We start from the raw sequence: 57,507 nt of genomic DNA on the forward strand, positions 1-57,507 counted from the left end.
CCAGCGCGGTGGACACTACCACCTTTAACCTGGCAGCGGCCGCCAATTGGGACGCGACCACCACATCGAGTGCCGACCTGACTGGCAATGGTGTCACCGTCAGCAACGTCGTGGCCCCCACTATCACCGGCGCCACCTACGATGCCAGTACCCACCTGCTGACCGTCACAGGCACCGGCCTGGTCGAGACCATCGGCGTCACCAACGACATCACCGTCAGCAAACTCACCCTCGTCGGAGAGGGGGCAGCGACCCGCGTTCTGAGCACTACAGGCAATGTGGAAGTGACCTCGGCCACCAGCTTCAGCGTCACCCTCTCGGGCGCAGACATCGCAGCCGTCGAAACGCTGTTCAACAAGAACGGAACCACCTCCACGGGCGGCAGCACCTACAACCTCGCAGCGGCCGACGACTGGAATAGCGTGGTCACAGGGGGCAACATCGCCGACGCCACCAATGCGCTCACCGTGAGCAACGTCGCGGTACCCAGCATCACATCCGCGACCTATGAAGCAAGCACCGGAGCGCTCGTTGTCACCGGCACCGGGTTCTCCGGCCTCACGGGCGCCGTCAACGACATCGTGGCCAACAAATTCAGCCTGCAGGGCGAAGGCGGTGCCAGCTACACGCTGACCACCACGGCCAGCGTGGAGATCACCTCCGCCACCAGCTTCACCTTGAGCCTGAGCGCAGGGGACAGGCTGGGCGCCAATCTCATCATGAACAAGAACGGCACCAGCTCCACCAGTGCCAATACCTACAACCTCATTGCAGCCGAAGACTGGAACGTGGGTGCCGACGCGGCGGTGGTCATCGCCGACCTCACCGGCAACGACATCACGGTGAGCAATGTCGTTGCCCCCACCGTCACCAGCGCCACCTACAACGTTGGCACCGGCGTGCTGGTTGTTACCGGTAGCAACTTCCTGAGTCTTAGTGGTGCGAACAATGACATTACCGCTAACCGCATCCGCCTGCTGGGGCAAGGCGCGTTCAACTACACCCTGACCGACACGTCCAACGTGGACATCACGTCCAACACCAGTTTCACGCTCACCATGAGTGCCACCGACCGTGCTGCACTGGCTTTGCGCATGAACAAGGACGGAACGTCATCCACCGACACAACGACCTACAACATTGGCATGCTGGAAGACTGGAATACCGGTGCGGCCACTGTCGTGGTCATTGCCGACCTGTTTGGCAACGGTGTTACTGTGGCCGGCAACGACCCGAACGCTCCTGTCTGGGCCTCGGCCAGCGCCAATGGCAGCAGTCTTGTCCTCACCTACACCGATGCCAGCGACCTGGACGCAGTCAACGTGGCAGGCACTGGTGCCTTCTCCGTGGTCTCCGGAGGTGTTGCCAATGCCGTGACTGGCGTGGCCGTGAACGGCTCCGCCAAAACTGTGACCTTGACCTTGGCGACGCCGGTAGGGTTTGCCGAAGTAGTCACCGTGGCCTACACAGACCCCACGGCAGGCAACGACGCCAACGCCATCCAGGACGTCCAGGGCAACGATGCCGCCAGCCTGGGTGTGACCCCGGTCACCAACAACACACTGGACACAACCCCCCCCGTGGAGAACACAGCCACCGTGACGGCCAACCAACTGGTGCTGAGCTACACGGAAGCGACCACACTGGACGCAGTGAACACGGCCCCAGGCAGCGCCTTCGCCGTGGTCGTAGGAGGCTTCGCCAATGCCGTCACCGGCGTGGCAGTCAACGCTGCCGCCAAGACCGTCACCCTGACCCTCGCCTACGCCGTGGGTGCCGGCCAGACCGTCACCGTCGCCTACACCGATCCCACGGCAGGCAACGATGCCAATGCTGTGCAGGACGCGGCAGGCAATGATGCCGTTAGCTTCTCTGCCCGGGCAGTGACCAACCTCACCCCTGCAGACCCCGACCCGATCCCGGACCCTCCTACACCCACCCCGACGCCGACGCCCGGAGTGCCCGACAACGACGGTATTCCCAACGCCGTGGAAGACCAGACCCCAGGCATCCCTGGCCCCGGTGGCACCACCATCTTTGGAGATGGCAACGGAGACGGAATCAAGGACAGCGAACAGCCTTCAGTGGGCTCCATCGGGTTCGTGCTCAGTCCCACAGGAGAGAGCAACCCCGGTAGCTCACCACCCACCTTCACCACCCTGGTGGCCAGCAGCCAGGACGGCAAAGTAGGTAGCGGCAACGACAACGCGCGCATCACCAGCCTGACGCAAAAGGACGCGCCGACCGACCTGCCTGCGGGCATGCAAATGCCCATCGGGTTGGTGAGCTTCACGGTAGAGCTGGGGCAAGGCAAGACAGGAGAGAACTTCAGCCTGTACGTGGACCCGGCGCTGGGAGTGAATGGATACTGGAAAGAGAATGCCAGCGGCCAATGGGTGAACATCGCCAGCGAGCCCTACGGGGGCAAGATGGTTATGGAAGGGGGGCGAGTGCGGCTGGACTTCCACATTGAGGACGGAGGGCAGTTTGATACAGACGGGAAGGTGGACGGGATCATCACGGACCCTGGTGCGCCGGGTCACATGGTGCTGTCGATTACGGGGCAGGCGCCGGATATGCCTCACGGGTTTTGGTTCTGAGGTCCAACTCTTCTTTGAAACGACTGTCTCAATAGCCTCAGCCGTCTGCCCAGCTCAGGCGGTCGCCGAAAATGCTTCACACTTACACACAGGGAACTTCTACCGTGCAAAAAAACCTCTCTTTGACCCTCTCTATCCTGCTGGCCTCTGCTCTCACAGCCTGCGGTGGTGGAGGCGGCGGGGATGGGGCGTCGGAGTCAAGTCCATCAGCACAGGTGCAAGGTCGTTGGACCACTGCAGCTGGCAGCGCGTCAGCCTATACCGCCATCGGGCTGCCCTCGTCGAATGCGTCGGCCACGGTATGGCTCCTGGCGAATGACGCTAGTCGCCTCGTTAAGCTCACGGCGCAGGACAGTGGCGCACTGGCAGGCAAGGCCTATGCGCTGGGGCAGAACACGGCAGCCACGAGCGTGAGCGGCCAGTGGAGTACGTCCGCGTCAAAATCCCTGAGCCTGACCGGCCTGCCGGTCGGTGGGCTGACTCTGGCGCAAATCGACGCATTGACGACTTCTGCCGTACAGGCCGACGTGGCAGGTGCGTGGAAGGCGACGGTCGGCAGCAATGCGCAGAGCGTGAATTGGACCGTCGCGGCATCTGGCGCCGTGTCGGGGAACAGTACCACCGGCTGTACCTATACAGGGACTCTGGGCGCCATGGCTAACGCCAGCGCCTACACTGCTGCTGTCAAAGAGACCTGTTCCGATGGAGCCTCCACCCAGTTCAACGGCGTTGCCACGCTGAACACCGCCAAGAATGCGCTGAGCATGGTGACCACCAGTGCAGACGAGACCATGGGTGCGGCTCTCTTCTTTTCCAAATAGTTTGTTGTAAATGACTGCTCCCGCCGAAGTCGCGCTGGCCCTTGCGCGGCGGACGCCCGCATTGCGGCGGGCTTTTGTGTTTTCCGTGCTCGCAGGGGTGCTGGTACTGGTGCCTACGGTGTACATGTTCGAGGTGTATGGCCGCGTGGTGGACAGCCGCAACACCATGACGCTTGCCATGCTCACCCTGATGGCGTTGTTGGCATTGGCCGTGATGGAGGTGCTGGAATGGGTACGTTCCGAGACCCTGCGGGAAGCGGGTAGCGCGTTCGACGCCCAGCTGGCTCCGCGGGTGTTTGAGGCCACGCAGTCCGCCTATCTCAAAAAGGGCCTGACGCTGGGCACGCAGCCCCTCGCAGATCTGCGAACGCTGCGGGATACCTTCCATGGCGGCGCATTGGCGGCGGCGCTGGAGTCTCCCGTCGCTCTGGTCGCACTTGTGGCCCTGTTCCTGATCCAGCCTGTCCTTGGTTGGGTGGCGCTGGCTCTTGCGCTTGTCCAGGCGCTCATCTCCTGGCTCAACGAACGTAGCACCGCTGAGCCTCTGGCACGCGCCAACCAGGCTGACATCCAGGCGCGAACCTATGTGGATGGCACTTTGCGCCATGCCGAAGTGGTGGCTGCGCTGGGCATGGCTCCCGATCTGCAGGCGCGCTGGCTGCGTCTGCACCGGGAGGCAATGGCGCTGCAGGCCCGTGCATCAGACAACGCAGGCCTGTATCAGGCGCTGGGCCGGGGGCTGCAAACCACGCTCTCTTCAGCGTTGCTGGGTTTGGGGGCATGGTTGTTGCTGCGCGACGAGTTGCCAGGTGGTGGTGGCATGCTCATCGTCAGTTCCGTGCTGGGCGCGCGCGTGCTCTCACCGCTGGTGCAACTGGTGTCGCAATGGCGCCAGGTGGTGCAGGCGCGGCTCGCATGGCAGCGCCTGTCGGATCTGCTGGAACGTCTGCCCGCTGGAGCGCCTTCCATGTCCCTCCCCGCGCCCCGGGGTCATGTGGCGGTGGAGGGCCTGACGGCTTCAGCATCGGCCGGCGGCCCTCCCATGCTGCGCCAGATCTCGTTCAGCCTGCAACCAGGCGAAGTGATTGCAGTGATTGGCCCTTCCGCTTCTGGCAAGACCACGCTGGCTCGCATGCTCGTGGGGCTGTGGCCACCTTTGGCGGGCAATGTGCGACTCGATGGCGCCGATGTCAGTGCCTGGAACAAGGAGGAACTGGGGCCACACCTGGGCTATCTGCCGCAAAGCGTGGAACTGCTGGCGGGAACGCTGGGCGAGAATATCGCCCGCTTTGGCGAACCGGACGCCGGTGCATTGCAGGAAGCCGCGCGTGCAGTAGGACTGCACGATTGGATCACGGCCCTGCCTCAAGGCTACGATACCCCGGTGGGAGACGAGGGCGTGATGCTCTCCGGCGGCCAACGCCAGCGTGTAGCCTTAGCGCGTGCGTTGTATGGTGCGCCCGCGTTCGTGGTGCTGGACGAGCCAAATGCGAGCCTGGACGAGGCTGGCAATCAGGCGCTGGGCCAAGCCATTGCCCACACCAAGGCGCGTGGTGCAACGGTGGTCGTCATGACCCATCTTCCCGGAGTGCTGGCTGTGGCAGACAAGGCACTGGTGCTGTTTGGCGGCGCGCAGCGCGCTTTCGGTCCGCGCGATGAGGTACTTGCCGCACTTCAAAAGGCCAATCAGAACAACAACTCCGTGGCCACTGCGACATGAGTATCTTTAGGAATCCTCCGCGCGATGAGATCGCTCAGGCCGTGCGGGCCCAGCGCCGTGCATGGATCGTGGTGATCCTTTTCAGCATGGTGGTCAGTGTGTTGTTGCTCACGCCCACGCTGTACATGCTCCAGGTGTACGACCGCGTAATGGTCAGCCGCAGCGAGCTAACGCTGCTTGCGGTGTCGCTGATCGCGCTCTTCCTGTTTGTCGCCATGGGCTTTGCCGATGCCATGCGTGCTCGTTTGCTAGTACGTCTGGGGGCAAGGCTAGATGCGACCCTGGGCCCGAGCATATGCTCCGCCGCCTTTGCTCGCAGTGCGCGCGAGCCCGAGGCACAACGGGCTCAGCCCTTTACTGATTGGACCGAGCTGCGTCAGTTCCTTACTGGGCCTGGCATTCTGGCGTTCTGCGACCTGCCTTGGGCTTTGGTGTATGTGGCTGCGCTGTTCCTGCTGCACCCGCTGCTGGGCGTGGTGGCTATCGGCTTCGCGCTCGTTCAGGCCGCGCTGGCGTGGCTGGGCCAGCGGCGCACGATCGCGCCCGCCCAGGCGCTGTCGCAGGCGCAAGCGGAGTCGAACAGCTACCTTCAAGGTAAGTTGCGCAATGCCGAGGCCGTCGAGGCACTGGGCATGGCATCCCCTTTGCGGCAGCGGTGGCTTGGACTTCACGCCCGTGCAGCCGAGCGTCACGTGGCGCTGCAGGGGCTCACGCACCGGATCACGGCGTGGAGCAAGTATGTGCGCTACGCGCAGCAGACTGCATCATTGGCTGTAGGCGCCATTCTGGTCATCCAAGGGGAGCTTACGCCGGGTGCGATGATTGCCGCAAATGTGCTGATGGCGCGCGCGCTGGCACCTATCGACCAACTGGTGGGTGTATGGCGCGGCCTGCTGGGCGCACGTGCAGCATATCGGCGCCTGGCGAAACTGCTGGCGGACTACCCTGCCGGGGCATCGACACATGGTGTGCGAAAAGCGTCTGGCCTGATAGGCCCGGTTGTTGCCCGCGGTCTTCGCGTGGCCCCACCGGGGGGGCGTGCTCAGGACATCCTGCATGGGTTGGATTTCACGTTGCAGCCTGGCACCCTGACAGTGGTGCTGGGGGCGTCGGGCTCCGGCAAGTCCACGTTGGCGCGCGTGCTGGCGGGCGCGTGGCCCGTGACGGGCGGCGACTTGGTGATGGGTAGTCTGCACGCGGCGGGTTACTTGCCGCAGGAAACCGCGCTGTTCAATGGCACCGTTGCGGAAAACATTGCGCGCTTTCAGGTGGTGAACGGTGTCGTTGATGCTTCGCTGGTCGTGGCCGCGGCGCAGGCTGCCGGTCTGCACGACATGGTGCTACGCTTGCCCAAGGGCTACGACACGCCCGTGGGTGAGGGGGGGCGCTCGCTTTCGGGTGGCCAGCGCCAGCGCATCGCGCTGGCGCGTGCGTTGTACGGGGAGCCCGATCTCGTCGTACTCGACGAACCCAACTCCCATCTTGACGACGCGGGCGAGGCCGCGCTGCTGCAGACACTGCGCAAGCTCACTGCACGTGGAGCCACTGTTTTGCTCATCACACATCGTGCGGGGGCGCTCGCGCTGGCCGACCAGCTGTGGGTACTGCACGAAGGCCACCTGCGTGAGCAGGGGCCGCGCGACGCAGTGCTTGCTCAACTGAGGTCCGTGTCTGCCGCTCCGCAGGCTTTGCCTGCCTGATTTATTTCCCGAACCAATTTATGTCCACACCCTTGACGACCCCTCCTCTGCTGGAGCCTCCCACCGACACAGGCCGCGCCGCACGCATTGGTTTGTGGGCATTGGGTCTGGGGCTAGGCGGTTTTCTGCTCTGGGCGGCGTTCGCTCCGCTGGACGAAGGTGTGCCAACTCAGGGAATGGTCGCGCTGGATACCAAGCGCAAGGTAGTGCAGCACCTGTCGGGTGGCATCGTGCGCCAGGTGCTTGTGCGCGAGGGCGAGACCGTGCGGGATGGCCAACCTCTCATCGTTTTGGACGATGCCACCACCCGCGCGAACTACGAGACGTCGCGCCTGCGTTACTTCACCCTGCGCGCCATGCAAGGTCGGCTGGAGGCCGAAAAGGCAGGCTCGGACACGCCGCTTTTTGCGCAGGATCTGTTGACGGCAGCCCAATCGGAAGCGCAAATCCGCCAGTTGATGGACAACCAGACGCAGTTGCTGCAATCACGCCGCGCAGCGCTGCACGCCGATGTACAGGGAATGGAGGAGAACATTCAGGGTTTGAATGCACTCCTACAGGCCTACGCGGGCATGGTGGGAAGTCGCCGCGCCCAGTTCGCCCTCTTGCAAGATGAATTGGGCCATACGCGTGAACTGGTAAAGGAGGGCTATGCTCCGCGCAACCGGCAGCTGGAACTGGAGCGGCAGACGGCTGATGCCAACCTCGCCATCACCGAGCTACTGGGCAATACGGCCCGCAGCCAGCGCACAGTGGCCGAGCTGCGCCAGAAGATTCTTTCGCGCAAGCAAGAATACCGCAAAGAAGTCGCAACGGTCCTAGCCGAGACTGCGCGTGATGTTGAACCCGAAGGCAAGCGCTACAGCGCGCTGCAGGGTGAGTTGGCGCGCACCGAAGTCCGTTCGCCGGCTGCTGGTCAGGTGGTTGGATTGGCTGTGCAGACGGTGGGTGCCGTGGTGCAGCCGGGGCAACAGATCGTGTCCATCGTGCCCCCGGGCGAGCCACTGGTGCTGGAGGCGCGCGTGGCACCGCATCTGGTGGATCGTGTGCATGCGGGTCTCGCTGCGGATGTGAGGTTTGCCTCCTTTGCGCATGCGCCCCAGCTGGTGGTGCAGGGACAAGTGACCTCGGTGTCGGGCGATCTGTTGACCGACACACAAACCAATATCAGCTACTACCTTGCACGCCTCAAGCTCACGCCCGAGGGCCTGAGGGTGCTCGGCAGCCGCCAGTTGCAGCCTGGCATGCCCGCCGAAATCGTCATCAAGACCGGTGAACGCAGTTTGCTGATCTATTTGGCAGCGCCCTTGCTCAAGCGCATGGCCGGTTCGCTGAAGGAGGAATGATGGCGCGACGACCCTCGGCTTGCGCTGTTCTCGCCTGTGTGGCCATTTTGGCGGTTGCGCCTGCTTGTGCGATGGACCTGCAGGAGGCCTATGAGGCCGCCTTGTTACAGGACGCCACTACCCGCGCTGCGCGCGCCGGATTGCAGGCCAGCGATGAGCGCATCAACCAGGCCAAGGCACAGCGGTATCCCAGCGTGAGCATGAGTGCGGGCTACCAGCGCAATAATCTGGACCGCATGCAGCCCAATCTTCTGGGCCAGGAGGTCACCGTCAATGACCGCTATCCCAGCAGGAACACCACGCTTACGGTGCGCCAGCCTCTGTATCGTAAGACCATTGCAGTGACTATCGAGCAGGCTCAAGCCCAGCGCAACGACGTGGAGGCCGGGCTGCAGAAAGAAACGCAGAACTTGGCCGTGCGAGTGACCGAGGCTTACACTCAGATCTTGTTCGCTCGTGATCAGCTGGCCTTCATTGATGCGCAAAAGGCGGCCACTAGTACCCAGCTCGATGCCGCCCTCAAGCAATTCGCGGGCGGCAGCGGCACCCGCACCGACATTGATGAAGCTCAGGCACGACTCGATATGGCATTGGCGCAGGAACTGGAGGCACGCCAGCAGCAGGGCTTTGCCCAGCGTCAGCTAGCCTTGCTCATTAATGCTCCCGTGAGTCTGGCAGCGCTGCGTTCGTTGGCTGTGGACCTGCTGACCACTTGGAGCCCTCCCTCCAGCAGCATAGAAGACTGGTTAACGCAGGCTGAGTCGCGCAGCCCCGAATTGGGTCAATTGCGGGCGCGGCTCGAAACTGCCCGGCTTGAGGTGGACAAAGCCAGCGCAGGCCACATGCCCACACTGGATGCCGTGGCGCAGTGGAGTCGCAGCGATAGCGAAAATGTCACCTCACCGGCCACGCGGTACCTCAATCGCACCATCGGTGTTCAGCTCAGCGTGCCGTTGTACTCGGGTGGATACGTGAGCGCTGCCATGCGCGAGGCTGTGGCCCGCCGGATCCAGGCCGAGGAGTTGCTGGAGGCTGCGCGCCGAGATCTGGCCCTGCGCATCACGATCGAATATCGCAATGTCACTGAAGGCCGTGTGCGAGTGGCAGCTCTGGAGCAGGCTGAACGCTCGGCGGAGCGACTGGCCCAGTCCAGCCGCAAATCCATGCACGGCGGTGTGCGCACCCTGGTGGATGTATTTAACGCTGACCAGAAAAAGGCCCAGGCTCAACGCGACCTGGCGCGCGCGCGCTACGAAATGCTTGTGGCCTATGTACGTTTGCAGGCCCTTGCGGGCAGCGATGAAGGAGCGGGCATTGCCGTGGTGAACAGGCTGCTTCGATAGTGCCCTGTAGTTGCCACCCCACCTGCTCGGACTGGACGCGCCTGAGAATCGTCTGCGCTGTGGCGGGCAACGCAACCACGCGGAGCATCAGAGCCCGTTCTCGCTGGTGCGCATGGCCTGCGTGCTTGACGCGCGGGCACGTACACCTGCTGGTGGAGGCCAGCCTGAACGCCTATGGCACCAGCAAGTACACGGCTGGTGCAGCGGCTGTGGTCGCAATTGCCCGCAGACTACTCCCTGGTGATCGTGGACAAAGGCTTTTGCTTGGCAGGCCTGATGTGGCCCTTGCAGCACCAGCAGGCGTGCAAGACGGGCCCGAGTCTGCTGCTGAGCTGGGATGGCGCGCCATCGCCCGTGAAATCGATGGCAAGCCACGCACGCTATTGCCCTTACTGACTGATTGCGAACGTCGGAGCGTTGGGTGGGGTGTTCGCGCTGCACCACGAACGCTGCGCGATAGAGCTCGCATACTGGGAGATCAAGACCGACATGCTGCGCCAGGCCATGACCCTGCGCAGCCTGCACCCGATGGCATCGAGCAACAGTGGCAGGCCACCTTGCTGATGTACAACTTGATCCGCTTGGAGATCGCGCATTGCGGATGAGGCCAAGGTCGAGCCTTGTCGCATCAGCACCAGCACTGCCCTGTGTTAGATCACGGACGAGTGGCTGTGGCGTTCAAGCCGTTCCGCACCTGGATCGATCCCGGCCAAGCATGCAGGCCATGCGTCAGAACATTCGCCGCTTTGTCTTTCCCCTTCGTCGCTCCGAACGAAGATACCCACGCGCCGTGCGCATGACCAAGACACAGTACCCCATCAAGAAAAATGCCGCTCAGACTTAGCTAAGCGGCATTGCGCCGAATCAGTTTTTGGGGGGAGGCTGGGCTGTGAGCCCCACCGCCCGGGTCAGCCAATGATGGTGACGTCAGCGGCCAGCAGGAACGCTGGGTGTGTGGTGGTGCCCAGGATGGCGATATTGATGCTGGCCTGGCCAAAGCCAAAACCATCGGAGTCGAACATCAGGGCACCCGTAGCTGCGTTGTAGCGGAAATAGGTGCTGGTCGTAATGTCCAGATCGGCCCCGCCCAGCACACCGCCGTAGGGGGTGCCGGACAGGTCGATAGTGATGTGGTCTTCGCCCACGACAAAGTCCGTGATCTTGTCGATGTTGGTGCTGCTGATCGTGGTGCTGAACACGAATTCGTCATTGCCAGCACCGCCGGTGAGCACGTCGGCGCCCAAGCCGCCATTGATGGTGTCGTTGCCTGCTCCTCCGATGAGGATGTTGGCGCCGTTGCCGCCAGTCAGGGTGTTGTCCAGCTCATTGCCGGTCAGGTTCACCGCGCCGGTGGACTGGATGATGCCGATCTCGAGGTCGTTGCCAAGGCCCAGCGCGTAGGTGCCCGTCGTCATGGTGACGATGACCGTATCCCCGTTGTCTCCAGGGAATTCGTCAGCGTTTTCCACGATCACGTCACTGGCCGAATCCACATAGTAGGTGTCGTTGCCACCGCCGCCATACATGATGTCGTTGCCGGTGCCGCCGATCAGCGTGTCGTTGCCTGCGCCGCCATGCAGCGTGTCGTTGCCCGCACCACCGTCCAGCGTGCCCGGGCTGCCGATGACCGTGAGATTGTCGGCGAAAGGCGTGCTCGCGTTGGCCACCAGCTCCGTCGGAGAGGTGGTGATATCGCTGAACTTGACGAACTCCATGTTGCGCAGCACGACAGACGTGCCTGGTGCGCCTGTATACGTGAGCTTGATGTCCGTAGCGTTGATGCGCGAGGCAGTCCAGTTCGCAGAAGTGCCCGGGAGGCTGCTCAGGTCGGCCATGTCCAGGGAGCCGATGCCACCGTCCATGGTGTCATTGCCCAGGCTGCCCCACAGGGTGTCGTTGCCTTCACCACCCAAGAGGATGTTGTTGCCATCATTGCCCTGCAGCATGTTGTCGATGCTGTTGCCGGTGATGTTGACGTTGACCGAGCCCGTGCCAAAGGCATTCTCGATGTTGGCCGACAGGACATAGGTGCCTGCTGCAGTGAATTGCACATCCACCCAGTCGGTACCTTCGTTGACGTTTTCCGTGATGACGTCGCCCGCCGCGTTCACCACATACCAATCATTGCCCGCACCGCCAATGAGCTTGTCATTGCCCAGGCCGCCGTCCAGCGTGTCGTCGCCGTCGCCGCCTGTGAGGATGTTGGCGCCGGTGCCGCCCTTGATGTTATTGGGTGCTCCGTTGTGGCCGGTGACGTTCACCGCGCCCGTGGACGTCACCTGGATCCATTCCACTTCGGTGGGCAGCACATAGGTGCCAGAGGCGACGGACAGGAAAATGCCGTCGTTGACGCCTTCGCCGGGGTTCTCCACCGGGCTGTCCAGCAAGGAGTCCAAGTAGTAGGTGTCGTTGCCGAGGCCGCCGACCATCAGGTCGTTGCCCTTGCCGCCGTCGATCGTGTCGTCACCCGCCGAGCCGATGACAGTGTCATTGCCCGCCAGCGCATTGATGGCCGCGCCGGGCGTTACGGTGAGGTAGTCGTCACCATTGGTGGGAACGCTCAGGTCTGCCACGATCTTGTCGCCATCGTTGAACTGGAGGACTTCCAGGCCGCGGATGATGATGGTCTGCGTCAGGCTTTTGAGCTGGATATCGCCCGTGGTGCTGGTGGGAGCGGCGGTGATGACGAAGTCACTGAAATTGCCGTTGATGATGGCGCGGTCGGCGCCTGCGCCGCCGTCCAGCGTGTCGTTGCCGCTCAGGCCCACCAGCGTGTCGTTGCCGCCACCGCCCGAGAGCACGTTGTTGAGCACGCTGCCCGTCAGCAGGTTGGCCTGGAAGTTGCCAGTGATATTGACGCCTTGGGCTGCGGAGGTGACGGTGGCGGTTTCGATGTTGTCCGACAACACGTAGGTGCCAGCCGAGGTGAAGGCCACTTGCACATGGTCAGCACCTTCACCAGCGGCTTCGACAATGACGTCGCCTGCGGCATTCACGATGTAGATATCGTCGCCCACGCCGCCGATGAGTCGGTCGTTGCCCGCGCCGCCGTCGAGCGTGTCGTTGCCATCAAGACCTGTGAGCGTGTTGGCGCCGCTGCTGCCAGTCAGCTTGTTGTCGAGTGCGTTGCCGGTGATCCCTGCAGCGCTGGAGCCCATGACCTGGCCGTTTTCGATATCGGCGCCCAGGGTATGAATACCCGAAGCCAGCTTGACCTGCACCAAGTCCGTGCCGTCGCCGCCTATTTCGCTGACGGTGTCGCTGATGTTGTCAACGACGTAGGTGTCATTGCCCGTGCCACCCTCCATGTAGTCAACACCTGTGCCGCCATCCAGCGTGTCGTTGCCACCTGCGCCAAAGAGCTGATTGCTGCCGGTATTGCCCGTCAGCACGTTGTCGAGCCCGTTGCCCGCGATGTTGATCAAGCTGGCGCCCATGGCTGTCGCGTTTTCTACGTTGGCATCCAGTGTGTAGATCCCTGCTGCCAGCGTGACTTGCACAAGATCAATACCCTCTCCGCCGCCTTCGCTCACCGAATCGCCAACGTTGTCCACGCTGTAGGTGTCGTTTCCGTTGCCGCCGATCATCAGGTCGGCACCTACGCCGCCGTTCAATACATCATTGCCTTCGCCACCGACAAGAATGTCGTTGCCTGCAAGGCCATTGAGGGTGTCGTTGCCTTCCTTACCGTCAATGACGTCGTCGAGCGCCGTGCCGCTGAGAGAGTTGTTCGCCGCTGTGCCGTTGATGTTTGCCATGATGAAACCCTTGCTGAAAATGGGGGCTGCGATGAAGAGTGGGCAAAGCCTGCGCGAGCCCTCCCCATATTGATATCAGCGGAGTGTATCGGAATGCTGTTTTTTCACTAGAGGAGTTACGAGCAACTGTGGCATCCACGCCGAACCTCTGTGGCATTGTTCACGCAGCAAGCAGACAGCGGGGCTGCTACTCGCTTTTGCACGACGCGGCGCCTGCCCGCCAAGGATCGGGAGTCGCCTGCGCGGGCAGGCCCGCCGGATGCACAGGCGGCCCAGCCTCATGCCGAGCCGGATCGGTCAGCGGCTGCTCGGGAAGCTGAACACAGCCCCTTCGCGCACACCGGCCGACGGCCAGCGCTGCGTGATCGTCTTGCGCTTGGTGTAGAAACGCACGGCATCAGGCCCGTAGGCGTGCAGGTCGCCAAACAGGCTGCGCTTCCAGCCACCAAACGAGTGGTAGGCCACTGGCACGGGCAGGGGCACGTTCACGCCCACCATGCCGACCTGGATGTGGTCGGTGAAGTAGCGGGCGGCCTCGCCGTCGCGGGTGAAGATGCAGGTGCCGTTGCCGTACTCGTGGTCGTTGATGAGCTGCATGGCTTCCTGCAGCGTCTTCACGCGCACCACGCCGAGCACGGGGCCGAAGATTTCTTCCTGGTAGATCTTCATGCCGGGCTTGACGTTGTCGAACAGGCAGGCGCCCAGGAAGTAGCCGTTCTCGTGGCCTGCAGCCACTTGCACGCCACGGCCATCGACCACCAGTGTGGCGCCTTCGGCCACGCCTTGGTCCACATAGCCCTTCACCTTTTCAAAGTGTTGCTTGGTGACCAGCGGGCCCATGTCGTTGCTGTTGTCGGTGCCGGGGCCGACCTTCATCTTGGCGATTTCGGTCTTCAGGCCCGCAATCACGGCATCACCCACCGCGTCACCCACGGCCACCAGCAGCGGGATGGCCATGCAGCGCTCGCCGCACGATCCGTAGGCCGCGCCCATCAGGGCGCTCACGGCGTTGCCCACATCCGCGTCGGGCATCAGCACAGCGTGGTTCTTGGCGCCGCCCAGGGCCTGCACGCGCTTGCCGTGTTTGCAGCCTTCGGCGTAGATGTATTCTGCAATGGGGGTGGAGCCCACAAAGCTCACTGCCTTGACGCGCGGGTCGCGCAGCAGCGTATCGACAGCCACCTTGTCGCCGTTGACAACGTTGAGCACACCCGGCGGCAAACCGGCTTCGAGCGCGAGCTGGGCGATGAACAGCGTGGACGACGGGTCGCGTTCCGAAGGCTTGAGCACAAAGGTGTTGCCACATGCCACGGCCATGGGCCACATCCACAGCGGCACCATGGCCGGGAAGTTGAAGGGCGTGATGCCCGCAGTGACGCCCAGCGCCTGGAACTCGCTCCAGCTGTCGATGTTGGGGCCCACGTTGCGGCTGTGCTCGCCCTTGAGCAGCTCGGGTGCGTAGCTGGCGTATTCCACGTTTTCAATGCCGCGCTGCAGCTCGCCATGCGCATCGGCCAGCACCTTGCCGTGTTCGGCGGTGATCAGGGCGGCGATCTTGTCGGCGTTGTCTTCGAGCAGGACCTTCAGCTTGCTCATCACGCGCGCGCGCTTGAGCGGCGGGGTGTTGCGCCAGGCCGGGAAGGCGGCCTCGGCGGATGCGATGGCGGCTTCCACCGTGGCTTTGCTCGCCAGCGCCACGCTGGTGGTCGACTGGCCGGTGGCGGGGTTGAACACAGGCTGCGTGCGCTCTGTGTCGGCAACGAGCTTGCCGTCAATCAGGTGGCCAACGGTGGTGGTGACGTTCTTGTCGTGGTTCATGGTGATTTCAAGTAAAAATGGCCTCTGGCGCTTATTCAATAAGCGCTAGCAGCTATCAAATTAATAGTATTCAAGCCGCAGCAGCCTGGGTCTCCAACGTGGGCAGCACGTGCCCCAAGGCCCGGTCGATGAATTCCTGCTTCTCGCCCACCGGGGCAAAGTAGTGCAGCACCTCGCGCGCGGCGTCCAGCCCCTTCAGACGGGCGATCAGCCACGCCACCAGGTACTGCGATGCCAGGCACCCACCGGCCGTGGCCACATTGCCGTGGGCGGCAAAGGCGCGGGGCACCACGTCCACGCCAGACTCCACCACCCAGGGCCTGCTGGTCAGGTCCGTGCAGGCAGGGGTGCCGCCCAGCAGGCCCAGGCGGCCCAGCAGGTAGGTGCCAGAGCACTGCGCCGCCAGCAGCTGGCGTGCGGGGTTGAGCACGCGCAGTGGGTCCATCAGCGCCGGGGTGTTGGCCACCTCGCGCGTCTTCATGCCGCTGCCCACCAGCACCGCATCGGCCTGGGCCAACTGGCTGAGGTCTTCATGCGCGTCGATGGTCAGGCCGTTCATGGACGTGATGCGGGGCGTGGGGCTGGCAATGCGCACCTGCCAGTTCTTGTCGCCCAACAGGGCGATGCGGTTGAGCATGCCAAACGCCACCAGCGAGTCGAGGTCGTTGAAGGCGTCGAAGGTGAGGATGGAGATGCGCATGGGCAGGGCCTGGCGGCTTATGCCGTTTCTTGCAGGGAATCGCCCAGCGCGCTGACCATGCGGTCAATCTCAGCCTCGGTGCTGATGAACGGGGGCGCGAGCTGGATGGTGTCGCCGCCATAACGCACGTAAAAGCCCTTCTCCCAGCACTTCATGGCGATCTCGTACGGGCGCTTGGCGGGCTCACCGGGCAGCGCGCTGATGGTGATACCGGCAGCCAGGCCATAGTTGCGAATGTCGGCCACATGCTTGGCGCCCTTGAGTCCATGCACGGCGTTCTCAAAGTAGGGTGCCAGCGCCTTCACGCGGCCGGGCATGTCTTCCTTTTGCAGGATGTCGAGCACCGCGTTGCCCGCCGCACAGGCCACCGGGTGGGCCGAGTAGGTGTATCCGTGCGGGAATTCGAGCATGTACTCGGGTCCGCCCTGGTTGATGAAGGTGTCGTAGATCTCCTTGGTGGCGATCACGCCGCCCAGCGGCTGAGCGCCGTTGGTCACCTGCTTGGCAAAGTTCAGGATGTCGGGCGTCACACCAAAAGCCTCGGAGCCCGTCCAGGCGCCGCAGCGGCCAAAGCCAGTGATGACTTCATCAAAAATCAGCAGGATGTTGTTCTGCGTGCAGATCTCGCGGATGCGTTCCAGGTAGCCCTTGGGCGGGATCACCACACCGGCCGAGCCCGAGAAGGGCTCCACGATGACGGCGGCGATGTTCGATGCGTCGTGCAGCGCGATCACGTCCAGCAACTTGTCGGCCAATGCACGGCCGCCTTCTTCGGCCATGCCCTTCTGGAAGGTGCCCACTGGCGGCTGGGTGTGCGGAATGTGGTCGGCCTCGATGCCCTGGCCGAAGGTCTTGCGGTTGCCCATGATGCCGCCCACCGAGATGCCGCCGTAGTTCACGCCGTGGTAGCCCTTCTCGCGGCCGATGAGGCGGGTCTTGGTGCCCTGGCCCTTGGCACGCCAGTAGGCGCGGGCCATCTTCAGCGAGGTGTCGGCCGATTCAGAGCCCGAGCCGGTGAAGAACACGTAGTCGAGGCCCGCAGGCGTCAGCTCTTTGAGCTTGTTGGCCAGCGCAAACGAGGCGGGGTGGCCGAATTGGAACGCAGGCGAATAGTCGAGCGTGGCGGCGGCACGGCCAATGGCTTCGGCCACTTCCTTGCGGCCATGGCCCAGACCCGAGCACCACAGGCCCGAGAGGCCGTCAAAAATCTTGCGACCCTCTGCATCGGTGTAGTAGGCGCCCTGGCCGCTCACGATCATGCGCGGCTTGGCCTTGAAGTTGCGGTTGCCCGTAAAGGGCATCCAGTGGGCGTCGAGCCAGGCGGCGTCGGTGCGCACAGCGGCGGCGGGATTGGGGTCGATGACGGCGAAGCTCATGGCGTTCTCCTGGCAAGTGCAAGTGGTGGGCAATGGATCGGGCCCAGACAGGCGGGCCGAAGGTGCCATTGTTGGGGCGGGTGTTAATCTCTCAAATAATGCAATATCAATGTTTACTTGAGGTTTTATGCAAGTAAAGGCGCCGACCGCGTTGCCCTCTGCCAACCCCGCCAAACACCGCGCGGTGCTGGGCCAGCTCAGCGACATGGACCTGCGCCTGCTGCAAGTGTTCAAGGCGGTGGTGGAGTGCGGCGGCATGTCTGCCGCCGAGCTGGAGCTGAACATCGGCACCAGCACCGTCAGCCGCCACATCAAGGACCTGGAAGCCCGCCTGGGCCTCACACTGTGCCGCCGGGGGCGGGCGGGGTTTGCCCTCACGGCCGAAGGGCAGCGGGTGTACGACGAAACGCTGCGCCTGTTGGCCTCGGTGCGCAGCTTTCGCGACAGCATCGACGACATCCATTCGCGCATGGGCGGGCAGCTGGCGGTGGCGGTGTTCGACAAGACCGCCAGCAACCCGGCGGCCCGCATTGGCGAGGCCATCGCCGCGTTCACTGCCCAGGCGCCCGATGTGCAGTTGCAACTGCATGTGGGCTCCATCAACGCCATCGAGCGTGGCGTCATCGACGGCAGCTACCAGGTGGGCATCATCCCTGCGCATCGCAGCTCGCAAAGCCTGGCCTACACCGACCTGTTTGGCGAGACCATGCTGCTGTACTGCGGCGCGGGCCACCCGCTGTTTGGGGCGTCATCGCCTCCGGCCGACTGGCACGCAGTGCGCGGCTACCAGTTTGCGGGGCTGGGCTACCACTCGCCCAACATGGAGCTGAGCCACCAGGCCCGGCTGCAGCGCGCGGCCACGGGGTTTGACCAGGAATCCATCGCCACGCTGATCCTGTCAGGCCGCTTTCTGGGGTTCTTGCCCGACCACTACGCCGAGGCCTTCGAGCGCCAGGGCCGCATGCAGGCCGTGAACCCGGCGCTGTTCCACTACCACTGCCAGTTTGTGAGCCTGATGCGCCGGTCACCCGCGCCTGCCCGCGCGGCCCAAGCGTTTGCGCAATGCCTGGAGGATGCACACCGGCCCGGTCGCTGACAGGGTCATTGCCAGGTCAAGGCTTGCCAGTGGCTGCGGCGGGGCGGACAATTCACCTTCTTTGCAACATTGTGTGACATCGGGAGCAGCGCCCATGGCCAGCATTTCCTCCATCGGCAGTTCAGGCCTTCAGGCCGCCCAGTTGCGGCTGGACGCGTCGGCCAACAACGTGGCCAACATGAACACCCCCGGCTACCGCCGCGAGGTGGTCGCACAAGAAGAAGTGGCCGAAAGCGCCGGTGTGCGCGCCACCGTGCAGCGCGAACAGGACGCCAAGGGCGTGGCGCTGGAGCAGGAGGCGGTGGAGCAAATGTCGGCCACCTACGCGTTCAAGGCCAATCTGCAGACCATCAAGACGCAGGACGAAATGATGGGCTCATTGCTGGATGTGAAAGCCTAAGAAGGTGTGAACGAGCCCGCCATGCCCGCTCGGCCACGCCGGATTCATTCGCACCTTCTGAGCGCTGCCCAATAAGGGGTTTTTTGCGCCCCGTAGCTCCACATGCCCCGCTGGACGGGGCATGGCTGTTTCTGGAGCGGGCATCAAGGTGCGGCAGCGGGCTCAACCGGTATGGGCCAGCCCCGCCAGGCGGTGGACCAGCCAGCGTTGAAAGGCCAACCCTGTGGCGGTGCGGCTGCGCAGTGGAATGGTGTACATGGTGATGCTCCTGGCGGTGGTGTTCAGGCGCCCTGCGTGGCAAGGCTGCTGTTGGGCGATGGGGTGGCGCTTTGGCGCGCGGCGCGCTGGCCCGCCCGGTCCCACGCCTTTTCGTGGAAGAAGAAGGCCACCGCCTGCACCGTGGGCTCCAGCAGGCTCAACGTGAGCGAGGCCCACAGGTTGCCGGTGACGGCATAGGCCACCAGGGCGGCCACGCAGATGTGGATCAGGTAGTAGCTGCCCGTCTTCATCAGCATGGTTTGGTTCTGGCGGGCGACGTGGCGGATGCGGGACATGGCGGACTCCTGGCTTCTGGTTTTCAACAGAGCCTGCGGTGGTGCAGCAGGCATGGTTGAATGGTAGTTATTCTCAATAGCGAAGACCAATTGATCATCGCTAAAGCGCAGATAGCCACTATCCAATGGCGCCTTGCGAAGCGCGGGGGCACTTGTCCCCGCATTTATCCCAAACAGACTGGTTCTGCGCGTGAACTAGTTCACGTTCGGCCACTGAAAAAAGCCGCTGCCACCAAAGCCCCCGTTGCTATGATGGCCGCTCTTTTCAACCCCCTCTTTTGCTTTGGGAGCACACATGGCCCTCATGGACTTCATCAAGAAACAGTTCATTGACATCATTCAATGGACCGAAGAGGGGGACGGCACGCTGGCCTGGCGCTTCCCCATGCGCGACATGGAAATCCAGAACGGCGGCACGCTGGTGGTGCGCGAGTCGCAGATGGCCATCTTCGTGAACGAAGGCCAGGTGGCCGACGTGTTTGGTCCCGGCACCTACAAGCTCACCACGCAGACGCTGCCGGTGCTCACGTACCTGAAGAACTGGGACAAGCTCTTCGAGTCCCCGTTCAAGAGCGATGTGTACTTCTTCAGCACACGCCAGCAGATCGACCAGAAATGGGGCACGCCCCAGCCCATCACGATCCGCGACAAGGACTTTGGCGCCGTGCGCCTGCGCGCGTTCGGCAACTACGCGTTCCGCATTGCCGACCCCAAGCTGTTCCACACCGAGATCTCGGGCACGCGCGAGATCTACCCCGTGGCCGACCTTGAGGGCCAGCTGCGTGGCCTGGTGCTGCAGAACATCAGCAACGCCATTGCGGGCAGCGGTCTGCCCTTCCTGGACCTGGCGGCCAACCAGGTCATGTTTGCCGATGCACTGACCAAGGAACTCGCGCCCATCTTCGCCAAGCTGGGCATCTTGATCGAGTCCCTCACGGTGCAGAACGTCTCGCTGCCCGAGGAGCTGCAGAAGATCCTCGACCAGAAGATCGGCATGGGCATGGTCGGCAACGACATGGCCAAGTTCATGCAATACCAGACCGCGCAAGCCATCCCCAAGTTCGCCGAAGGCGCGGGCAATGGTGGTGGTATTGCAGGCGATGCCATGGGCCTGGGCGCGGGGGTGGCGCTGGGCCAGGTGCTGGCGCAGAACCTGCAGCAAGGCCTGCAAGGTGGCGGCGCTGCCGCGCAGGCAGCACCTGCTGCAGCGGCAGCCGCCGCTGCGGTGGGCGTCAAGCCTGAGGACGTGATGGCCACGCTGGAGAAGCTGGGCGAACTCAAGTCCAAGGGCATCCTCACGCAGGAAGAGTTCGACGCCAAGAAGGCCGAACTGCTCAAAAAACTCGTCTGATCGATCGGATCGATTGCTATCATAAAAATAGCTGCTTGCGCTGGAGGGATAAGCGCTAGAGGCCAAAAAGGCTTCAAAGCTGTGTAGCGCGGCGCGGGCAGAACACTCCCTACGATGGCCACCGACCCCACCCAGCGCTATTACCGCGCGCCCTGCCCCGGCTGTGGCGCGCCGGTGGAGTTCAAGAGCGCGCAGTCCACCCACGCCGTCTGCGGCTATTGCCAGAGCACCGTGGTGCGCAGTGGCGATGTACTCACGCGCCTGGGCAAGATGGCCGAGCTGTTCGACGACCACAGCCCGCTGCAGCTCATGGCCAGCGGGCGCATCCAGCTCGATGGCAAGGACGTACCTTTCACCCTCGTCGGCCGCCTGCAATACAAGGGCGATGCGGGTGTGTGGACCGAGTGGGCCGCCTTCCTGAATGACGGTACGCTGGCCACCCTGGGCGAGGACAACGGCGCCTACGTCTTCACCCGCCCCATCGACCCCGGCCGCGAGATGCCCGCGCCCGAGCGCTTTCGCATCGGCACCACTACGGCCATCAACGGCAAGCCCTACAGCGTGGCCTACACCGGCCAGGCGCAGCTGATCTCGGCCCAGGGCGAGCTGCCCAAGCTGCCGCCGCTGGGCCAGCCCTTCGGCATGGTCGAGCTGCGCAGCGCCGAGGGCGAAGTGGTCAGCATCGACTATGGCCACACCCCGCCCAACGTCGAGCGCGGCAAGGCGGTGTTGCTGGAAGACCTGCAGCTGCAGGGCCTCAAGGACGAATCGGCCAAGGACGAAAAAGGCCGGCAGTTCAACTGCCCGCACTGCGGCGCGCCGGTGCAGGTGCAGCTGTCCACCTCCAAGAGCATCACCTGCGGCTCGTGCGCCAGCATCATCAGCCTGGACAGTGGCGTGGGCGGAGAGTTGCGCTCGGCGGAGCAGGACGAACCCGTGCAGCCCCTCATTCCGCTGGGCAGCAAGGGTCAGCTGCAGGGCGTGCACTGGCAGGTGGTGGGCTTTCAGCATCGCATGGGCGTGGAGCCCGGTGACGACGAGCACTTTGGCTGGAGCGAGTACCTGCTCTACAACCAGAAGCGCGGTTTTGCGTTCCTGGTCGATTCCGAAGAAGGCTGGAGCATGGTGCGCCCCACTACCGGCGCGCCGCAGATGGCGGCCACCGGGCGCTCGGCCACGTACATGGGCACCAAGTACGACCTCAAGTACACCTACGAGGCCGAAACCACTTACGTGCTGGGCGAGTTTTACTGGCAGGTCACACGCGGCCAGAAGACCACCAACCGCGACTTTGCCAGCAGCAAGGGCCTGCTGTCGATGGAGCAGAGCCCGAACGAGATCACCTGGTCGGCGGGGGACAAACTGGCCAGCGACACGGTGGTCAAGGCCTTCAAGCTCGACGACAAGAAAGATGCACTCCAGCGCGACGATCCGGGCCCATTCGTGGCCAAATCCGGTCTGGGCTGCGGCACCATCATCGTGATCGCTGTGGTGATCCTGATCCTGCTGATCTTGCTGAGCCGTTGCTCCAGTTGCGACCCCCGGGTCGAAAACTGTTCCTCGTCCTCCAGCTACCGCAGCTCGGGGGGCTCGTATGGTGGATATTCGTCGGGCGGCAGCCACAAGTAGCGCGGCGCTTGTTCCGCTTGTTCTTGTCCTCCGTTCACCAGTCACTGTCACTGACAACACATTTCAAGGAGATCACACCATGATGGGATTCGAATGGCTCAGACCCGCAGCGTTTCTTGGGTCCATCCTGTACGCCATCATTGGCGTCATCATTTTCTGGCTGGCCTTCGTCATCGTGGACAAGATCACGCCGTATGACCTGTGGCGCGAGATCGTCGAGAAGCAAAACCAGGCCCTGGGCCTGGTGGTCGCGGCGATGTGTCTGGGCATCAGCATCATCGTGGCGGCTGCCATCCACTGACGCGCTTCTTTGCCACCATCGCCTGAATGAACGTAGCAGCGCGCCCCGCAGGGTGTGCTGACCGCTGCCTTGTCGCCTCCCACCTTGTCCGCTACCGAGCCCGCACCTGCGGCGCCGCACCGATCCCCCGGCCCTCGCCCCATCGACATCGCCCTGCTCATCAGCGTGTTCGTCGTGGCCGCCTGCGGCCTGCTGTACGAGCTGGCGGCGGGGGCGCTGGCGTCTTACGTGCTGGGCGACTCGGTGCTGCAGTTCAGCACCATCATCGGCACCTACCTGTTTGCCATGGGCCTGGGCTCGTGGCTGTCGCGCTACTTCGAGCGGCAGCTGCCCGCGCATTTCTTGCGCATCGAGCTGCTGGTGGCGCTGATCGGTGGCGCGCTGCCCGCCACGCTGTTTCTGGCCAATGCGTATGCGCCGGGGGCGTTCCGGTTTCTGCTGTACGGCATGGTGCTGGTGGTGGGCACGCTGGTGGGGCTGGAGATTCCGCTGGTCATGCGCATCTTGAAGCGCAACGTGGTGCTCAAGGACCTGGTGTCGCAGGTGCTCACGTTCGACTACCTGGGCGCGCTGGCGGTGTCGCTGGCGTTTCCGCTGCTGCTGGTGCCACACCTGGGGCTTATCCGCACGGGCCTGCTGTTCGGGCTGATGAACGCGGCCGTGGCGCTGTGGGCCGTGTGGCTGTTTCGGCATGAGCTGCGACGCCTGAAGGCCCACTTGTTCGCCTGCCTGATGGTGGTGGGCCTGTTGCTGGCCGGGCTGGCGGGGGCCGAACAGATCACCAGCCTTGCCGAAGACAAGTTCTACCAGGACCGCATCATCTTCACCACGGCCACGCCCTACCAGCGCATCGTGGTCACGCAGGGCCGCTATGGCCACCGGCTGTACCTCAACGGCAACCTGCAGTTTTCGGAGTCCGACGAGTACCGCTACCACGAGGCCCTGGTGCACCCCGCCATGGCCGCGCACGGCGCGCCCAAGCGCGTGGCGGTGCTGGGCGGCGGCGACGGCATGGCCGTGCGCGAGATCCTCAAATACCCCTCGGTCGAGTCCGTCACGCTGGTCGAGCTGGACCCGGCCATGACCCGCATCTTCAGCGAGAACCCCACGCTGGCACGGCTGAACGGCAACGCCTTGCAAGACCCCAAGGTGACCATCGTCAACACCGATGCCTTTGGCTGGCTGCAAGAAGGGACAGGTACCTTTGATGTCATCGTGGTGGACTTTCCCGACCCCACCAACTTCTCCATCGGCAAGCTCTACACCAACAGCTTTTATGCGCTGCTCGATAAGCGGCTGGCAGCCAGTGGCTACGCCGTGGTGCAGACCACCTCGCCGCTGATGGCGCGCCAGAGCTACTGGACGGTGGTGCAGACCATCGAATCGGTGGGGCTGCAGACGGCGCCGTACCACGCCCATGTGCCCAGCTTTGGCGAATGGGGTTACGTCATTGCCAGCCGCAGGCCCTGGCGGTTGCCCGACCACTTGCCGGGCGGGCTGCGGTTTCTGAGCACGCCATCGTTGCCGCTGCTGTTCGACTTTCCGCTCGACATGGCACGGGTGCCGGGCGATGTGAACCGGCTGTCCAACCAGGCGCTGGTGCACAGCTACGAGCGCGAATGGGGCAAGGTGGTAGCGCATTGAGCCGCTGATCGCCTGGGCATCACCGAGCGATTTGCAAGGGTTCTGCCCGCAGGCGCAGGCGCCACAATCGGCTACAAATCTGCCATGATCTGATTGCCGTGGGCGCCCTAGATGCTGGACCTTTTTTTCCTTTCTGACGCACAGCCCTATCCGCTGCTTTGGGCGCAGCATGACCCCTGGCTGGTGGCGCTGTCGGTGGGGATGGCGGTGCTGGCTTCGGAGCTGGCGCTGCAGATGGCGGGCCTGGCCCGGCGCGCCGACACCCTGCTCATGCGTCAGATGGCCAGGGGCTCGGGCGCCATGGCGCTGGGCGGTGGCATCTGGTCCATGCACTTCATCGGCATGCTGGCGTTCACGGTCTGTGGGCGGGGCCAGTTTGATGCGTGGACCACTGCGTTGTCCATGCTGCCCAGCGTGGGCGCGTCGTGGGTGGCGCTGGGCCTGCTGATGCGCCGCGAGATCAGCCGCACCACCCTGGTGGCGGGAGGCGTGTGTGTGGGCGCTGGCATTGGCGCGATGCACTACATCGGCATGGCGGCCTCGCAGTGGGCGTCGGTCATGCGCTATGACCCCTGGGGCTTTGCCGCATCGGTGCTGGTGGCCGTGTTGCTGGCCATTGTGGCCCTGTGGGTGCGGTTTGGGCTAGAGCGGGTGGTGCGCTGGCGCGCGCGGTGGCTCAATCTGGTGGCGGGCATGGTGATGGGGCTGGCCATTGCGGGCATGCACTACACCGGCATGGCTGCTCTGCGTTTCACCGATGTACCCGAAGAGCTGGAGCTGCTGGCCGCTGCGGAGGGCACGTCGCTGGCCCTGGCGGTGGCTGCGGTGGCGCTGGGCATCGGGATGTTGGTGATCGCCATCAATGCAGGCCTGCGCTACCGGCAGATGTACATGCAGATGCAGCAGAGCGAGTCACGCCTGCGCGCGATTGCCGAAACGGCCGTGGACGGCATGGTGATGATCGATGCGCGGGGCCGCGTGCAGTCGTTCAATGCGGCTGCCGAGCGCATCCTGGGCTGGCGTCCCGATGAAGTGGTGGGCCAGAACGTGTCCATGCTCATGCTTGAGCCCGACCGCTCGCGCCACGACGAATACCTGCAGCGCTATCTGGCCGGGCAAGGCGGCAACGTGGTGGGGGCCAACAGCCGCGAGGTGCTGGCCCTGCGGCCCGATGGCAGTACCGTGCCCATCCGCATTTCCGTGGGGCGCGTGCCGCTCGCTGGCGACCCGGTGTTTGTGGGCTTCATCAGCGACCTGACCCAGCGCCGCGCGATGGAGCAGGAGCTGCAGGCCAGCGAGCAGCGCCTGCGCTCGCTGATAGGAAACATCCCTGGCGTGACCTTCCGCTGCCGCTACGACGCCAACTGGACCATGCTGTTCATCAGCGATGCCGTGACGGCGCTCACCGGCTGGTTGCCGCAGGACTTTCTGGAGGGCCGCATCAACTTCACGCAGCTCACACTGCCCCAAGAGGTGGACCGCCTGTGGGCGGAAGTCTCTGCCGCCATTCAGGAGCAGCGGCCCTACCACGTGGAGTTTGGCCTGTGGGACCGCGACGGGCGCCTGCGCTGGGTGTCTGAAAGTGGGCGCCCGGTGGTGGGCGATGACGGCCAGGTGCAGTGGATCGACGGCGTCATCATGGACATGACCGTCTTTCGCGAGCGCAATGCCGAGTTTGAGAGCACGGTGCGCGCCATCAACCGCGCGCTCGCCGTGGTGGAGTTCGACATGCAGGGCCATGTGCTCGATGCCAACGCCAACTTCCGCGAACTCATGGGTTACCGGCTCGATGAGATTGCGGGCCAGCACCACCGCATGTTCTGCGAACCGGCCTACGTGAAGACTGAGGCCTACACGCAGTTCTGGGAGCAGCTGCGTAGCGGCCAGCTTGTGGGTGGCGAATACCTGCGCCTGGGCAAGGACGGGCGGCGCATCTGGATCCACGCCACCTACAACCCCATCTTCGATGCCCTGGGGCAGCCGTTCAAGGTCGTGAAGTTTGCGACCGACCTGACCCAGCGTCGCGCCATGGAGCAAGAGCTGCGCGCCGCCAAGGACCGCGCCGAGCAGGCCGCCGCCGCGCGCAGCACCTTCCTGGCCAACATGAGCCACGAGATCCGCACGCCCATGAACGCCATCATCGGCTTCACCGAGGCCCTGCTCGACACCCCCATGGACGCGCAGCAGCGCCGCCACCTGGGCACCGTGCAGCACGCGGCGCGCTCCATGCTGCGCCTGCTCAACGACATTCTGGACACCGCCAAACTGGAAAAAGGCGCGGTCGAGCTGGAGATTGCCGACTTCTCGCTGCAAGAGGTGTGCGACCAGATACTGGCCTCGCTGCGCATCCACGCCGGCAAGAAGGGGCTCGCGCTGCAGTGTGTGACGGCCGAGCGCGTGCCGCCCTACCTGCAGGGCGATGCGCTGCGCCTGCAGCAGGTGCTGCTCAACCTGTTGGGCAACGCGCTCAAGTTCACCGACCACGGCCACGTGCTGCTGCGGCTGGACTACCTTGACGGCACGCTGGTGATGGAGGTGGAAGACACCGGCATCGGCATCGCCGCGCAACACCTGGAGCGCATCTTCGACCCCTTCGCGCAGGCTGACGCCTCCACCACCCGGCAGTTTGGCGGCACGGGCCTGGGCACCACCATCTCGCGCCAGCTGGTCGAGCTGATGGGCGGCAGCATCAGCGTGCGCAGCACATTGGGGGTGGGGACCACGTTCACGGTGTGCGTGCCGCTGCCCGTGGGCCAGGCCACAGCGGCGGTGGCCGCCGTGAGCCAGGCCGTGCAGTTGCCGCCGCTGCGCATGCTGGTGGTGGATGATGTGCCGGCCAACATCGAGCTGCTGCAGATCCACCTGGACCGGGGCCGCCACCAGGTTACCGTGGCGCGCGATGGCGAGAGCGCTGTCGCCGCCTATGTGGGCGGGCGCTTTGATGTGGTCTTGATGGACCTGCAGATGCCCGGCATGGACGGCCTGGAGGCCACACGCCGCATCCGTGCGTTCGAGCAGGCCCAGCGGCGCAAGCCCGTGCCGGTGATCGCCCTGTCGGCCAGCGTGCTGGAGCAGGACCGGCGCAATGCGCGCGCTGCCGGCATGGACGGTTTTGCCAGCAAGCCGTTGGAGCCCGCCCGCCTGTTCCGCGAGATCGCCCGCGTGCTGCACCTGCAGCCCGACGCCCAAACCTCGGGCTGGAGCAACCTGCAAGCCCCGATGCGGTCCCCCGACATGGCCCCCGCCCCCCATGCCACCGCCCCTGCGGTGGACTGGGAGCGTGGCACCCGCCTGTGGGGCCAGCGTGCGCTGCTGCGCGACGCTGTGGCGCGCCTGCTGGCCGACCATGCCTCCACCCCCGCCACCCTGCAAGCCCTGGTGGCGCAGCCCGATATGGACGCGGCCCGCGCGCTGGCCCACCGCCTGCGCGGTGCTGCGGGCAACCTGGCGCTGGGGCCATTGCAAACGCTGGCGCAGCGCATCGAGGAGGCCGCCCACAGCCTGGACCGCACGGCACTGCAGCCCTTGGTGGCTGCCCTGCCTACCGCGTTGCAGGCCGTGCAGCAGGCGTTGGCCCTGGAGGCCGAGGCCGCCGCCGCGCCAGCCCCCGGCGTGGGCCAGCACCCGCCGCTGAACCCGGACCAACGCCGGCAGGCCCGGGCCGCCGCCCAGGCTCTGCAGCAGGCCCTGGCGCAGTCCGAGCTGGCCCAACCGCCGCTGGACGTGCTGGTGCAACTGCTGCCCGCCGATGCCACCGAGCGGCTGCAAGAGGCCATCGACCGCTTTGACTTTGACCAGGCCGTGGTGCAGCTGCAGCAACTGCGCACGCATTGGCTGGACGAACCCCTGGAGAACCCCGCATGACCCCGGCCCCTGACCAGCGGCCCCGCCTGTTGTTGGTGGACGATGAGCCCACCAACCTGCAGGTGCTGCGCCACATCCTGCAGGCCGACTACCGCCTGCTGTTCGCCACCGACGGCGAGCGCGCACTGCAAGTGGCGCGCGAGCAGCGGCCCGACCTGGTGCTGCTCGACATCATGATGCCGAACATGGACGGCTATGCCGTGTGCCGCGCCCTCAAGGCCGATGCCACCACGGCCGCCGTCCCGGTGATCTTCATCACCGCCCTCACCGACAGCCAGGACGAAACGGCCGGGTTCGATGCGGGCGCGGTGGACTACATCACCAAGCCCGTCAGCCCGCCCGTGGTGCGCGCGCGGGTGCGCACCCACCTGTCGCTGGTGCGCATGGACGAGCTGCGCGAAACCCGCTTGCAGATCGTGCAGCGTCTGGGCCGCGCGGCCGAATACAAAGACAACGAAACCGGCATGCATGTGATCCGCATGAGCCACTTTGCCCAGCTGCTGGCGCTGGCCGCAGGCCACAGCCCGGCGTGGGCTGAAGACCTGCTCAACGCCGCCCCCATGCACGACGTGGGCAAGATCGGCATCCCCGACGCTGTGCTGCGCAAGCCCGGCCCGCTGGATGCCCAGGAGTGGGACACCATGCGCCGCCACCCCGAGATCGGTGCCGAAATCATTGGCGAGCACCCGTCCGGCGTGCTGCAGCTGGCCCGCGAGATTGCACTGGCCCACCACGAAAAGTGGGACGGCAGCGGCTACCCGCGTGGTCTGGCAGGCGAGGCGATCCCCGTGTCGGCGCGCATCGTGGCGGTGGCCGACGTATTCGACGCCCTCACCACCCGCCGCCCCTACAAGGAGCCCTGGCCCGTGCAGGAGGCACTGGACCACATTGCGGCCCAGGCCGGCAAACACTTTGACCCGACCCTGGTGGCGCTGTTTGCCCCGCTGCTGCCGCAGCTGCAGGAGATCCGCGCCCGCTGGGCCGATTGAGGTGTGAACGCATGACCGCATGGACCCTGCAGCGCCGCCAGTTTGTGGCGGGCGCTGCCGCCCTGGCCGCGGCGGCCCTGGGCGGGTGTGATCGCGCCGCGCCGCCGCTGGAGGGCGGCTTCACCGGCATCGACATGGCGCGTGGCCACCAACTGCGCGACTGGCTGGTGCGCGGCACCTGGCCCGAGCCCGCCGTGGTGCGGCGCGCGCAGGTCATCATCGCAGGCGGTGGTGTGGCGGGGCTGGCTGCGGCGCGCGCGCTGCGCCTGGCGGGGGTGCAAGACTTTGCGCTGCTGGAGCTGGAAGACATGCCGGGCGGCAACAGCCGGGGCACCACCGTCAACGGCATGACCTGCCCGCAGGGCGCGCACTACCTGCCCGTGCCCGGCGACGACGCGCGCGAGGTGCAGGACCTGCTGGAAGAACTGGGCCTGCGCCAGCGCGTGGCCGGGCGCTGGCAATACGACGAACGCCACCTGTGCCACAGCCCGCAAGAGCGCCTGTACTTCGAGGGCGAGTGGCAGGACGGCCTGCTGCCCGTGCAGGGCGTGGGCGAGGCCACGCTGGCGCAGTACCGCCGCTTTGCCCAGGCCGTGGAGGCGCAGACCCGCGCTGCCCGGTTTGTGATGCCCGCGCTCAAGCTGTGGACCGCCCAGCGCCCGTTGGCGCCCAGCCACCTGGCGCTGGACGCGGTGACATTTGCCGCCTGGCTGACAAAAGAAGGCCTGGACGATGCCCACCTGCGCTGGTACCTGGACTACTGCTGCCGCGACGACTACGGTGCTGGTGCCGACCGCGTCTCGGCCTGGGCGGGTATCCATTACTTTGCCAGCCGCCATGGTTTTCATGCACCTGGCGAGGCCGTGGACGAAGCCCGTGAAAGCGTGCTCACCTGGCCCGAGGGCAATGGCTGGATCACCCAGCGCCTGGCCGGTCCGCTGCGCGCGGGCGGCCAGTTGCGCACCGCCACCAGCGTGCTGCGCATCACCGAAGGCCGCCACGGCGTGGAGGTGGACGCCTTCAACCACGCCACCAACAGCGTGGAGCGCTGGCAGGCGCCGCGGTGCATCGTGGCGCTGCCGGTGATGATGGCGGCGCGTGTGGTGCAAAACCCACCGGCATTTCTGGCGGCGGCCGCGCAGCGCCTGTCGTGGGCGCCCTGGCTGGTGGCCAACATCCACATCGACAGTGCCCTGACCGACAGGCCCGGCGCCGCGCCCGCATGGGACAACGTGCTCTATGCCGACCCCACGGCGGGCGGCCTGGGCTACGTGAACGCTGGCCACCAGCGCCTGGACACCCGCGCCACGCTGGCGGGTCCCACGGTGCTCACCTACTACCAGGCGTTGGGCGACCTGGCCAATGGCCGCCAGCAACTGGCCACTCTGCCCTGGCAGCACTGGGCCGACGCCGCCCTGGCGACCCTGGCCGTGCCCCACCCTGACCTGCGCCAGCGCGCCACCCGTGTGGACATCACCCGCTACGGCCACGCCATGTCCATCCCCACGCCGGGCACACAGGGGTTTTTAAGCAAAATTGGCCTCCAGCGCTTATCCAATAAGCGCAAGCAGCTATCAAATGGTGAGCAATCGCGCTGGATACCCACACCTGCCACCGCGCGGCTGGCGTTTGCGCACAGCGACTGGTCGGGCTACTCGGTGTTTGAAGAGGCCTTCACGCGCGGGCATGGCGCGGGGCTGGTGGCTGCTGGCTGACCCCCGATGGCAGGCCCCGAAGTGCACATCGACGTGGCGCAGCAGCGGCTTCACCTGGTGGTGGACGGGGTCACAGAGCGCAGCTACGCCATCTCCACCGCCCTGAAGGGCGTGGGCGAACGCAACGGCAGCGGCTGCACCCCGCGCGGCCAGCACCGCGTGCGCGCCAAGGTGGGTGCGGGCTGCGCGCCCGGCACGGTGTTTGTGGGCAGGCGTGCCACGGGCGAGGTGTATTCGCCCGAACTCGCTGCCGCCCACCCGGGCCGCGACTGGATCCTGAGCCGCATCCTGTGGCTCACCGGCTGCGAGCCCGGCGTGAACCGGGGCGGTGCGGTGGACACGCTGCGCCGCTACATCTACCTCCATGGCTGCCCCGACGGCACCCCCATGGGGGTGCCTGCCTCGCACGGCTGTGTGCGCATGGCCAATGCCGATGTGATGGACCTGTTCGACCGGGTCGCCGTCGGCACGCTGGTGCGCATCGAAGAGGGCGCCGCCTCCTGACAGGGGCGGGGTGCCATGACGCAGGGCCTCGCACTTGCCAGGAGGCGGCGCCCTCCGCTGTGTCAGCCGTCGATGGGGGTGCGGGGGGTGTCCAGCGTGAGCTGATAGAACGCGGCATCCAGCCACCGCCCAAACTTGAAACCCACCTGGGGCATCGTGCCCGTGTGCACGAACCCCAGCTGCTGGTGCAGCCGGATGCTGCCTGCGTTCGCCGCGTCGATGCACCCCACCATGGCGTGGATGTCGGCGGCCTTCGCCCGCTCGATCAAGGCCCGCATCAGCCAGGTGCCCAGCCCACGGCCCCGGCAGTCCTTGTGGACATAGACACTGTGCTCGACCGTGTACTTGTAGGCTGGAAACGCGCGGAACGCGCCCCACGAGGCAAAGCCCAGCAGCCTGCCCTGGGCATCGGCGGCCCCCAGCACCGGGAATCCACCGGCCCGCTTGGCGGCGAACCAGCTGCCCATGGCCGACGGCGGGCGGGGCACATAGTCATACAGCGCTGTCGAGGTCACGATGGCATCGTTAAGGATGTCCAGAATGGCGCTGGCGTGTGCTGGCTCGGTGCAGTCGATGAGATGGACGTCGGGAGAGGGCGTGGTGGTGGAGTTCATGGTGGCGGGGATGGACAAAAGTGGAGGGAATCCGGTCAGCGGTGGCTGTGGGCGGCCATATCGCAGAGGGCAACCAGGTAGTGGGCTTCCTGGTCGGCGGGATTGAAAAAGACCAGGGGCTCCGTGAGCCGCACGGCCAGGCAGTCGCCCTTGCGCAGCACATGGAGCGTGTCTCCCTGCGAGATCTCCATGCGGCCTTTGAGCACCCACACCTGCTGGTGCAACGAGCCGTCCAGTCGGCCGCCCTCGTAGGCCACGCGCGCGCCAGCGGGAAACCGCACCTCCGCCAGCTGCAGCGGCGAGGGCCACGCGGGGGGCGACACCCGCTTTCTCACATAGCCGGACTGCGGGTCCATCCACTCCACCTGGTCGCCGTGCCGCACCAGCGGAGCGGCACGCGCGGCGGTTTGGGGAGTCTCGCCAAACAGTTCGCCCAGCGATACGTTCAGCGCCGATGCCAGGCGGTCGAGCACCACCGCCGTCGGATTGGTCTGGCCCCGTTCGATCGCAGAGATCATCGAGCGGCTCACGCCGGAACGGGTGGCCAGGCTGTCAAGGCTGTCGTTGCGCGACGTACGTAACCCGTGGATACGGCGACCAATCCTGGCGCTGAGGTCTTCGGCGGAGAGGGGCATTGAATTTCCAATAAATGGGATTTGTGTGCATCATATTGGAATTTTGTCACTTCAGTCCACAGGCCTGTACGGCAGGGCTGTCCAGTTTTTCCTTTCCGCAGAACGCGCCCGCGTTTTGCGCGTCACTCTCCTGTCACGCCGCCCCGGCATCGTGCGCCTTTTGTTTCTTCAAAGTCGACGCATGTTTCACCTCTCACGCATTGCTGCTTGCGCCACCTTGGCCTGCGCTGTCCTGGTTCCTTCCCACGCCCAGCAGGCCTACCCCGCCACGCTGGCCGGTCACGCCGTTCTGCCCGCCCTCACGGTGATTGCCGCGCCCAAGGATGCGCCGCAGGATCTGCAGGTCGCTGGCAAGTTCACCAAGCCACGCCGCGTGGACGCCGTGGGCAGCGTGATGGGCCAGTCGGGCGGGCGCGACACGGGTGTGTCGCTGCCCTTCCAGGGCCAGCCCATCCAGGGCCACTCGGGCATCAAGCGCATGGCGGACGGATCGTTCTGGATCCTCACCGACAACGGTGCAGGCGCCAAGGCCAATTCGCCCGACTTCATGCTTTATCTGAACCACTACACCGTGGACTTCAAGACCGGCCAGTTCCACCGCAAGAACACGGTGTTCCTGCATGACCCCGACAAGAAGGTGCCGTTTCGCATCACCCACGAAGGCACCGACAAGCGCTACCTGACCGGCGCAGACTTCGACCCTGAAAGCTTTCAGTTCGCGGGCGGCGCGTTGTGGATCGGCGAAGAGTTTGGTCCCTACCTGATCAAGGCCGACCTGAACGGCAAGGTGCTGGGTGTTTTCGAGACCCAGGTGGACGGCAAGGTCGTGCGCTCGCCCGACGCGCCCGGCGTGTTGATGCCCGGCGCACCCGACGCCAAGCCTACGCCGTTCGAGGTCAAGCGCTCCAAGGGCTACGAAGGCATGGCCTCCAGCAAGGACGGCAGCAAGCTGTATGCGCTGCTCGAAGGCGCGCTGTGGAACGAAGGCGCCAAGGCGTATGAAAACGTGGGCGGCAAGCAGTACCTGCGCGTGCTGGAGTTCGACGTGAAGACCGAGCAATGGACGGGCCGCCACTGGAAGTACGTGATGGAAGCCAACCACCACGCCATCGGCGACTTCAACATGATCGATGGCACCACGGGCCTCATCATCGAGCGCGACAACGGCGAAGGCACGGCCGACAAGGCCTGCCCCGCAGACCAAAAGCGCACGGATTGCTTCCACGACCTGGCCAAGTTCAAGCGCGTCTACAAGGTCGAGCTGAGCGACGCGAACGTCGGTGGCGAAATCCGCAAGGTCGGCTACATCGACCTCATGAACATCCAGGACCCGCAGCGCCTGGCCCGGAAGCCGCTGAACAACGGCGTGTTGACCTTCCCGTTCTTCACCATCGAGAACGTGGACATCGTGGACGGCACGCACATCGTGGTGGGCAACGACAACAACCTGCCCTTCAGCAGCAGCCGCGACCCCAACAAGGCGGATGACAACGAGCTGGTGCTGTTGGAAGTGGGCGAACTCTTGCGCGCCAAGTAACCCGGCGCCAACGTGCGGTGGGGCCGGGTGGCAAAATTCCCGGTTCCCCATCCACCGCACCCGAAAAGCCGCGCCACCATGTTCACAGGCATCGTCCAAGCCACGGCAGGCATTGCCGCCATTCACGACCGCGCAGGCCTGCGCACCTTCACGCTCGACTTTCCCGAAGGCTTCTGCCAGGACCTGGCCATTGGCGCCAGCGTGGCCACCGATGGCGTGTGCCTCACGGTCACCGAGATCCTGTCGCCCACGCAGGCCAACTTCGACGTGATGCTGCAGAGCCTGAACATCACCACGCTGGGCAGCTACGGCCAGGGCGACCGCGTGAACGTGGAGCGCGCGGCCAAGGACGGCGCCGAGATCGGTGGCCACCCGCTGTCGGGCCATGTGGACTTTACCGGCACGCTCATCGAGCGCCGCGAGTTCGACAACAACCTGGTGTGGCGCGTGGCCGTGCCCGAGGCGTTTCGCCGCTATGTGTTCGCCAAGGGCTACATCGCCATCCACGGCGCCAGCCTCACGGTGGCCGAGGTGAACCGGCAAGAGGGCTGGTTCGAGATCTGGATGATCCCCGAGACCCGCCGCGCTACTGTGTTTGAAAACAAGCAGGTGGGCGACCGCCTGAACATCGAGATCGAGCGCAGCACCCAGGTGGTGGTGGACACCGTGCGCGAGGCCGTGCAGGAGAGCCTGGGCCGCCTGCAGCCCGTGCTGGAGGCACTGCTGAAAGAAAAGGGCCTGTCGCTCGACGACTTTGTGCAGGCGCCCGTGCTGCCGCACTGATTGAACAAAGCCAAGCCCTCTCATGTCCGTGGTGGTGCGCCCGCTGGCGCTGAGTGACCTGGTCGACCTGCTGGCCGTGCAACTGGCCTGCTATGGCGAGGGATTTGTGGAGAGCGGCGAGGTGTTTGTGCGCCGCCTGGCCAGCCCCGCCAATTGCTCGCTGGTGTTGGAGCAGAGTGGCAGGGTGTGCGCTTACCTGGCGGCCTACCGCAGTGTGCGCGGCAAGGTCACCCCGTTGCACGGCGACTTTGAGGCCGTGGACCAGCCCGACACGCTGTACCTGCACGACATGGCCGTGTTGCCCGCCTACGCAGGCCAGGGCCTGGCCCGCGCGTTGCTGCAGCCCTTGTGGGCGCAGGCCCGCGCGCAAGGCCTGCCACACAGCGCGCTGGTCTCGGTGCAAGGCTCGCAGGCGTACTGGCAGCGGCAGGGGTATGCACTGCAACCCCTGCAGGATGCCACCCAACAGGCGCGCCTGGCCAGCTATGGCGAAGGCGCCGCGTACATGGCGTGCCGCCTGTAGGGCCGCTGTCACCGCCCCTCGTCATAATGCCCGCCATGCCCCACCGCTGGAAACCCAACGTCACCGTGGCCGCCCTCATCGAGCGCGATGGCCGCTTTCTGCTGGTTGAGGAAGAGACGACCGACGGCCTCAAGCTCAACAACCCCGCTGGCCACCTGGACCCAGGCGAATCGCCCATCCAGGCCTGCGCCCGCGAGGTGCTGGAAGAAACGGCCCACGACTTCGAGCCCACGGCGCTGATCGGCGTGTACCTCAACCGCTTCACCAAGACACGCACGGGTGACGACATCACCTACCTGCGGTTTGCGTTTGCGGGCACGCTGGGCACGCACCACGACTGGCGCACGCTCGATACCGGCATCGTGCGCACGCTGTGGCTCACCCCCGACGAGATCCGCGCCTGCCCCGAGCGGCACCGCAGCCCGCTGCTGCTGCGCTGCCTGGAGGACTATCTGGCGGGGCAGCGCTTTCCGCTGACGCTGGTGCACACGGACATCTCCGTGACCGAGCCCGCGCCCGAATAAGAGCGGCCCACACAACGCGCCTGGCGCTATTGCCTCGTCTTGTCGTACCCGGTGCGCTACCAGCGACGAAGGGCAGCTGGTCGGCCGCTCACTCTGCCGTGAGCTTGCGCTCCTTGATGATGGTGGCCCATTGCGTGGATTCCTTCTTCATGAAGGCCGTGAGTTCGGCGCGCGTGGTGGGCTGGGGTGTGAGGCCGTGTTTGTTCAGCGCGTCTTTCACGCCTGGGTCGTTCAGCACCTTCACGATCTCGCGGTTCCAGTGGTCCAGCAGCGCGGGCGGTGTTTTGCCCGGCGCCACAAAGGCGTACCAGTTCAGCGCCTCAAAGCCGGGATAGCCCGCCTCGGCCACGGTGGGCACATGGGGCATGTAGAAAGGGCGCGTGAGGCCCGTGGTGGCCAGCGGGATCAGCTTGCCCGCTTCAATGTGCGGCAACGCCGTGGGCGGCGCGGCAAAGTACGAGGTGACGCGCTCACCCAGCAAATCCTGCAGCGCCGGAGCGCCACCCTTGTAGGGCACATGGGTCATGTCGATGCCCGCGCGCTGGTTGAACAGCTCGCCCGCCAGGTGCGATGCCGAGCCCGCGCCGGTGGAGGCAAAGTCCACGCTGCCGGGCTTCTTCTTGGACAGCTGCACAAACTCGGCCAGCGTCTTCACGCCCGCGCCCTTGTGCACCACCAGCACGTTCGGAAAGTTCACCCCGCCCGAGACCGGGGCCAGGTCCTTGAAGGGGTCGTAGGTCAGCTTCATCAGGTGCGGTGCAATGGTCAGCGGCCCCACCGATCCGAGCAGCAGCACCGTGCCATCGGGCGCGGCATTGGCCACAAACTGGTGCGCGATGTTGCCGCCCGCGCCGCCCTTGTTGTCCACCACCACCGACTGGCCGATGTTCTCGGAGAGCTTCTTGGCGATCAAGCGCGCCGCCGCATCGGCCGCGCCGCCTGCGGCAAAACCTACGACCAGGGTGACGGGTTTCTTGGGCGGAAAGTCTTGCGCCGCAGCGCCGAGGGCCAGGGGCAAGGCCAACAGCGCCAGGGCGCGGTGCAGCAAGGTGCGTTTCTTCATTGGAGTCTCCTTCATCGTGGATGGTGTTGTGGTCTTGGGTTCAGTCCGCACCCAGGCCGATCGGGTTGGGCTGGCGCTTTTCCACCGCATGGCGCAGCAGAGAGGCGGTGCGGAAGATGCCGTGGGCAAACTTGCCGTAGGGCAGCGTGGCGAACAGCGCCATCACCGCGCCCAGGTGCAGGCACAGCAGCAGTGGCAGGGCCGGTGTGCCACGCGCCGCCCACAAGGCCAGGCCGCTGGTGGCGGTGAGGAACAGCAGGGCGATGAAGGCGCGGTCCATGGGCTTTTGCGCGGCATCACCGTGTTGCGGGTGACGGCGCAGGTTCAGCCGCCACAGGCCTGCCGTGCCAATCGCCAGGCTGATGCCGCCCAGGCCGCCCAGCAGCTTGGGCAGGCTGGGCAGGTCGTACGGCGCAGGCAAGGCCAGCAGGTAGTGGTACAGCGTCGCCACGCTGGTGGCCGCAAAACACAGCAAAAAGCCGTAGAACGTGAGGTGGTGCATGCGCCTGCGCGAGAGGGTGTAGGCGTCGTCCTCGTTGTGGCAACCGTCGCCATGGCCGCCGTCCAGGTATTTGAGGCGCAGCACGGCGTCGGTGGCCTCGGCCGTGGCGGGCGCGCTCAACGGCGCGCCGCTGGTGGCAGGTGTCACATCGCGCCAGAAGCGGCGCACGCCCAGGCCCAGGGCCAGCACGGCAAACAGGAACACCGGCGCAAACAAGCCCACCAGCAGGTTGTGCGGGAAGATGCCGTAGAAGCCACCCGCTGGCGATTGCCACAGCGCGCTGACGCCCTGGCCATGCAGCCCCACAGCCAGCAGCAAGAACAGCGTGAGCCCCGCCACCAGCGCCAGCGCCAACGTGAGGCCGTTGCGCTGGTACAGCTGGCCCAGCGCGGGCGGCCAGGCGTAGTCGGCATAGGTTTGCCCGCGCACCTGAGCCATGGCCTGCGGAATGTTCACCGCAAACTCGTGCGGCGGCGCGTACTGGCAGGCGTGCAGGCAAGCGCCGCAGTTGTGACACAGGTTGGCGATGAAGTGGATGTCGGCCTTGCCAAACTCCAGCCGCCGCGTCATGGCGGGGAAGACGGCGCAAAAGCCTTCGCAGTAGCGGCAGGCGTTGCAGATCTGCAGCTGGCGGGCCACTTCAGACTCGGGGGCCGACAGCACGATGTCGCCGTTGGCCAGCGCCTTGGCGTCGCGGGTCAGGGCTTCAAGCGTTTGCATCGTTTACTCCTGTTTTTGTAGCTGCTTGCGCTTTATTCATGTGCGCTAGAGCCTGTTTCGATGCCAAGGCCGCCTGCGTACCGGCAATGCGGCCAAACGCGGTGCCAATGCTCATGCCCACCCCGGCGGTGTAGCCCTTGCCCAGCACGTTGCCCGCCATCATTTCGCCCGCCACAAACAGGTTGGGGCTGGGCTGGTTGTTGAAGCGCACCGCAGCCGTGTCGTCGGTGTGCAGGCCGAGATACGTGAAGGTGACGCCGGGCTTGAGCGCATAGCCATAGAACGGGCCGGTGTCGATGGGGCGGGCCCAGTGGGTTTTGGCGGGCGCGATGCCTTCGGTGTGGCAATCGTCCAGCGTGGTGTGGTCAAACTGGCCCACGCGGCAGGCGGAGTTGTAGTCGTTCAGCGTGCGCATGAAGGTGTCCACGGGCAGTCCCAGCTTTTGCGCCAGCTCGGGCAGCGTGTCGGCTTTGACACCCGGAAACACGGGCGGCATGAAGCGGCCAATGGCCTTGCTGTCGATGATCGAATAACCAATCTGCCCCGGCTGCTGCGCCACCAGGCGGCCCCAGATGGCGTAGCGCTTGGGCCAGAAATCCTCGCCCTCGTCGTAGAAGCGCTCGCCGTTGCGGTTGACCACCACGCCCAGCGATACGCAGTCGATGCGTGTGCAGATGCCGCCGTCGTACAGCGGCGCACGTGCGTCGATGGCCACCATGTGCGCCTGCGTGGGGTCGCCAATGCGGTCCGCGCCATGGTCTTCAAGCAGGTGCTTGAGCAGCACCCCCTTGTTGTAGGCCGTGCCGCGGATCAGGAAGTTGTCCGCAGGCCACTCGCCGCGCTCGTTCTGGCCCCAGGCTTCGCGCAGCCATTCGCGGTTCGATTCAAAGCCACCCGCGGCCAGCACGCAGCTTTTGGCGGCAATACGCTCGCCATTCGCCAGGTGGGCAGCGATGAAGCGGCGGCCGTCCATCTCGATGCGCTCCACGGGTACTTCGTAGCGGATCTGCACGCCCAGTTGTTCGGCGCTGCGGTAGTACGCATTGACCAGCGCTTTGCCGCCGCCCATGAAGAACGCATTGGTGCGCGCCACATGCAGCGTGCCCGCCAGCGCAGGCTGAAAGTGCACGCCGTGGCGGCGCATCCAGGGCCGACAGGTACTCGACTCGCGGATCACCAGGCGCGCCAGGTGTTCGTTGGTCAGCCCGCCCGTCACCTTGAGCAGGTCTTGCCAGAACTCTTCTTCGGGGTAGGCATCGACCAGCACGTCCTGCGGCGCGTCGTGCATGCAGCGCAGGTTGCGCGTGTGGGCCGAGTTGCCGCCGCGCCAGGCGCGCGGGGCCGATTCGAGCAGCAGCACGATGGCGCCCGCCTCGCGCGCCATCAGGGCGGCGCACAGGGCGGCATTGCCGCCACCGATGACCAGCACATCGACCACAGCATCGCCGCTCATGGCCGGTGGCTCCAGGCGGTGCGCTGCGCGCTGGTGAATGAAGAAGGGGGTGTGGGGCCCATGGGGTGTCTCCTGGCGCTGTTGCCGTGTCGTTCATCGGGGTGATGGCGACTGTAGGGAGACGCAGGCCCGCCGTGCAGAGGGTTCAGGTCATGGGGGTATCACGGATCGTGATGGCTGCGGTGGGGCCGCTCTGGCGATGATTTCTTAGCCACCTATCCACGTCGTGCCGAACCACTGGCCGCTGGTGACCAGCTCCCGCACACAGTCCGTCAACACCACACGCGCGGCCAGCGCGGCGGGCGAGAGTTCTTCGTCGGGCAGGCTGCACAGCAGGTTGACGCGGCGTGCGGGTGCGTCGGTGAGGCGCGCGCATTGAAAGCGCTCTGCCGCGTCGGGGTAGCGGCCCATGGCGGCCCAGGGCTGCACGGTGGAGCCCAGACCTGCGTCCACGGCCGCCATCACCATGGCGAGCGAGTCCACCTCCAGCACCACATGCGGCACCACGCGGTCGCGGGCGAAGGCGGTGTCCAGCGTGCTGCGCAGGCCGTGTGGGCCGGTGGGCAGGATCAGCGGCTCCTGCACCAGCTCGGCCACCGTGAGCGTTTCTGGCAGCTGGCGGCCACGGGGGTTGCCGGGGCCCTCCCCTCGGTCACGGGCGCAGATGAGGAACAGGTCTTCCTCCAGCAGCGGCGCCATGTCCCAGCGGCGTGCGCCCGTGGCCTGCTGCGCCTGGTGCAGGCGGGTGTCGAACAGCACGGCCAAGTCCAGCTCGCGCGCATGCAACATGGCCGTGAGGTGGCCCGACATGCTCTCCACCATGTGCAGCCGCACGTCGGGGTAGCGCGTGCGCATGGCCTGCATCAGCGGCAGGCCCAGCACACCCGACGTGGTGGGCGCCAGCCCCACGGTGACGGTGCCCGACAGGCGCGCCTGCTGCGCCGCGCGCACGGCCTGGTCGGCATGGCGCAGGGTGAGCTGCGCCTCGCGAAAGAACGCCAGCCCCGCCTCAGTGGGGGTTACGCCGCGCGGCGTGCGCTGCAGCAGCCGCGTGGCCAGCTCGCTCTCCAGCCGCGTGATCTGCTGGCTGAGCGCGGACTGCACCACGTCCAGGTCCAGCGCAGCGCGGCTCATGGAGCCTTGCTCCACCACGCGCACGAAATAGCGCAGCTGTCTCAGTTCCATCGGGGGCCTCGGGGGTTCACGGCAGGTGATGGCCAGATGGTCGCACAAGGCGGTCCAGCGTCTGCTTTTGAAGAAAAAAGGCAGGTAGCGCCAGTGCAGTATGCCTGAATAGCTATTGTTTTGATAGTGCTCGACGCTCAAACCCCGTGCGGCAGCAACGCCGCCAGCGCCTCGCGCATCCAGCGCGCAATGAGTTGCTGGCGCTCGCGCGGCATGCGGTCCACGGTCGATGCCACGCTGATCGCCGCCACCGGTTCGCCCGCCGCGTTGCGCACGGCCATGCCAGCCGCCAGCACGCCCTGCGTGGCATGGTTGCCCACCACCGACCAGCCGCGCTCGCGCGTGGCGCGCACCAGGATCTGCAGGCGCTCGGGCGTCATGCCGCCGTAGCGCGGCAGCTCCTGCGCGTTGGCGGCGATGCAGGCCTGCATCTCGGCGTCGGGCAGCGCAGCCAGCAACGCCAGGCCTGCAGCGCCCACACCCAGCGGCTGGCGCGTGCCCACCTGGATCACCAGGATCTGCACCGGGTGTGTGCCCACATGGCGCGCTATGCAGTGCGAGGTAGGGCCTTCGCGCACGATGGCAAAGGCCGCGTCGCCACAGGCGCGGCTCACGCGCTCCAGCACCGGTGCCAGGCGCACGGCCAGGTTGGGCTGGCCCGTGGGCTCGACCAGGGTGGCCAGGCGCGGGCCTGCCACGTAGCGAAAGCGCCCGTGCTGCGCCACGTAGCCGCTCTCCACCAGCGTGGCCAGCAAGCGGTACACGGGGGCACGCTCCAGCGCGGCGGCGCGGCACAGGTCCACCACGCGCGCACCGTCTCGGCCATGGGCCAGCACGGCGTCCAGCACCTGCAAGCCCCGGCGCAGTGTGCGGCTGCCGGGGTCGTCGGCCAGCGTGTCTGCCGTGTGCGCGCTTGTCCGTTTGTCCGGCTGGCGGACGTTTGAATTCGCAGGTTGGGAAGGCATGGGAAAGAATTTGTTCGTCAACGCCACCAGTGCGCAGTGTGCCGCAGAGCACGCAGCAGGGCCAAGACCGTATTTCCAAGAACCAACGGAGACAACACCATGAGCCAACACACCCCCGCCGCGCTGGGCCAGCGCGCCCCTTCGTCTCTGCCGCGCCGTGCCCTGCTGGCGCTGGCGGCCACCCTGGCCTGCGGTGCCGCGCTGCCCTTGCATGCCCAGCCCAGTGTCCAGCCCGGTGCCTCGGGCTGGCCCACCAAGCCGGTCAAGCTCGTCGTGGGCTATGCGGCGGGTGGCGCCACCGATGTGATTGCGCGCCTGGTGGCCGTCAAGCTGGGCGACCAGCTGGGTCAGCCCGTGGTGGTGGACAACCGCGCAGGCGCCAACAGCAACGTGGGCGCCGAGGCCGTGGCGCGTGCGCCAGCCGATGGCTACACGCTGTACGTCTACACCATCGCCAACACCATCAACGCCACGCTGTACCCCAAGCTGGGCTACGACCCGGTCAAGGACTTCGAGCCCATCGGCATGATCGCCAAGATCCCGAACATCCTGGTGGTCAACCCCAAGCTGCCGGTGAAGAACCTGGCCGACTACGTGCGCTACGCCAAGGAGTCCAAGGACGGCATCACGTTTGCGTCCTCGGGCAGCGGCTCGTCCATCCACCTCTCGGGCGAGATGTTCAAGATGCAGTCCAAGCTCAAGATGCTGCATGTGCCCTACCGGGGCAGCGCACCCGCCGTCACCGACCTGCTGGGCGGCCAGGTGGATTCGATGTTCGACAACACGCCGTCGGCCCTGCCGCACGTGCAGGCGGGCAAGCTGCGCGCCATTGCCATCACCAGTGCGCAGCGCTCGCCCCTGCTGTCCGACGTGCCCACATTGGCCGAGTCGGGCTATGCGGGGTTTGACGTGCAGTCGTGGTTTGGCCTGGCCGCACCGGCGGGCACTCCTCGCGCCGTGGTCGAGCAGGTCAACGCGGCCCTGAACAAGGTGCTGGCCCAGCCAGAGGTGCGCACGCGCCTGCAGGAGCTGGCGGCCACGCCCGATGGCGGCACCCCCGACAAGATGCGCCAGTTTGCCGCCGCAGAGATCAAGCGGTGGCGTGAGGTAGTGAAAGAGTCCGGCGCATCGGCCGAGTAAACGGCGGGAAAAGACCTCCTGGCGTCGTTGTTCCGTCTTGTCGTACTGACCGTACTGCCTGCGACGGAACGCCTAGCCAGGACCGCTTCGCTGGGCTTTGCCCACCGTTTGCACTCCTTTGAAGGCAACCCAGGAAACCCTGTTCTCACCATGTTCCCCATCGACTTCTTCTGGCGGGCCGCCCAGCGCTGGCCCGACCGCATTGCCATCGACGCGCCCGAGGGCGCCATCCGCTACGACGCGCTGGCCGCCCGCGTGGCCGCTCTCGCGGCGGGCTTCACCGCCATCGACCCCGCACCGCAAAGCCGCGTGGGCATCTGTGCGGGCAACAGCGCCGACCACATCGCCGCGCTGCTGGCCGTGCTGGCCTGCGGCAAGGTGTGGGTGCCGCTCAACCCCAAGAGCACCCGGCCCGAAATCCGCCGCATCATCGACGCGACCGAGCCCACCCTGCTGGTGCTGGATACCGCGTGTGCCGACCTGCTCGAAGGCGCGCCTGGTGCCCGTGTGCTGACGGGTACGCAGACCGACGACAGCGCAGCCACGCTGGCAGGCCTGGCTGCAGCGCACGCCGGTGCACCACGGCCGCAGCTGGGCCTGCCGGACGACGCCACCCAGGCCATCAAGTTCACCGGCGGCACCACGGGCGCGCCCAAGGGCGTGATGCAGCCCTACCGCGCGTGGATGGCCAACATCACCAACCAGATCCACGCCTGGGGCTTTGACGAGCACGAGCGTTACATCGTCGCGGCGCCCATCACACACGGCACCTCCACGTACATCCTGCCCATCCTGGCGCAGGGCGGCTGCCACGTGGTGCTGGCCGGTGCGGGGGCCGAGGCGGTGCGCACTGCCTTCCGCGAGCGCGGTGGCACGGTGTGCTTCATGCCGCCCACGCTGGTCTACATGCTGATGGCGCTGCCCGGCGCGTCCCGCGCGGACTTTCCGCGCCTGCGCCGGCTCATCTACGGGGGGGCGCCCATGCCGCCTGAGAAGATCCGCCAGGTGCGCGATTTCTTCGGCCCGGTGCTGGGCACCACCTACGGCCAGACCGAGGCGCCGCAGATCCTCACCGTGCTGTGCCCCGAGGACTTTGAGGACGAGCGCAACCTGGCTTCGGTAGGCCGCACCACCTGGTTCAGCGACGTGGCCATCATGGCGCCCGATGGCCGCCTGCTACCCACCGGCGAGGTGGGCGAGGTGGTGGCACGCGGCGACCTGCTGATGACCGGCTACTGGCGCCTGCCCGAAAAAACCGCCGAGACCCTGGTGGACGGCTGGTTGCACACGGGCGACCGGGGCCTGATCGACGAGCGGGGGTTTCTCTATCTCAAGGACCGGCTCAAGGACATGGTGATCACTGGCGGTTTCAACGTCTACCCCGTGGACGTGGAGAACACGCTGGGCCAGCACCCTGCGGTGCATGAATGCACCGTGTTCGGCCTGCCCGACGACAAGTGGGGCGAGACCGTGCAGGCCGCCGTGCAGCTGCGCCCCGGCGAGCAGGCGAGCGAGGCCGAGTTGATCGCCTTTGTGCGCGAACGCCTAGGCCCGGTGCAGACGCCCAAACACATCCATTTTCACGAGAGCCTGCCGCGCTCGCCCGTGGGCAAGGTGCTCAAGTCTTCCGTGCGCGATGCGGCCATGGCTGCCCTGGCCACTGCCTGAAGGAACCATTCATATGACTACTACCACCGCCTCCAAGACCCCCGTCACCCGCCTGTGCACTCACACCCTCACCAGCCTGCATTACCGCGATGCAAACCTGGTGGAGGACCTGATGGGGAAGAAGACCTTCACCGAGGTGATGCTCATGCAGATCCTGGGCCGCACGCCGCGCGGCGTGGACCTGCGCATCACCGACGTGGTGCTCATCGTGCTCATGGAGCACGGCCTCACGCCCAGCGCCATTGCCACGCGGCTCATCTACATGAGCGCGCCCGAGAACCTGCAGGGCGCCGTGAGCGCGGGCCTGCTGGCCGTGGGCAGCTCCTTCGTGGGCACCATGGAGAACTGCTCGGGCCTGCTCGACCGCATTGCGGCGGCGCAAGACCCTGAGGCGGAGGCGCTCACCATTGCGCGCCACTACAAGGGCCTCAAATCCCCCGTGCCGGGCTTCGGCCACCACCTGCACAAGCCCGTGGACCCGCGTGCCTACAAGCTGCTGGAGATGGGCCGTGCCGAGGCCGAACTGAAGGGCGACAAGATCCGCGCGCTGGAGACGCTCTCGAAAGCCGTGGATACGGTCGCAGGCCGCCCCATCACCATCAACGCCACGGGCGCCGTGGCCGCGCTGCTGGGCGAGATCGGCGTGCCTACGGCAGTGATGCGCGGCTTTGCCGTGATCTCGCGCGCGGCCGGGCTGGTGGCGCACATCGTAGAAGAGCAGCAAAGCCCCTCGGGCCGCTTCATCTGGGACACGGTGGAGCATGCCATCCCGTTCGTCGGTGGTGATGCCGACCAGGGCACGGACGCATGAGCGCGCAGCCAGTCCATCCACCCGCTCTGCCGCTCGACCTGTCGGGCCGCGTGGTGTTTGTGGCCGGGGGCGGTTCTGCCGGCCCGGGCTGGAGCATTGGGCGCGCCGCCTGCGTAACCTACGCGCGCCTGGGCGCCAGCGTGTGTGTGGCGGACCGCGATGCCGCCTCGGCCGAAGAAACCACGGCACTCATCCATGCCGAGGGCGGCACGGCCGCCACGCTGGTGGGTGATGTGGCCGAGGCGGCCGATGTGCAGCGCCTGTTTGCCGAGGCTCGCGAACGCTTCGGCGGCGCCATCGATGTGCTGCACCACAACGTGGGCATCGGCAAGACCGGCGGCCCGCTGGAGACCAGTGCCGAGGACTTCGACCGCATCCACTCCGTGAACGTGAACAGCCTGCTGCTGGCCTGCCAGCAGGTGCTGCCCGGCATGGTGGAGCGCGGGCGGGGTTCCATCATTGCGATCTCGTCCATCGCGGGCATGCGCTACCTCGGCTACCCGCACCTGGCGTATGGCGTCACCAAGGCGGCGGTCACGCACTTCACGCGCATGGTGGCGCAGCAGTACGCGGGCCAGGGCGTGCGCGCCAACACGGTGGTGCCGGGGCTCATCGACACCCCGCGCATCGCGACCACGGTGGCCAAGATGTTCTCGGACACCAGCCTCGACGAGGCCCGTGCCGCGCGCGCCCGGCAGGTGCCCATGGGCCGCATGGGCGCGGCCTGGGACGTGGCGCATGCCTGCGCCTTCCTCGCCAGCGATGCCGCCGCCTACGTGACCGGCACCGAGCTGGTGGTGGACGGCGGCATCACCGGCAAGTTTGTTTAGGGCCCACCCGCTCGACGCGCAGGGCTCAGAACGTGTGCACTACCCCGGCGGAAAGCCCGGTGGCTGTGGCCTTGTTCGCTGCGCCCTGGAAGCCGTTGCGCCAGCGCGTGTTGTCCAGCTCGGCATAGATCTTGGTGCGACGCGAGAGCTTGTATTCGGCAAACGCTACCAGGCGGCCGTAGCCGTCGTCGGCGGCGCCGGTGCGTGAGCGGTCCACCTTGTAGTAGGCCGCCGTCAGGTCCACCCACGGCGTGGCCGCCCAGGTGCCACCGGCCGACAGCACGCGCTGCACCGTGAAGCGGTTGGCGGCCGTTTCGGCCTTGCTGCGGCCTGCATTGGCGGCCAGGCGTATGCCGCCCCACTGGTAGGCGGCGCCCAGTGTGCTGCCGTCCAGCGTGCGCTGGTTCACGTCCTTGAAGCTCTGGTAGGCGCCCGACACTACCAAGCCATCGGTTGCCCAGGCCAGGCCCACACCGCGCGACGACAGTGCCGAGGCCTGCGAGGCGACCTCGCCGATGCCCCACATCGCACGCGCCGTGAAGCCGCCGAACCGGCCCGTGTATTTGAGCGAATTGTCGAGACGGTACGAGCCCGAGCTGGCGCCAGCGCTGCCGTACTCGATGCCCAGGCCATGCTGGCTCAGCGCCGTCACGCCGATGTTGGGGTTGAAGCTGGCAAAGCGCATGGCCAGCGGGTCCACGGGCGAGATCGCATCGGCCAGGGTCGTGGTCTGGCGGCCCAGGGCCAGCGTGCCCCAGCCGCCCTGCAGGCCCACCCAGGATGCGCGGTCGAAGTATTTGGTGGCATTGGCGGGCGCGCCCGTGTCGGCATTGAGGCCGCTCTCCAGGTTGAACAACGCCTTGGCGCCGTCGCCCAGGTCTTCGCTGCCCCGCAGGCCCCAGCGGCTGGTGGTGTGGATGCCGCTGCCCAGGCTGTGGGTGGAGCCCGGTGCGGCTGCGTTGGATGCGGTCAGGCCGCTGCCGTTGCGCAGGCCCAGGTCCACCACGCCGTACAGCGTGACCCCGTTGGATTGCGCCATGGCGCCGTGGCAGATCAGCGCGGTACAGGCTGCTGCGATGCTTGTTTTCATGTGTGTCTCCTCTTGTTGAAATACGGACTTGCCGCGCGGTGGCTCAATCCGGTGTGAGTTGGGCCTTGACCACCACACCCTTCCACTTGGCGAGTTCCTGCTTCACGGTCAGGGCCAGCTGCTCGGGTGTGCTGGTGTCCACCACGGCGCCTTGTTCTTCGATGCGGCGCACCACGTCCTTGTCGGCCAGCGCGGTGTTGAGGGTCTTGTTGAGCAGGTCGATCACCGGGCGCGGCGTCTTGCCGGGTGCGAACAGCGCATACCACTGGGTGATCTCCACACCCTTGACGCCCGCCTCTTCCAGCGTGGGCACATCGGGCAGCAGGGAGGAGCGCTTGGGCCCGGCCAGGGCCAGCGCGCGCAGCCTGCCGCCCTTGACATGCGGGTAGGCCGAGAACAGGCTGGGGAACATCACCTGCGTTTGTCCGGCCATGGTGTCGTTCATGGCGGGCGCCGCGCCCCGGTAGGGCACATGGGCCATCTGGGCGCCGCTTTCCAGCTTGAAGATCTCGGCCGAGAAGTGCGGGGCCGTGCCGTTGCCCGCCGATGCGTAGTTGAAGTCGTGGGGCTTGGCCTTGGTCAGCGCCACCAGCTCGCCCACCGTCTTGGCGGGCACCTTGGGGCTCACCACCATCAGCGTGGGCGAGTAGCTCACCATGCCGATGGGCTCGAACTGCGTGATGGGGTCGTAGCGCAGCTTCTGCAGCGCGGGGCTCATGCCGTGGGTGCCGATGTAGCCGAACAAAATGGTGTGCCCGTCCGGCGCGGCGCGCGCCACGTATTCGGCCGCAATGGCGCCATTGGCCCCCGCCTTGTTCTCCACAATGACCTGCTGGCCCAGCAGGGTGGAGAGCTTGATCGCCACCACGCGTGCCATGCCGTCGTTGCCGCCCCCGGCGGCGGTGGGCACGACCAGCGTGATGGGCTTTTCGGGATAGACCGCATGGGCGGTGCCGGCGGCCCAGAAGGCGCTGGACACGAGCGCCAGCGCAGCCGTGGCCAGCGCCGTGCGGCGCGTGGTGGAGTGAATGGAACGGGTCATGGTTTGTCTCCTGTCGTAATGGTTGGAATCGTTGGAAGGCCGCTCAGTGCGCAGCGGCGATTTCGGGAACGAACAGCGTGCCTTCCAGAATCTTTCGGGCGGTGCGTACCAGCGCGGCCTGCACCAGCTTGAATTGGCCGTCCACGTCGCTGAGTTCGACATCCACCTGGATGCGGCCTGCCGGGTGTTGCACCTCCACGCGGCGCAGCCCGGCGCTGGGCGCATGCCGTTCGTCGGTGGCCACGGTGCCCGGCAGCACCGATGCGGCTGCCACGCCGATGGCGCCGGTCACCGCATGCGAGCGGTGGCATTGGTGGGGTGTGAAGTAGCGCGACACCACGCTGCCTGGTTGCACGCCTGGCGACACGATCACCGGCTTGGGCAACACGCTGTGTGTCACGTCGCCCATGCCCATGCGCTGGCCTGCCTCGAGTCGCAAGGCCTCCAGGCGGGTGAGCAAGGTGGTGTTGGCGTCCAGCTCTGCGGGCGTCTCGTCGCCGCGCAGGCCCAGGTCGGTGGCCCGCACCAGCACCATCACCTGGGCCGCGTCGATGCAGGTGACATCCAGGCCCTGGAGGCGGTCGATGCGCTGGCCGGTGGGAAAGATCTGCCCGGTGACGGCGCCCCAGGCGTCCAGAAAATTCATCAACACGGGGGCGGCCGTGCCCTGCACGCCGTCAATGCGCACGTCGCCGTCGTAGTGCACCTGGCCACCCGCCGTGCACACCTGCACGTCGATGCGCGAGCGGGTGTTCACGTTGTAGACCCGCACCCGCGTTGTTCCCAGGCCCGAAGGCGCCACCAGGCCTTGTTCGATGGCGAAGGGCCCCACACCGGCCAGCATGTTGCCGCAGTTGGGCCGTGTGTCCACGCGGGCCTCTTGCACGCTGACCTGGGCAAACAGATAGTCCACATCGCAGTCGGGCTGCGTGGAGCGCGAGACGATGGCGACCTTGCTGGTCAGCGAGTTGCCGCCGCCCAGGCCGTCGATCTGCAGCTCATGCGGCGAACCCAGTGCCGCGATCAGGGTGCGGTCGCGGGCATCGGGGTCCTGCGGCAACCAGTCAGCCAGGAAGAACGGCCCCCGGGAAGTGCCGCCACGCATCAGGACGCAAGGAATGTTGGTGCTCATGGGTCGGCATGGTGCGACGCTGCGGGTGATCTGTGAATTGCATTGTTGGCAATGATTGATGCATGCTGTGCAATAGGCTCTGGCGGCTTGTACATGCTCCAATCACAGCCGTGAATTGCAATGTTCTGATCGTTTGATGCACGGCTTGCAATACTGAAAAACCTCTGAAGACCTCGTTGAGATCCCCCGAAGGACGCCCTCATGAACAACAAATTCGACCTTGCCGACATCCAGGCCTTTGCTGCCGTGGCCGAGCTGCAGAGCTTTCGTGCCGCTGCCGAGGCCATCCACCTGTCGCAACCCGCCTTCAGCCGCCGCATCGACAAGCTGGAAGAAGCGCTGGGTGTGCGCCTGCTCGACCGCACCACGCGCCGCGTGACGCTCACGGCCGTGGGCCGCGACTTTGCGCGCAAGACCCGCGTGTGGCTGGATGACCTGGACGGCATGCTCATGGGCCTGGGCGATGTGGCCGCGCGCCGCATGGGCGAGGTGACCATCGCCTGCGTGCCCTCGGCCGTGTATTACTTCCTGCCGCAGGTGGTCAAGCGCTACCACGAGCGGTTTCCGAAGATCCGCGTGAAGGTGCACGACGCCAGCGCCAACGAGGTGCTGGTGGCCGTGGCGCAGGGCGATGCAGACTTTGGCCTCAACTTCATCGGCAGCCAGGAGGCCGAGATCGAGTTCAAGCCCGTGCTGGCCGAACGTTTTGTGGCCGCCTGCCGGCGCGACCATGTGCTGGCGCGGCGCAAGAAAGTGAGCTGGGCCGAGCTGGGCCAGCACGACTTCATGTCGGTGGGTAAGACCTCGGGCAACCGGCTGCTGATGGACCTGGCGCTGGCCAACGTGCCCGACCGCCCCCAGTGCCTGTACGAGGCCAAACACGTGACCACGCTGCTCGGCCTGGTGGAGGCGGGCTTGGGCGTGGCGGCCGTGCCCAGCCTGGCCATGCCGGGCAAGGACCACCCCACGCTGGTCAGCATTGCGCTGGTGGAGCCCATCGTCACGCGGCAGATGGGGCTCATCAAGCGCCGGGGCAAAACCCTGTCGCCTGCCGCGCAGCAGCTGTATGACCTGCTGGTGGCTACGCGTTCTGCGCGCCCGCGCAGTGCCCCGGCGGCATCAAAAATACAATCAGGGCAATGACAGCCTCTACCAAACAGCGCGTTGTCGTCGGTCTCTCCGGCGGCGTGGACTCGGCCGTGACCGCCTACCTGCTCAAAAAGCAGGGCCATGAGGTCGTCGGCATCTTCATGAAAAACTGGGAAGACGATGACGACAGCGAATACTGCTCGTCCAACATCGACTTCGTGGACGCGGCTGCTGTGGCGGACGTGATTGGCATCGAGATCGAGCACGTGAACTTCGCGGCGGACTACAAGGACCGCGTGTTCGCTGAGTTCTTGCGCGAGTATCAGGCGGGCCGCACACCCAACCCCGACGTGCTGTGCAACGCAGAGATCAAGTTCAAGGCCTTCCTCGACCACGCCATGCGCCTGGGCGCCGAGAAGATCGCCACGGGCCATTACGCCCGCGTGCGGCAGAACGCCACCTCCGGCTTGCACGAACTGCTCAAGGGGCTGGACCCGAGCAAGGACCAGAGTTATTTTCTGCACCGGCTGAACCAGGCGCAGCTGTCCAAGACGCTGTTCCCAGTGGGCGAACTGCACAAGACCGAGGTGCGCCGCATTGCCGAAGAGATTGGCCTGCCCAACGCCAAGAAGAAGGATTCCACCGGTATCTGCTTCATTGGCGAGCGGCCGTTCCGGGAGTTTTTGAACCGCTACATCAGCCACGCGCCCGGCCCCATCCAGGACGACCGGGGGCGCAAGCTGGGCCAGCATGTGGGCCTGTCGTTCTACACGCTGGGCCAGCGCCAGGGGCTGGGCATCGGCGGCGTGAAGGAGAAAGGCGCACAGCGCGGTGGTGGCGCGCACGAGCCCTGGTTTGTGGCCCGCAAGGACCTGGAGAAAAACACGCTCCGTGTGGTGCAAGGCCACGACCACCCCTGGCTGCTGTCGCACCACCTGCAGGCGCAGGACGTGAGCTGGTGCGCTGGCCATGCACCCGCCCCCGGCGCTTACGCCGCGAAGACGCGCTACCGCCAGCAGGACTCTGCCTGCACGCTGGAGGCTGCAGAGGGCGGCTTTGCGCTGCAGTTCCCGGACGCCCAATGGGCCGTGACGCCTGGGCAGAGCGCTGTGCTGTACGACGGTGATGTCTGCCTGGGCGGTGGCGTGATTGCCACCGTGGACGGGTTGCCGCAGCAGGCAGGCAGTGCGCCAGCTGCCCAGGCAGCCACTACACGCTGATTGCTATAAAATTAATAGCTATCGAGGCATATAAGTCAAGCGCCAGCGCCTGATTTATTTCAAAGTCCTTGCTGAAAGAGCAAAAAAGCCGGTGCGGTGGCCGCTCCGGCTTTTTTGTGTCGGTGGGAGGCCCCGGTGTGTCAGTCGTCGTTCGTGGCCAGGCTGATCAGGATGCGCAGTACGTACCAGAGCATGAGCGCAATCGATGCAAACAGGTGCAGCGCCGCACCGGCGGGACGGTCTGCGGGGTAGTCGCGAATGATGCGCGAGGTGTCGTACAGCACACTGGCGCCTGCAAACAGCACCATGAGCCCAGAGAACCAGATGCCCAGCTTGAAGCCAAAGATGGCGCCCGCAATGATGGTGCCCAGTGCCACCAAGCCTGCCACCTTCAGGATGCCGCCCAGGAACGAAAAATCGGTCTTGCTGCTGAATGCCGTCCAGGTGAGTGCCGCCACCAGCAGCAGCGTGATGAAGGCCGCCGAGCCAATGGCGCCGGGCACCAAAAGCTGGGCAATGCCGAACATCGGGGCAAAGATGAGCCCTTCTGCCAGCACGTAGAGGCCCAGGCCCATCAGCTGCGTTTGGGGATTGTCGGAGTTGTCGGCCAGGTGCGATGCCAGCCAGCCCACCAACATGAAGGCCCCCATCACCCCCAGCCAGAGGAACTTGCTGCCGCTGGCCATGAGCATCTTGGCCGCGGCGGTGGAAAGTCCGCTCACCATCAGCACCGCCGATAGCACGACAAAAGCCAGAATGGCCACGCCCAGGTGCTTGTAGGTGGAGACGATGAAATCGCGCCGCTCCATCGGGGCGCCCGCAGGGGTTTGTGGGGAAAGTGCGTTGGGGTTCATGGTGTGGTCCTCCGTAGTGAGCGCGGGTCTGCGCAAACAATGGGAGGAGCGCGCCCCGGGCGCTGCCCCTCCCTCCCTCTCTCTTTTTATGGGGTATGGCGCGTCAGGCGGCGGCTAGCTGTTGTGCTTCGTCTGCGGCGCGCAGCTTGCGGTTGGACCACACGCCGGCAGCACCTACCAGGGTCAGCAGGATGGCGAAGATCCAGGTGCCCGCACCGCTGAAGGACTTTGCCGATGAGGTGGCTTCGACCTGCAGTCGCTGCTTGGTGACGTCGTAGCTGATGACGGGTGCTCCGCCTGCCGAGACTTCGTAAACCAGGTCGTTGTCGCTGCCGTCCACCAAGGCAGTGACTTTTTCGTCGATCAGGTTGCCCACCAGCTGCTGTGGCGTGCTGTAGTCGATGCGCAGTTTGCGCACCTCGGCACCGGCGGTGTCGGGCTGGACGCTGATCTCGTAGTATTTCTTGGTAGCGCGGCGCTTGCGCTTGACGGTGACTTCGGAGGCTTGCGTCACGGTGCCGGACACGGTTTGTAGGCTCTCGCGTGCGGCGTAGGCGTGGTCACCTTCCGCCTTCCAGCCGCTGTACAGCGACAGCCCGATCAGGCCGGGCCCCGCCAGAAGCAGCAGCCACGCGTAGCCAGTAACAAATATCAGAATCTTGCGGACAAACCCAGGCATCACGACCCTCTCTCTCTTCAGTTGGAATATTGTTTTTTGGTAATTGCTCGCCGTCGGGCTTTGCACCTCTTTGGCGAACAAGGCCGCGATGATCTTTGATATTTCCGTATCGAATGTAAGGAATTGTTGATTCGTCGCGGCCATGCTGCACTGGACAAAATGGAGAAGAGGCGCGCTTGCACACCGGTGTAAAAGGCTTGCCGTCGTGACAGCTTGCGGCGCTGGTGCGATCGGTGAGCCGCAGCAGTTCTTGTTGCGAGTTGCTACGTTTCGACGCTTTCTGGAGGCTGGTGCATGCCCTGCGCGGGCGCAAAAAAAGGCCCGCACCTTGCGGGTGCGGGCCTAGGATGGAATCCGGTGCCGGAAGGCGTTAGAACGGAATGTCGTCATCCATGTCGTCGAAGCCGGATGCCGCACGCGGTGCCTGGGCCACAGGGGCGGGCGCAGGGCGCGGTGCGGGTGCTGCCATGGGGCGCGGTGCGGGGGCTGCACGGCGCGGGGCCTGGTCGTAACCGCCCTGGTCGCCTCCATAACCATCGTCGTAGCCGCCGCCTTGCTGGCCGCCGCCGCCACCACCGCCCATGCCTTGGCGGCTGCCCAGCATCTGCATCTGGTCGGCGCGGATCTCGGTGCTGTACTTTTCGACGCCGCTCTGGTCGGTCCACTTGCGGGTGCGCAGGCTGCCTTCCACATACACCTGCGAGCCTTTGCGCAGGTACTGGCCAGCGATTTCGGCCAGGCGGCCGTTGAAGACCACGCGGTGCCACTCGGTGGCTTCCTTCATTTCGCCAGACTGCTTGTCTTTCCACTTGTCGGTGGTGGCGATCGTCACGTTGGCCACCTGATCGCCACTGGGGAAAGTGCGCATTTCAGGGTCGCGGCCCAGGTTGCCGACGATGATGACTTTGTTTACGGATGCCATGGTGCTGTCTTTGCCTTAAAAAGATGGAAGCGCCGGATTTGGAGAGAGATTCCAGGCGCCAAACGCGCCATTGTGCCGCAACCGGGGGGCAATGGAAGCCCGGGCGGCGTGGCGTGGTCTGCCGTTCAGTGCCCGCCGCGCCCCACGGGCCGCAGCGGCCAGGTCAGCACCAGCCACAAGGCCGTGAGTGCCGTGGTCACGGCAAACAGGCCGGGAGCTCCGGCCCACTTGACCAGCGCGCCGCCCAGTGCCCCACCCGCAAACAGGCCCAGCGACTGCAGGGTGTTGTAGCTGCCCAGCGCGGCGCCGCGCAGGTGGGCAGGTGCCATGCGCGACACCAGGCTGGGCTGGCTGGCCTCCAGCGCATTGAATCCGCAAAAAAAGACAAACAGCAGTGGCCCCAGCACCCACAGCGTGGCAGGCAAGCCGCTGGCCGCCAGCAGGCCCAACCCGACCTGCACCACCAGCACCAGGGCAATGGCTCCGAGCAGGGCCGCGCGCAGGCGACCCGCGCGCTCCAGTGCAAACAGCCCGCCCATGGCGGCAAACGACAGCACCACGGCGGGCAGGTATACCTGCCAGTGGTGGTCTTTGGTGAGGCCCGCCTGTACCAGCATGGCGGGCACGGCCACCCACATGGACAGTTGCACGGTGTGCAGCACAAACACACCCAGGTTCAGGCGCAGCAGATCGGGGTGGGCCCACACATCGGCCAAGCGGCCCCGGGGTGCGTTGTGGTGCAGCGCAGGCTCGGGCGGCACCCACCACACCACCACCGCCACACCGGCCAGTGCCAGCGCGCAGGTCAGGCCAAACAGCCCAGCCAGCCCGATGTAAGCGGTGAGTACAGGGGCTGCAACCAGTGCCACAGCAAACATCAGCCCGATGCTGCCGCCCACCAGCGCCATGGCCTTGGTGCGCACGGCGTCGCGTGTCTGGTCGGCCAGCAGCGCGGTCACGGCGGCCGATACGGCCCCCGCGCCCTGCAGCGCCCGGCCCAGCAGCAGCCCGGTCAAAGAATCCGCCAGCGCGGCCAGCAGGCTGCCAGCCGCGAACACCAGCAGGCCGAGCACGATGACCCGTTTGCGCCCGAACCGGTCGGACGCCATGCCCAGAGGCAGCTGCAGCACCGCCTGCGTGAGGCCATAGATGCCCATGGCCAGGCCCACCAGTGCGGGGTCGTCGCCACCGGGGTACTTGCGTGCCTCCAGAGCAAACACGGGCAGCACCAGGAACAGGCCCAGCATGCGCAGCGCAAAGATCAGCGCCAAGCTGACGCTGGAGCGGCGCTCCAGCGGGGTCATCTGGCTACTGGGGGTAGGGAGCCGGGAGGCGGCGGTGGCTGACAGAGAAGGAGAATCCGGCACGGTGGTGCGCTAAGGCCCGAAGAAGCAAAACCGGGATTTTCGCCGATTGGCCGCCTGCCCGCTCATCGGCGGCCAAGGCTGCGGTGCGAAGAGCCTGTTTCGGACTGGCCTCACACCGTGTCCAGCCGTTGGCGCTGGTCCAGCCACAGCATTGCCAACGCCAACACGGCCACCAGTCCCAACGCCCAGGGGTTGTCGATGGGGGTGGGCATGGTCGAGGGGATCCGACCATCGGAAGCGGTGGCCGGGGCGGTGTCCCTCTGGACCTGGGCAGGCTCGTTCTCAATGTCCCGGACCATGACGGATGCGCCGGTGGCATGCGCTTGGGCGGTGTAGCCAGCCACGGTGACTGCTGCGGGAGACTTCCATCGCGAGTCCTGGGCGGCAAGTGCTGGCACTGGGTGCGGCCGCACTTCGGCATGCGCCACCCAGGCTGCCCCCATGGCCGCCGCCAGCACCCACGTATTCCGGTGGGCGCGCGCTTTGCGGTGGCTGGTGGTGTTGAAAATGAAGCGCCAAGGGGGGCAGGTGCCGGGGCGCAAAGGGCGGGACGCGTACAACATGGCAACAAACATCAGGGCATCAACGATGGGCGACAGGCGCCATCCCCCACGGAGGCGGGTGCCTGTTTTCCATGCTATGGGCCGCCAACTGCCGTGGCTTGCCTGTGTGTCCGCTTTGTGTTGCCTGGGTGTCCCACGCTGGTGAGGCCAGCGGCGGCTCGGGCTCAAGCCACGGCGCTGGGCCCCTGCAATCCGCGCACCCAGGCGGCATATTCGACCGAGCTGCTGCCCAAAGGGTCATCGGCCGGGGCCATGACACCCCGGGATTCCGGGGCGCGCGCTTCTGAGGGCGACATGCCGAAACTGGCCCGAAATACCCGGCTGAAGTGGGCATTGCTCACAAACCCCGTGCGCGCAGCCACTTCGGCCACGCGCAGGCGGCGGTTGGCGGGGTTGGCCAATGCGTGGTACGCCTGTAGCAACCGACGTTGTTGCGCATACTGGGCCACGCCACCCAAGGGCTCGAACAGCCGGTACAGCACGCTGCGCGAGATGCCAAACCGGCGGCACAGCGCCTCGGCACTCAGGTCGTCGGCCAGGTGGCGCTGGATGTGGCGCTGCAGGCGCTCCAGCGTCACTCCGTCGATGGCGCTACGCGCTTCGTGCCGCGTGCGTGCGCTGGGCAACACGCAGGCCGCCAGCATTTGCACACTGGCGCGTGCCACCGCTGGCGCGTCATTCAGTGCAATGCCAGGCAGTCGGTGCTGCAGCGACAGCAAGTGGTCGCTGAGTAAACCGCCCAGCGCGGAATCGGCACGCAGCACGGTGCCATGCAGGTCAGAGTCCTGCACGCCCATGGCCTCGTGGATCAAGTCGCGCGGGACAATGAGCGTCATGACGCGCGACGCCCGCGCAAACGTGCGCAAGGTGCGGCCCAGGTCGAGGATGACAACGTCCCCAGGGCGGACCTCCATGTCGGTGCCCCCATCCCGCTGACCCACAAAGCCGCCCGTGCGGTACCACTGCACCAGATAGTGGTCGAGCCCGTCGCGCAGCACGCGCGGCTGCGGGCGCATGAACTGCTGCCCCGCAAAATGCAGGTCGCCCACCAGCAAATGCCCCAGGTGGGTAGCCTGCACGGAGGCCTGGAACCCAGCGATGCTCTCCGGTGCGAGCGGCGCTACGTCAAACACCACCGAGATGCTTTGGCGCCAGGCCTCAAAGCGTTCCTCCGCAGCGCTTTGACCGGTCATGAATACCGTCGAAGGCAAACTTCCGGTGGATGGCATCGCAGCTCGGTGCTTCAGCTGCGAAGGCTTTGACGCCGCAAACCCAGCCAACCCATGAGCGCGACCAGCATACCCAGGGCCCAAGGGTTGTTCACGGGAATGGAGGCGGCGCCCAGAAAGAGTGCGGGCGCAAAGGGA

General features: G+C 65.8%; 49 protein-coding genes (1 of these 49 only partly in view). 27 read left to right on the forward strand and 22 right to left on the reverse strand.

Features of this window, described 5'->3' with window-relative positions; all coding sequences use genetic code 11:
* The 7 genes from OIN59_RS01930 to OIN59_RS01960 all read left to right on the forward strand — a co-directional run.
* Nucleotides 1–2,600, forward strand: a 2,600-nt coding sequence (locus OIN59_RS01930) for a SwmB domain-containing protein (protein WP_274106592.1), incomplete at its 5' end; no start/stop codon positions are given.
* A gap of 104 nt (nt 2,601–2,704) precedes the next feature.
* On the forward strand, nt 2,705–3,421 hold the full coding sequence (locus OIN59_RS01935; protein WP_274106594.1) for a hypothetical protein: 717 nt from the start codon (nt 2,705–2,707) through the stop codon (nt 3,419–3,421).
* Nucleotides 3,422–3,431: 10 nt separating this feature from the next.
* Nucleotides 3,432–5,141 (forward strand): type I secretion system permease/ATPase, encoded by a 1,710-nt coding sequence (locus OIN59_RS01940; RefSeq protein WP_274106596.1) that lies wholly within the window; start codon nt 3,432–3,434, stop codon nt 5,139–5,141.
* Entirely contained in the window at nt 5,138–6,841 is a 1,704-nt protein-coding gene (locus OIN59_RS01945) for a type I secretion system permease/ATPase (RefSeq protein ID WP_274106598.1), read from the forward strand. The genes OIN59_RS01940 and OIN59_RS01945 overlap by 4 nt, the downstream gene beginning before the upstream one ends.
* Before the next feature lie 32 nt (nt 6,842–6,873).
* Nucleotides 6,874–8,187, forward strand: coding sequence for an HlyD family type I secretion periplasmic adaptor subunit (locus tag OIN59_RS01950; RefSeq protein ID WP_274106600.1), 1,314 nt, complete (start codon nt 6,874–6,876; stop codon nt 8,185–8,187).
* Between the two features lie 71 nt (nt 8,188–8,258).
* Nucleotides 8,259–9,530: a TolC family outer membrane protein gene (locus OIN59_RS01955; RefSeq protein ID WP_274106602.1), complete on the forward strand. Its 1,272-nt coding sequence runs from the start codon at nt 8,259–8,261 to the stop codon at nt 9,528–9,530.
* Between the two features lie 174 nt (nt 9,531–9,704).
* Nucleotides 9,705–9,926, forward strand: coding sequence for a hypothetical protein (locus OIN59_RS01960; RefSeq protein ID WP_274106604.1), 222 nt, complete (start codon nt 9,705–9,707; stop codon nt 9,924–9,926).
* A 512-nt stretch (nt 9,927–10,438) separates the two neighbouring features.
* Here OIN59_RS01960 and OIN59_RS01965 read toward each other — a convergent pair.
* The 4 genes from OIN59_RS01965 to OIN59_RS01980 all read right to left on the reverse strand — a co-directional run bounded on the left by OIN59_RS01965 (nt 10,439) and on the right by OIN59_RS01980 (nt 17,182).
* Complete coding sequence (locus OIN59_RS01965; RefSeq protein WP_274106606.1) at nt 10,439–13,288, reverse strand: calcium-binding protein; 2,850 nt, start codon at nt 13,286–13,288, stop codon at nt 10,439–10,441.
* Nucleotides 13,289–13,585: 297 nt separating this feature from the next.
* A complete protein-coding gene (locus OIN59_RS01970; RefSeq protein WP_274106608.1) occupies nt 13,586–15,106 on the reverse strand; it encodes a CoA-acylating methylmalonate-semialdehyde dehydrogenase in 1,521 nt (506 codons plus the stop codon).
* 70 nt (nt 15,107–15,176) lie between these two features.
* Entirely contained in the window at nt 15,177–15,806 is a 630-nt protein-coding gene (locus OIN59_RS01975) for a DJ-1/PfpI family protein (protein WP_274106610.1), read from the reverse strand.
* A 17-nt stretch (nt 15,807–15,823) separates the two neighbouring features.
* The gene (locus OIN59_RS01980) at nt 15,824–17,182 is read right to left on the reverse strand and encodes an aspartate aminotransferase family protein (protein ID WP_274106612.1); all 1,359 of its coding nucleotides are present in this window, start codon (nt 17,180–17,182) and stop codon (nt 15,824–15,826) included.
* Between the two features lie 127 nt (nt 17,183–17,309).
* Between OIN59_RS01980 and OIN59_RS01985 the strand changes: the two genes are divergently transcribed.
* Nucleotides 17,310–18,278 carry a LysR family transcriptional regulator gene (locus tag OIN59_RS01985; RefSeq protein WP_274106614.1) on the forward strand — a complete coding sequence of 323 codons (969 nt, stop codon included), beginning with the start codon at nt 17,310–17,312 and terminating at the stop codon, nt 18,276–18,278.
* A gap of 94 nt (nt 18,279–18,372) precedes the next feature.
* Nucleotides 18,373–18,678 carry a flagellar basal body protein gene (locus OIN59_RS01990; RefSeq protein ID WP_015016359.1) on the forward strand — a complete coding sequence of 102 codons (306 nt, stop codon included), beginning with the start codon at nt 18,373–18,375 and terminating at the stop codon, nt 18,676–18,678.
* Between the two features lie 281 nt (nt 18,679–18,959).
* On the opposite strand, the gene OIN59_RS01995 is transcribed toward OIN59_RS01990, so the two are convergent.
* Nucleotides 18,960–19,232 (reverse strand): DUF2061 domain-containing protein, encoded by a 273-nt coding sequence (locus OIN59_RS01995; protein ID WP_274106618.1) that lies wholly within the window; start codon nt 19,230–19,232, stop codon nt 18,960–18,962.
* Between the two features lie 295 nt (nt 19,233–19,527).
* Between OIN59_RS01995 and OIN59_RS02000 the strand changes: the two genes are divergently transcribed.
* From OIN59_RS02000 to OIN59_RS02035, 8 genes are all read left to right on the forward strand, one after another.
* Nucleotides 19,528–20,583, forward strand: coding sequence for an SPFH domain-containing protein (locus OIN59_RS02000; RefSeq protein WP_274106620.1), 1,056 nt, complete (start codon nt 19,528–19,530; stop codon nt 20,581–20,583).
* A 114-nt stretch (nt 20,584–20,697) separates the two neighbouring features.
* Entirely contained in the window at nt 20,698–22,212 is a 1,515-nt protein-coding gene (locus OIN59_RS02005; protein WP_274106622.1) for a DUF4178 domain-containing protein, read from the forward strand.
* 82 nt (nt 22,213–22,294) lie between these two features.
* A complete protein-coding gene (locus OIN59_RS02010; protein WP_274107155.1) occupies nt 22,295–22,513 on the forward strand; it encodes a DUF350 domain-containing protein in 219 nt (72 codons plus the stop codon).
* Nucleotides 22,514–22,597: 84 nt separating this feature from the next.
* The gene (locus OIN59_RS02015) at nt 22,598–24,157 is read left to right on the forward strand and encodes a polyamine aminopropyltransferase (protein ID WP_274106624.1); all 1,560 of its coding nucleotides are present in this window, start codon (nt 22,598–22,600) and stop codon (nt 24,155–24,157) included.
* Nucleotides 24,158–24,268: 111 nt separating this feature from the next.
* The gene (locus tag OIN59_RS02020) at nt 24,269–28,021 is read left to right on the forward strand and encodes a PAS domain S-box protein (RefSeq protein ID WP_274106626.1); all 3,753 of its coding nucleotides are present in this window, start codon (nt 24,269–24,271) and stop codon (nt 28,019–28,021) included.
* A complete protein-coding gene (locus tag OIN59_RS02025; RefSeq protein ID WP_274106628.1) occupies nt 28,018–29,010 on the forward strand; it encodes a response regulator in 993 nt (330 codons plus the stop codon). The genes OIN59_RS02020 and OIN59_RS02025 overlap by 4 nt, the downstream gene beginning before the upstream one ends.
* Before the next feature lie 11 nt (nt 29,011–29,021).
* On the forward strand, nt 29,022–30,725 hold the full coding sequence (locus OIN59_RS02030; RefSeq protein WP_274106630.1) for an NAD(P)-binding protein: 1,704 nt from the start codon (nt 29,022–29,024) through the stop codon (nt 30,723–30,725).
* Between the two features lie 6 nt (nt 30,726–30,731).
* Nucleotides 30,732–31,229, forward strand: coding sequence for a L,D-transpeptidase (locus OIN59_RS02035; protein ID WP_274106632.1), 498 nt, complete (start codon nt 30,732–30,734; stop codon nt 31,227–31,229).
* 62 nt (nt 31,230–31,291) lie between these two features.
* Here the strand turns inward: OIN59_RS02035 and OIN59_RS02040 are convergent, their stop codons facing one another.
* A complete protein-coding gene (locus OIN59_RS02040) occupies nt 31,292–31,843 on the reverse strand; it encodes a GNAT family N-acetyltransferase (protein WP_274106634.1) in 552 nt (183 codons plus the stop codon).
* A gap of 35 nt (nt 31,844–31,878) precedes the next feature.
* Nucleotides 31,879–32,478, reverse strand: coding sequence for a helix-turn-helix domain-containing protein (locus OIN59_RS02045; protein ID WP_274106637.1), 600 nt, complete (start codon nt 32,476–32,478; stop codon nt 31,879–31,881).
* A gap of 181 nt (nt 32,479–32,659) precedes the next feature.
* Here OIN59_RS02045 and OIN59_RS02050 point away from each other — a divergent pair, with 181 nt between their 5' ends.
* The 4 genes from OIN59_RS02050 to OIN59_RS02065 all read left to right on the forward strand — a co-directional run bounded on the left by OIN59_RS02050 (nt 32,660) and on the right by OIN59_RS02065 (nt 35,845).
* Nucleotides 32,660–34,015: an esterase-like activity of phytase family protein gene (locus OIN59_RS02050; RefSeq protein WP_274106638.1), complete on the forward strand. Its 1,356-nt coding sequence runs from the start codon at nt 32,660–32,662 to the stop codon at nt 34,013–34,015.
* A gap of 78 nt (nt 34,016–34,093) precedes the next feature.
* Complete coding sequence (locus OIN59_RS02055) at nt 34,094–34,798, forward strand: riboflavin synthase subunit alpha (RefSeq protein ID WP_274106640.1); 705 nt, start codon at nt 34,094–34,096, stop codon at nt 34,796–34,798.
* 22 nt (nt 34,799–34,820) lie between these two features.
* Complete coding sequence (locus OIN59_RS02060; protein WP_274106642.1) at nt 34,821–35,321, forward strand: GNAT family N-acetyltransferase; 501 nt, start codon at nt 34,821–34,823, stop codon at nt 35,319–35,321.
* A 35-nt stretch (nt 35,322–35,356) separates the two neighbouring features.
* Nucleotides 35,357–35,845, forward strand: a complete 489-nt coding sequence (locus tag OIN59_RS02065) for an NUDIX hydrolase (protein WP_274106644.1) — start codon at nt 35,357–35,359, stop codon at nt 35,843–35,845.
* A gap of 88 nt (nt 35,846–35,933) precedes the next feature.
* On the opposite strand, the gene OIN59_RS02070 is transcribed toward OIN59_RS02065, so the two are convergent.
* From OIN59_RS02070 to OIN59_RS02090, 5 genes are all read right to left on the reverse strand, one after another.
* The gene (locus OIN59_RS02070; RefSeq protein ID WP_274106646.1) at nt 35,934–36,908 is read right to left on the reverse strand and encodes a Bug family tripartite tricarboxylate transporter substrate binding protein; all 975 of its coding nucleotides are present in this window, start codon (nt 36,906–36,908) and stop codon (nt 35,934–35,936) included.
* Between the two features lie 40 nt (nt 36,909–36,948).
* On the reverse strand, nt 36,949–38,130 hold the full coding sequence (gene tcuB / locus OIN59_RS02075) for a tricarballylate utilization 4Fe-4S protein TcuB (RefSeq protein WP_274106647.1): 1,182 nt from the start codon (nt 38,128–38,130) through the stop codon (nt 36,949–36,951).
* The gene (gene tcuA / locus OIN59_RS02080; protein WP_274106649.1) at nt 38,117–39,583 is read right to left on the reverse strand and encodes an FAD-dependent tricarballylate dehydrogenase TcuA; all 1,467 of its coding nucleotides are present in this window, start codon (nt 39,581–39,583) and stop codon (nt 38,117–38,119) included. Before tcuA ends, tcuB begins: the two co-directional genes overlap by 14 nt.
* Before the next feature lie 207 nt (nt 39,584–39,790).
* Entirely contained in the window at nt 39,791–40,768 is a 978-nt protein-coding gene (locus tag OIN59_RS02085; RefSeq protein WP_274106651.1) for a LysR family transcriptional regulator, read from the reverse strand.
* Between the two features lie 137 nt (nt 40,769–40,905).
* Nucleotides 40,906–41,733: an IclR family transcriptional regulator gene (locus tag OIN59_RS02090; protein ID WP_274106653.1), complete on the reverse strand. Its 828-nt coding sequence runs from the start codon at nt 41,731–41,733 to the stop codon at nt 40,906–40,908.
* Nucleotides 41,734–41,832: 99 nt separating this feature from the next.
* Here OIN59_RS02090 and OIN59_RS02095 point away from each other — a divergent pair, with 99 nt between their 5' ends.
* The 4 genes from OIN59_RS02095 to OIN59_RS02110 all read left to right on the forward strand — a co-directional run bounded on the left by OIN59_RS02095 (nt 41,833) and on the right by OIN59_RS02110 (nt 46,182).
* Nucleotides 41,833–42,873: a tripartite tricarboxylate transporter substrate binding protein gene (locus tag OIN59_RS02095; protein ID WP_274106655.1), complete on the forward strand. Its 1,041-nt coding sequence runs from the start codon at nt 41,833–41,835 to the stop codon at nt 42,871–42,873.
* A gap of 150 nt (nt 42,874–43,023) precedes the next feature.
* Nucleotides 43,024–44,541 (forward strand): class I adenylate-forming enzyme family protein, encoded by a 1,518-nt coding sequence (locus OIN59_RS02100; protein ID WP_274106657.1) that lies wholly within the window; start codon nt 43,024–43,026, stop codon nt 44,539–44,541.
* Nucleotides 44,542–44,554: 13 nt separating this feature from the next.
* Nucleotides 44,555–45,352, forward strand: a complete 798-nt coding sequence (locus OIN59_RS02105; protein WP_274106659.1) for a citryl-CoA lyase — start codon at nt 44,555–44,557, stop codon at nt 45,350–45,352.
* Nucleotides 45,349–46,182, forward strand: coding sequence for an SDR family NAD(P)-dependent oxidoreductase (locus OIN59_RS02110; RefSeq protein WP_274106661.1), 834 nt, complete (start codon nt 45,349–45,351; stop codon nt 46,180–46,182). The genes OIN59_RS02105 and OIN59_RS02110 overlap by 4 nt, the downstream gene beginning before the upstream one ends.
* A 25-nt stretch (nt 46,183–46,207) precedes the next feature.
* Here OIN59_RS02110 and OIN59_RS02115 read toward each other — a convergent pair whose 3' ends face one another.
* The 3 genes from OIN59_RS02115 to OIN59_RS02125 are packed head-to-tail and all read right to left on the reverse strand — an operon-like array spanning nt 46,208 to nt 49,446.
* Complete coding sequence (locus OIN59_RS02115; protein WP_274106663.1) at nt 46,208–47,272, reverse strand: porin; 1,065 nt, start codon at nt 47,270–47,272, stop codon at nt 46,208–46,210.
* Between the two features lie 43 nt (nt 47,273–47,315).
* Complete coding sequence (locus OIN59_RS02120) at nt 47,316–48,314, reverse strand: Bug family tripartite tricarboxylate transporter substrate binding protein (protein WP_274106665.1); 999 nt, start codon at nt 48,312–48,314, stop codon at nt 47,316–47,318.
* 43 nt (nt 48,315–48,357) lie between these two features.
* Nucleotides 48,358–49,446 (reverse strand): 4-oxalomesaconate tautomerase, encoded by a 1,089-nt coding sequence (locus tag OIN59_RS02125; RefSeq protein WP_274106667.1) that lies wholly within the window; start codon nt 49,444–49,446, stop codon nt 48,358–48,360.
* Between the two features lie 201 nt (nt 49,447–49,647).
* On the opposite strand from OIN59_RS02125, the gene OIN59_RS02130 reads away from it, so the two are divergent.
* Nucleotides 49,648–50,589, forward strand: coding sequence for a LysR family transcriptional regulator (locus OIN59_RS02130; RefSeq protein WP_274106669.1), 942 nt, complete (start codon nt 49,648–49,650; stop codon nt 50,587–50,589).
* A complete protein-coding gene (mnmA, locus tag OIN59_RS02135) occupies nt 50,586–51,755 on the forward strand; it encodes a tRNA 2-thiouridine(34) synthase MnmA (protein ID WP_274106671.1) in 1,170 nt (389 codons plus the stop codon). Before OIN59_RS02130 ends, mnmA begins: the two co-directional genes overlap by 4 nt.
* Before the next feature lie 140 nt (nt 51,756–51,895).
* Here the strand turns inward: mnmA and OIN59_RS02140 are convergent, their stop codons facing one another.
* The 7 genes from OIN59_RS02140 to OIN59_RS02170 form a co-directional block, all read right to left on the reverse strand.
* Nucleotides 51,896–52,609, reverse strand: coding sequence for a Bax inhibitor-1/YccA family protein (locus OIN59_RS02140; RefSeq protein ID WP_274106673.1), 714 nt, complete (start codon nt 52,607–52,609; stop codon nt 51,896–51,898).
* Nucleotides 52,610–52,712: 103 nt separating this feature from the next.
* Nucleotides 52,713–53,288 (reverse strand): hypothetical protein, encoded by a 576-nt coding sequence (locus tag OIN59_RS02145; RefSeq protein ID WP_274106675.1) that lies wholly within the window; start codon nt 53,286–53,288, stop codon nt 52,713–52,715.
* Nucleotides 53,289–53,658: 370 nt separating this feature from the next.
* A complete protein-coding gene (ssb, locus tag OIN59_RS02150) occupies nt 53,659–54,210 on the reverse strand; it encodes a single-stranded DNA-binding protein (RefSeq protein WP_274106677.1) in 552 nt (183 codons plus the stop codon).
* Nucleotides 54,211–54,335: 125 nt separating this feature from the next.
* A complete protein-coding gene (locus OIN59_RS02155) occupies nt 54,336–55,514 on the reverse strand; it encodes an MFS transporter (protein ID WP_274106679.1) in 1,179 nt (392 codons plus the stop codon).
* A gap of 173 nt (nt 55,515–55,687) precedes the next feature.
* Nucleotides 55,688–56,140, reverse strand: coding sequence for a hypothetical protein (locus OIN59_RS02160; RefSeq protein WP_274106681.1), 453 nt, complete (start codon nt 56,138–56,140; stop codon nt 55,688–55,690).
* Between the two features lie 164 nt (nt 56,141–56,304).
* Complete coding sequence (locus OIN59_RS02165; protein WP_274106683.1) at nt 56,305–57,333, reverse strand: helix-turn-helix domain-containing protein; 1,029 nt, start codon at nt 57,331–57,333, stop codon at nt 56,305–56,307.
* 50 nt (nt 57,334–57,383) lie between these two features.
* Nucleotides 57,384–57,507, reverse strand: the final stretch of a protein-coding gene (locus OIN59_RS02170) for a DUF4347 domain-containing protein (protein ID WP_274106685.1). 4,199 nt of this gene lie beyond the right edge of the window; the window shows 124 of its 4,323 coding nt (coding positions 4,200–4,323); its start codon lies beyond the right edge, outside the window; the stop codon is at nt 57,384–57,386.

The sequence above is a fragment of the Acidovorax benzenivorans genome (genome assembly GCF_028680575.1).
GTDB classification, from domain to species: Bacteria; Pseudomonadota; Gammaproteobacteria; order Burkholderiales; family Burkholderiaceae_C; genus Acidovorax; species Acidovorax benzenivorans.

Bases quoted from the DNA above. Each gene is read 5' to 3' on its own strand.
- OIN59_RS01965 (WP_274106606.1), bottom strand. From the start codon at position 13,288: ATGGCAAACATCAACGGCACAGCGGCGAACAACTCTCTCAGCGGCACG.
- OIN59_RS01985 (WP_274106614.1), top strand. From the start codon at position 17,310: ATGCAAGTAAAGGCGCCGACCGCGTTGCCCTCTGCCAACCCCGCCAAA.
- OIN59_RS02120 (WP_274106665.1), bottom strand. From the start codon at position 48,314: ATGACCCGTTCCATTCACTCCACCACGCGCCGCACGGCGCTGGCCACG.
- OIN59_RS02060 (WP_274106642.1), top strand. From the start codon at position 34,821: ATGTCCGTGGTGGTGCGCCCGCTGGCGCTGAGTGACCTGGTCGACCTG.
- OIN59_RS02050 (WP_274106638.1), top strand. From the start codon at position 32,660: ATGTTTCACCTCTCACGCATTGCTGCTTGCGCCACCTTGGCCTGCGCT.
- OIN59_RS02085 (WP_274106651.1), bottom strand. From the start codon at position 40,768: ATGGAACTGAGACAGCTGCGCTATTTCGTGCGCGTGGTGGAGCAAGGC.
- tcuA (WP_274106649.1), bottom strand. From the start codon at position 39,583: ATGAGCGGCGATGCTGTGGTCGATGTGCTGGTCATCGGTGGCGGCAAT.
- OIN59_RS02110 (WP_274106661.1), top strand. From the start codon at position 45,349: ATGAGCGCGCAGCCAGTCCATCCACCCGCTCTGCCGCTCGACCTGTCG.
- OIN59_RS02035 (WP_274106632.1), top strand. From the start codon at position 30,732: ATGGCAGGCCCCGAAGTGCACATCGACGTGGCGCAGCAGCGGCTTCAC.
- tcuB (WP_274106647.1), bottom strand. From the start codon at position 38,130: ATGCAAACGCTTGAAGCCCTGACCCGCGACGCCAAGGCGCTGGCCAAC.
- OIN59_RS02105 (WP_274106659.1), top strand. From the start codon at position 44,555: ATGACTACTACCACCGCCTCCAAGACCCCCGTCACCCGCCTGTGCACT.
- OIN59_RS02090 (WP_274106653.1), bottom strand. From the start codon at position 41,733: ATGCCTTCCCAACCTGCGAATTCAAACGTCCGCCAGCCGGACAAACGG.
- OIN59_RS02115 (WP_274106663.1), bottom strand. From the start codon at position 47,272: ATGAAAACAAGCATCGCAGCAGCCTGTACCGCGCTGATCTGCCACGGC.
- OIN59_RS02010 (WP_274107155.1), top strand. From the start codon at position 22,295: ATGGGATTCGAATGGCTCAGACCCGCAGCGTTTCTTGGGTCCATCCTG.
- OIN59_RS01945 (WP_274106598.1), top strand. From the start codon at position 5,138: ATGAGTATCTTTAGGAATCCTCCGCGCGATGAGATCGCTCAGGCCGTG.
- OIN59_RS02160 (WP_274106681.1), bottom strand. From the start codon at position 56,140: ATGTTGTACGCGTCCCGCCCTTTGCGCCCCGGCACCTGCCCCCCTTGG.
- OIN59_RS01970 (WP_274106608.1), bottom strand. From the start codon at position 15,106: ATGAACCACGACAAGAACGTCACCACCACCGTTGGCCACCTGATTGAC.
- OIN59_RS02165 (WP_274106683.1), bottom strand. From the start codon at position 57,333: ATGACCGGTCAAAGCGCTGCGGAGGAACGCTTTGAGGCCTGGCGCCAA.
- OIN59_RS01990 (WP_015016359.1), top strand. From the start codon at position 18,373: ATGGCCAGCATTTCCTCCATCGGCAGTTCAGGCCTTCAGGCCGCCCAG.
- OIN59_RS02130 (WP_274106669.1), top strand. From the start codon at position 49,648: ATGAACAACAAATTCGACCTTGCCGACATCCAGGCCTTTGCTGCCGTG.
- OIN59_RS01955 (WP_274106602.1), top strand. From the start codon at position 8,259: ATGGACCTGCAGGAGGCCTATGAGGCCGCCTTGTTACAGGACGCCACT.
- OIN59_RS01995 (WP_274106618.1), bottom strand. From the start codon at position 19,232: ATGTCCCGCATCCGCCACGTCGCCCGCCAGAACCAAACCATGCTGATG.
- OIN59_RS02055 (WP_274106640.1), top strand. From the start codon at position 34,094: ATGTTCACAGGCATCGTCCAAGCCACGGCAGGCATTGCCGCCATTCAC.
- OIN59_RS02145 (WP_274106675.1), bottom strand. From the start codon at position 53,288: ATGCCTGGGTTTGTCCGCAAGATTCTGATATTTGTTACTGGCTACGCG.
- OIN59_RS02140 (WP_274106673.1), bottom strand. From the start codon at position 52,609: ATGAACCCCAACGCACTTTCCCCACAAACCCCTGCGGGCGCCCCGATG.
- mnmA (WP_274106671.1), top strand. From the start codon at position 50,586: ATGACAGCCTCTACCAAACAGCGCGTTGTCGTCGGTCTCTCCGGCGGC.
- OIN59_RS02065 (WP_274106644.1), top strand. From the start codon at position 35,357: ATGCCCCACCGCTGGAAACCCAACGTCACCGTGGCCGCCCTCATCGAG.
- OIN59_RS02020 (WP_274106626.1), top strand. From the start codon at position 24,269: ATGCTGGACCTTTTTTTCCTTTCTGACGCACAGCCCTATCCGCTGCTT.
- OIN59_RS02125 (WP_274106667.1), bottom strand. From the start codon at position 49,446: ATGAGCACCAACATTCCTTGCGTCCTGATGCGTGGCGGCACTTCCCGG.
- OIN59_RS02045 (WP_274106637.1), bottom strand. From the start codon at position 32,478: ATGCCCCTCTCCGCCGAAGACCTCAGCGCCAGGATTGGTCGCCGTATC.
- OIN59_RS02095 (WP_274106655.1), top strand. From the start codon at position 41,833: ATGAGCCAACACACCCCCGCCGCGCTGGGCCAGCGCGCCCCTTCGTCT.
- OIN59_RS02040 (WP_274106634.1), bottom strand. From the start codon at position 31,843: ATGAACTCCACCACCACGCCCTCTCCCGACGTCCATCTCATCGACTGC.
- OIN59_RS01960 (WP_274106604.1), top strand. From the start codon at position 9,705: ATGGCACCAGCAAGTACACGGCTGGTGCAGCGGCTGTGGTCGCAATTG.
- OIN59_RS01975 (WP_274106610.1), bottom strand. From the start codon at position 15,806: ATGCGCATCTCCATCCTCACCTTCGACGCCTTCAACGACCTCGACTCG.
- OIN59_RS02155 (WP_274106679.1), bottom strand. From the start codon at position 55,514: ATGACCCCGCTGGAGCGCCGCTCCAGCGTCAGCTTGGCGCTGATCTTT.
- OIN59_RS02000 (WP_274106620.1), top strand. From the start codon at position 19,528: ATGGCCCTCATGGACTTCATCAAGAAACAGTTCATTGACATCATTCAA.
- OIN59_RS01940 (WP_274106596.1), top strand. From the start codon at position 3,432: ATGACTGCTCCCGCCGAAGTCGCGCTGGCCCTTGCGCGGCGGACGCCC.
- OIN59_RS02100 (WP_274106657.1), top strand. From the start codon at position 43,024: ATGTTCCCCATCGACTTCTTCTGGCGGGCCGCCCAGCGCTGGCCCGAC.
- OIN59_RS02070 (WP_274106646.1), bottom strand. From the start codon at position 36,908: ATGAAGAAACGCACCTTGCTGCACCGCGCCCTGGCGCTGTTGGCCTTG.
- OIN59_RS02025 (WP_274106628.1), top strand. From the start codon at position 28,018: ATGACCCCGGCCCCTGACCAGCGGCCCCGCCTGTTGTTGGTGGACGAT.
- OIN59_RS01980 (WP_274106612.1), bottom strand. From the start codon at position 17,182: ATGAGCTTCGCCGTCATCGACCCCAATCCCGCCGCCGCTGTGCGCACC.
- OIN59_RS02005 (WP_274106622.1), top strand. From the start codon at position 20,698: ATGGCCACCGACCCCACCCAGCGCTATTACCGCGCGCCCTGCCCCGGC.
- OIN59_RS02030 (WP_274106630.1), top strand. From the start codon at position 29,022: ATGACCGCATGGACCCTGCAGCGCCGCCAGTTTGTGGCGGGCGCTGCC.
- ssb (WP_274106677.1), bottom strand. From the start codon at position 54,210: ATGGCATCCGTAAACAAAGTCATCATCGTCGGCAACCTGGGCCGCGAC.